Below are 55,211 nucleotides of genomic sequence, written 5' to 3'. Positions count from 1 at the left end.
CGCACGGCCGTCGAGTCGAGCGCGAACGACGACGAGTTGATCTCGATCCGAGAACCCGACCACTGCGGGCCCCGGGCGGCGGGCAGGAACGGGCGCGGGTCGGCGCCGATCGCGTATTCGACATCGACGCCGGAGAGCGCCCGGCCGAGGCCCTCGAGCGGCGAGATCGTGTGGGGCGGCGAGACCTGGGCGCTGCCGCCGCCGAGCACCCGGGCGTCGAGAGCCAGGGCGCCGATCACCGCGACCTTGGTCAGCGCGGCCGGCTCCAGCGGAAGCGTGTAGCCCTCGTTGCGGACCAGCACGAACGAGCGGGTCGCGACCTCGTGGGCGACCGCGTCACCGTCGAGGCCGGCCGGCGGATTCACCGCCGGGCCGCCGTCAAGAGCGCCCACACGCTGGGCGAACAGCAGAACCCGCCGGACTTTCTCATCGATCGCCGATTCCGGCACGGTTCCTTCCCGTACGGCCTGGACCAGCGCCGGCCCCCACGGGTTCTCCAGCTTCGGCATCGCGATGTCGAGGCCGCCCAGTGCGGCGCCGACCGTCGAGCGGGCGGCCCGCCAGTCGGAGACCACCACCCCGTCGTAGCCCCACTCGTCCTTGAGGGTCTCCTGCTGGAACGTCCCGTTCGAGGCCATCGAGGTGCCGTTGACCGAGTTGTAGGCGCTCATCAGGCCCCAGCCGCCGGCCTCGACGACCCGCTCGAACGGGGCCAGGTAGAGCTCGCGCAGCGCCCGGTCGCCGATCCGGACGTCGACCTCCATGCGGTCGGTCTCGAAGTCGTTGCCGACCAGGTGCTTGACCGTCGTGCCGACGCCGTGGTCCTGCACGCCGCGGACGAAACCGACCGCGATCTCGCCGCTGAGCAGCGGATCCTCCGAGTAGCACTCGAAGTGGCGGCCGCCGAGCGGGGTGCGCTGCAGGTTGACCGTGGGGCCGAGCAGCACGTGCGCGCCCTTGCGCCGGGCCTCCTGGCCGAGCAGGCGGCCCGCGGTCTCGGCGAGCTCGCGGTCCCAGGCCGCGGCCAGGGCGGTCGGGCTGGGCAGGGCGATCGACGGGTCGTCGGGGGCCCAGCCGGTGCCGCGGACCCCGATCGGGCCGTCCGACATCACCAGCGAGCGCAGCCCGATCCGGTCGATCGCGGGCAGGGACCAGAAGTCCTGCCCGGTCAGCATCGAGACCTTCTCCTCGAGGGTCAGTTGCTTGAGCAGGTCGTCGACGTCAGCCGTCATTGTGGAAGCGCTCCCATGGTCAGTTACGGAGGTACGAGGCACCATTCAAGTCGACGATCGCGCCGCTGGCCCACTGGGCCTCGGGTGAGGCGAGCCAGTGCACCGCCGCGGCGATCTCGTCCGGTTGAGCGACCCGGTTGTACGGGCTCTGGGCGCGGATCGCGGCGCCGCGCTCCGACTTCAGGTGCTCGGTGGTCATGTCGGTTTCGATGTAGCCCGGGGCCACCGCGGCCACGGCTATGCCGTACGGCGCGAGCGCCACCGCCAGCGACTGGCTCATCGAGTTCATCCCGGCCTTGCTCGCGCCGTACGCCGGTTGCTCCGGTTCGCCCCGGAAAGCCCCCCGCGACGTCACGTTGACGATCCGGCCACCCCGCTCCCGCATGTGCTGAGCCGCCGCCCAGCACGCGTTGGCCGCGCCGAACAGGTTGATGTCGAGCGTCTGCCGCCACATCTGCTGCCACTGCTCGTAGTCGAGCCCGAACACCGGATGCGGCCGGTCCACCGGGCCGTAGATCCCGGCGTTGTTCACCAGAACGTCCAGGCCACCGAGCGCGGCCGCCGCCTCGTCGACCATGGCGCGTACGGCCGGCGCGTCGGCCATGTCGGCCCGGACCACCACGTGGCCCTCGCCGGGAAGCGAGGCCACGAGCGACTCGGCGTGTGACGCCGAGTCGCGATGGTGGACCGCGACCCGATCGCCGGACGCCGCGAAGCGCGTCGCGATCGCCCGCCCGAGCCCGCGCGACGAACCGGTCACCAGGATTGCTCGCGAAGTCATAGGGCCACCCTAAGATCCATCGGGTGGACCACGACTGCTTGTTCTGCCGCATCGTCGCCGGGGAGATCCCCGCGACGGTCGTGTACGAGACCCCGACCACCCTCGCCTTCCGCGACATCGACCCCAAGGCCGCGGTGCATGTGCTGGTCATCCCGAAGGAGCACTACGCCGATGTGGTGGCGCTCTCCGCCGACCCGGCGGCCAGCGCCGACCTGCTGGCCACGGCCTCCTCGGTCGCCGAGGGCGAGGGCCTGACCGGCGACGGCTTCCGCCTGATGTTCAACACCGGCCGCTTCGCCGGCCAGGAGGTCTTCCACGTGCACGCCCACGTGCTCGGCGGCGAGCCGCTCGGCCCGATGCTGGCCCTGCGATGAGCGCGGCTCTGGAGAGGGCCGCCCGGCGCGCCCAGGCCCGCGGCCGCATCCCGGCCCTGTCGGTCGCCCTGGTCCGAGCCGACCGCGAGCCGTGGATCTTCACCGTCGGCGACTCGGGCAATCCTCAGCACCCGCTGGGGCCGGACACCCGGTTCCGCATCGGCTCGGTCACCAAGACCTTCACCGCCGCGCTGGTCATGCAGGCCCGCGACGACGGGCTGCTCGACCTCGACCAGCCGATCGCGAAGTACCTCGACGTGCCGGCGCACGGCGACGCGACGATCCGGCGGATGCTGTCGCACACCGCTGGCTTCCAGCGCGAGCCGCACGGCGACGTCTGGGACACGCTGCTCACGCCCGACTCGGCCGGCCTGCTCGCCGAACTCGACCGGGCCGAGCGGGTGCTACCCAACGCGCGCCGCTTCCACTACTCCAACCTGGCGTTCGCCGTGCTCGGGCACCTGGCGGCCACGTTGCGCGGCACGACCTGGGAAGAGCTGGTCGTCGCGCGCGTCCTGGAGCCGCTCGGGCTTCACTCGACGACGGTCGACGCCCCCTCGTCCGCCGCCGTCGGCTACATGGTCGACGCGTACTCGGACGCGGCCCGGCCCGAGCCGCAGTTCCCGACCGGGGGCGTCGGCCCGGCCGCCCAGCTCTGGAGCACCGCGGGCGACATGGCCCGGTGGGCGTCGTTCCTGGTGTCCCCGGCCACCGTCGACCCGCGGGGCGAGGTGCTGGCCGCGGCCACCCTCGACGAGATGCGCTGGCCCCTGACCACCCAGGACGAGACGCTCTGGGCGGGCGGCTTCGGCCTCGGCCTGATGCTGTCGCCGCAGGGCGGGCGCGTGATGCACGTGGGACACAACGGCGCCATGCCCGGCTTCCTCGCCGGCGTCTACGGCCGCCGGGGCGGCGAGGACACCCCGGACGCGCTCGGCTGCGCGGTGCTCGGCTCGTCCGGTACGGCGTCCGAGACCAACGAGCTGGTCGGCGAACTGCTCCGGCTGGCCGTCGAGGGCGACCCGGCCGACATCCGGCCGTGGCGGGCCGGGCCGGCCGCGCCACCGGCGTACCGGTCGGTGCTGGGGCCGTGGTGGAGCGAGGGCACGCAGTTCCTGTTCTCATGGCACGACGGCGCGCTGCAGGCCCGTTTCGCCGACGCGCCGGCCGATACGCCACCGGCCGTGTTCCAGCCGCTACCCGACCGTCCGGACGTGCTGCGCACGGTCTCCGGGCGGGAGGCGGGCGAGCTGCTGCGGCTCACCCGTGACGCGAGCGGGACCGTGGCGCGGATGCACTGGGCGACCTACCGCTGCACCCGCGTGCAGGAGGCGTTCGACGGCGGGCCGGCCTCGGCGGGCCCCTCGGATTGACCTGGCGATAATGGCCTCGGCGGGGCGGCGGCCGAGCGGATAGGATGGCACGATCGCCGGCCCGCACGAGGATCGTCGAATCAGGATGAGATAGAGAGCAGGTGGCCAGGCCCACGGGGGCCGCCCTATGACCGGTACGCCGAACCCTTCCAGCGCGGAGCCCACCGGCCCGGCTCGGGTGCAGACCAAGATCTCGGTCTCCGACCCGAAGATCATGGTGAACCTGCTGGGCGCCAAGGACGAAATCCTGCGACTCATCGAGCGAACTCTCGCCAGCGACGTGCACGTTCGTGGCAACGAGATCACCATCACCGGCGACCCGGCGGAGAACGCGACCGCCGAACGCCTCTTCTCGGAGCTCATCGAGCTGATCGAGAAGGGGGAGACACTCAACGTCGACTCCGTGCGGCGTACGGCCCGGATGCTCGAGGAAAACACCTCGGAGCGGCCGGCCGAGGTGCTCACCCTCAACATCCTGTCCCGCCGCGGGCGCACCATCCGCCCCAAGACGCTGGGCCAGAAGCACTACGTCGACGCCATCGATCAAAACACGATCGTCTTCGGCATCGGCCCCGCCGGCACCGGCAAGACCTATCTCGCGATGGCCAAGGCCGTGCAGGCCCTGACCGCCAAGCAGGTCAGCCGCATCATCCTGACCCGGCCGGCGGTCGAGGCGGGTGAGCGGCTGGGCTTCCTGCCCGGCACGCTCAACGAGAAGATCGACCCCTATCTGCGGCCGCTCTACGACGCCCTCCACGACATGCTCGACCCGGAGTCGATCCCCCGGCTGATGGCGGCCGGCACGATCGAGGTCGCCCCCCTCGCCTACATGCGTGGCCGCGCTCAGCCGCTCACGGCGAAGGTTCTCACCCCGGACGGCTGGCGGCTGATCGGTGACCTCCGGGTCGGCGACCTCGTCGTCGGTTCGGACGGCCTGCCGACACCGGTGCTCGGGGTCTATCCGCAAGGCCGAAAGCCGGTCTACCAGGTGACGACGCAGGACGGCGCTTCGACGCTCGCCTGCGGCGAGCACCTGTGGACGGTGCGCACGGTGGATGACCGCAGTCACGGCCGTCCGTGGCGGGTCCTGCAGACCCAGGACATGATCGGCAAGCTGCGGAGGGGCAACGTCCACCGGTACGAGTTGCCGCTGGTCGACGCGGTCGAGTTCGTCCCGCGGGAGGTGCGGCTCGACCCGTACGCGTTGGGCCTGCTGTTGGGCGACGGTTGCCTGACCACGGCGACCACCCCGGCGTTCGCTACCGCCGACCGGGAACTTGCCGAGATGCTGGACGCGGCGCTGCCCGACGTCGAGGTCTTCCACAAGAGCGGGTACGACTACGTCCTGCGACGCCCCGGTGGCGGCGGCCGCGGCGGCGTGATCACCGCCAACCCGTTGACCGCGGCGCTCCGTGAGCTCGGCTTGGCCGGCACCCGCTCGCACACGAAGTTCGTTCCGGAGACCTACCTGCGCAACAGCGCTTCGGTACGCCTCGGCGTACTGCAGGGCCTCCTGGACTCCGACGGCGGCCCGGTCACCCAGCGCGGCCGGACCTGTCGCGTTCAGTACACAACGTGCTCGGCGCGGCTCCGCGATGACGTCCTGTTCCTCGTCCGTTCGCTGGGTGGGGTGGCGTACTGGCGCCGGCGCCCGGTGGAGGGCCGGGTTCCCGGGCGCGCCGGCGGACGCCCGGTCGAATACCGGAACGACGCCTACGTGCTCGAAATCAGGCTGCCCGAGGGCGTGAACCCGTTCCGTCTCGAGCGCAAGCGCGCCCTCTACGACTCCAGCGGCGGGGGCCGCCCGATGCGGTTCATCGAGTCGATCGAGCCGGCGGGTGAGACCGAGACGGTCTGCATCCAGGTCGCCGCGGAAGACTCGCTCTACGTCACCGACGATCTGATCGTCACGCACAACACGCTCAACGACGCGTTCATCATTTTGGACGAGGCGCAGAACACGACGCCCGAACAGATGAAGATGTTCCTGACCCGGCTCGGGTTCGGGGCCAAGATCGTGGTCACCGGCGACGTCACCCAGGTCGACCTGCCGGGCGGCACGACCAGCGGTCTCAAGATCGTGCGCCAGATCCTGCAGAATGTCGAGGATGTGCACTTCGCCGAGCTGTCGAGTGCCGACGTCGTCCGGCACCGGCTGGTCGCGGAGATCGTCGACGCGTACGCGCGCTACGACGTCGAGCAGGAGCAGCTAGCCACCCAGTCCGTACACGCCGTGCCGGGACGCGCCGCCAGCGGCGGCCGCGCCGGGCGCCGGCGCTGAAGCCAAGGGGTAACCGCAGCACTATGTCCATCGAGATCGCCAACGAGTCGGGAGTCGAGGTCGACACCGACGCGATCCTCGCGGTGGCCCGGCACGCCCTCGACGAGATGGGGGTCAACCCGCTCGCCGAACTGTCCGTCCTCCTCGTCGACATCGACTACATGGCCGAGCTCAACCATCGCTGGATGGACGGCGACGGCCCGACCGACGTCCTCGCCTTCCCGATGGACGAGGGCAGCGTCGACCACGGTCCCGGCGAGGCCGGCACCGGCGAACCGGCCCTGCTCGGCGACATCGTGCTCGCCCCCGAGGTGGCGTCCAAACAGGCCGCCGCGGCCGGCCATTCGGCCGCCGACGAACTGCACCTGCTGACCGTGCACGGGGCGCTGCACCTGCTCGGCTACGACCACGCCGAGCCGGAGGAGGAGCGCGAGATGTTCGCGCTGCAAAACCGCCTGCTCCAGAGCTGGCGGGCTACGCGGCAGGCCGGCTGATCCCGGTGGACCCCGCACCTCTACTCGCGTCGGGCCCGGCCACTTCGGCCGGCCTGCCCGACGCTCAACTGATCATCCTGGCGCTCGTGCTGGTGTTCCTGGCCGGCCTCGCCTCGATGACCGACGCGGCGCTCGGTGCCGTGTCGCCGGCGCGCGCGGCCGAGATGGTCCGCGAGGGCAAACGTGGGGCGTCGGCGCTCGAAGCCGTCGCCTCCGATGTGGTCCGTCACCTCAACCTGCTGCTCCTGCTGCGCCTGATCTGCGAGCTGACCGCGACCACGCTGGTCGCGCTGGTCGCGGTCGACAACTGGGGCGTCGGATGGCGAGCCGCGCTGGTCACCGCCGGCGCGATGACGCTCGTCAGCTTCGTGGTGGTCGGGGTGGCGCCGCGCACGGTCGGGCGCCAGCACGCGTACGCCGTGGGCCGCGCGGCGGCCCCGCTGATCCGCTGGCTGGGCAAGGTCCTCAACCCGCTCGCCTCGCTGCTGATCCTGATCGGCAACGCGGTCACCCCGGGCAGAGGCTTCCCCGAAGGACCGTTCGGCAGCCAGGTCGAGCTGCGCGAACTCGTCGACCTGGCCGAGCAGCGCGGCGTGGTCGAACACGGCGAACGCGAAATGATCCACTCGGTGTTCGCGCTCGGCGACACGATCGCCCGCGAGGTGATGGTGCCCCGCACCGAGATGGTGTGGATAGAGGCACCGAAGACCCTCCAGCAGGCTCTCTACCTGTTCCTGCGCTCGGGGTTCTCGCGCATCCCGGTGATCGGCGAAAGTGTCGACGACGTGCTCGGCGTGCTCTACCTCAAAGACGTCATCCGCCGCACCCAGTCCGGCGACCCGGGCGCGACCGCCGGTGCGGTGGCCGAGCTCATGCGCCCGGCGACCTTCGTCCCCGAGTCCAAACCGGTCGACGACCTGCTCTCCGAGATGCAGGCCGCCCGCACCCACCTGGTGATCGTCGTCGACGAGTACGGTGGCACGGCCGGCCTGGTCACCATCGAGGACATCCTCGAGGAGATCGTCGGCGAGATCACCGACGAGTACGACGTGGAACGCCCGCCCGTCGAGCAGCTCGGCGACGGCGCGGTCCGCGTCACCGCCCGCCTGCCGATCGAGGACCTGGGCGAGCTCTACGGCGTCGAACTGCCGGCCGACGAGGTCGAGACGGTCGGCGGCCTGCTCGCCCAGACCCTGGGCCGGGTGCCCATCCCGGGCGCGACCGTCGACGTCGGCGGCCTGCACCTGATCGCCGAGGGCACCACCGGCCGGCGCAACCGGATCGACTCGGTCCTGGTGCGCCGCACCGAGCCGGACGAGCAACCCGAAGCGCCATCCGACGAATCCGACACCGAGGAAAGACAAACCGCAGATGCCTGACCAGACTTTCGCCGGCACTGCCGTGCCGGCGGCGCTGAGCGCCGAGGACACCAAGCTGGTCACCCTGGCCCGAAGCTCACGCGCCCGGGTGGGCGCGCTCGAAGGAGCAGCCGTACGCGACCAGGACGGCCGAACCTACGCGGCGGCGACCGTCACGCTGCCCCACCTCGCGCTGACCGCCCTGCAACTGGCGGTCGCGTCGGCCGCGGCCGCGGGAGCCACCAAGCTGGAAGCCGCCGCGGTCGTCACCGAGGCCGAACAGCTCGACGGCGCCGGCCACGCCGCGGTCCGCGACCTTGCCCCCGACGCACCGATCCACGTGGCCGGACCCGACGGCGCCCTGCGCGGCACGGTCATCGCATGACAAGCCTGATGGGTGGACGACAGTGACCGGCCCGGAAAACTCGGACGAACGCCGCCTGACCGCGGGCGAACGCAACGAACTACGCCGCCAGGAGCGCCGCGCCGCCCGCCGAAGCGAAGCCGCCGGCGCCCCGTCGGCGAAAACCGGCAAGCCTCGCGGAGCGGGCGCGTCTGGCGGGTCTCGTGGAGCTGGCGGGTCTAGTGGTTCCCGCGGGGCCGGCGGGTCTCCCGGAACCGGCGGGTCTAGTGGCCTGCGGGGAGCGGGCGCGTCGGGCGGGTTTGGTGGTTCGCGCGGAGCGGGCTCGTCGGGCGGGTTTGGTGGTTCGCGCGGAGCGGGCTCGTCGGGCGGGTTTGGTGGTTCGCGCGGAGCGGGCTCGTCCGGTGGATATGGCGGATCGCGCGGAGCTGGATCTGGCGGAGCGGGCGCGTCCCGTGGAGTTGGTGGGTCTCGCGCGGGCGGAGCCGATGGAGCTCGCGGCCGTAGTGGATCTCGTGGCGCCGGCCCCTCCCGGACCGCCCCCACCCCGGAACTGGGTGGGGCCAGTGAAGCAGCTGGGTACGACAAGTTTTCGGACTCGTCCACAGGCGGGATCGATTGGTGGCCCAAGGGCAGTGCCCGTGGTGCCAGCGGGCGTAGCGGGGGCGACGGGTCTCGTGGCGCGGGTGGCTCGCGTGGTGCGAGCGGAGTCGGCGGCTCCCGCGGCGGGAGCGGATCGCGCGCTGCGAGCGCTGGCGACGGGTCTCGTGGCGCAGGTGGATCGCGTGGTACGAGCGCGGGCGACGGGTCTCGTGGCGCGGGTGGATCGCGTGGTGCGGGCGGAGTCGGCGGCTCCCGTGGCGGTAGCAGATCGCGCGGTGCGAGCGAAGCCGGCGTAAATGGATCGCGCGCTGCGAGCGCGGGCGACGGGTCTCGTGGCGCGGGTGGTTCGCGTGGTGCCAGCGGAGTCGGCGGAACTGGATCGCGTGGTGCGAGCGGAGTCGGCGGAAGTGGATCTCGCGGTGCGAGCGGAGTCGGCGGAAGTGGATCTCGCGGTGCCGGCCCCTCCCGGACCGCCCCCACCCCGGAACTGGGTGGGGCCAGTGAAGCAGCCGGGTACGACAGTTTTTCGGAGTCGTCCACAGGCGGAGCGCGCGAGCCGGGCGGCGCTGACGGCCGTGACCGGGACTCGGGGGCGGCCCAGGCGCGGCCCGAGTCGGTGGAGAGCCAGGAGCGGGCCGGGTCGGGCGGGACGGCGGACACGCGTACCGGAAGAGAGCGGAAGGTTCACCGGCACAAGGAAGCGTCGGTGGCGGCGACCGACGATGGGGTTTATCGTGCCGGGTTCGCGTGCTTTGTCGGGCGGCCCAACGCCGGCAAGTCGACGCTGACCAATGCGATCGTCGGGCAGAAGATCGCGATCACGTCGAGTAAGCCGCAGACGACGCGGCATGTGATCCGGGGGGTTCTGCACCGGGAGAACGCTCAGCTTGTGCTCGTCGATACGCCAGGTCTGCACCGGCCCCGGACGCTGCTCGGGGAGCGGCTCAACGATCTCGTGCGGGAGGCGTGGAGCGAGGTCGACGTGATCGGGGTGTGTTTTCCGGCCGACGAGCCGGTGGGGCGGGGGGACCGGTTCATCTCGTCCGAGTTGGCCGAGCTCAAGGCGACGATCGTCGCGGTTGTCACCAAGGTCGACCTGGTCGGGCCGGAGGCTCTGGCCAAGCATCTGCTGGCGGTCAGCGAGCTCTACGATTTCGCCGAGATCGTGCCGGTCAGCGCGGTTTCCGGGCATCAGGTGAACAACCTGGTCGACGTGATCATCAAGCATCTGCCGGAGTCGCCGCAGCTGTATCCGGATGATGTGCTGACCGATGAGCCGGAGCAGGTGCTGATCGCCGAGTTGATCCGGGAGGCGGCGCTCGAGGGTGTGCGCGACGAGCTGCCCCACTCGATCGCCGTGCTGGTCGAGGAGATGCAGGTCGAGGGCAACCTGACCAAGATTTACGCCGATGTCTACGTCGAGCGGGACAGCCAGAAGTCGATTGTGATCGGCTCGCGGGGGGTGCGGCTCAAGGAGGTCGGGTCGCGGGCCCGGGCCGAGATCGAGCAGCTCATCGGCACCCGGGTCTATCTCGATCTGCACGTGCGGGTCGCCAAGGAGTGGCAGCGCGACCCGCGGCAGCTCCGCAAGCTGGGCTTTTAGCGGGCGCGGACGACCAGCGGCTGGGCGACCTCGCCGATTTTGCCGGTCTGGTCGTAGAGGGTGCCGCTGGACAGCCCCAGGCCGTCGTCGGTGAGTTGGGTGACGGCGGCCAGGTGCACCCACTCGCCGTCGGCCGGGCGCATCAGCGTGGTCGTCATCGTCGGCGGGATGGACAGCCACTTGTCCATCGGGAGCACCGCGGAGAGGCCGTTCGCCGAGTCGGCCACGATCAGCGCGCGGTCCTGGCCGTTGATCTCGACGCCGTCGATCAGGGGCATCCGCACCCGGGACCAGACGTGCGCCTCGCCGGGCTCGTTGAGGTCGCCCCGGCTGGAACGCCACTCGATGGCGTGGCCGTAACCCCAGTCGCCGAACTCGGGGGCGAACTCCTGCGCCTCGCCGGGCAGCGGGTCGGCCGTGGTGCCCGGGGTCTCGGCGGGCGGGCGCGGGCCGGGCGCGATGTGCCAGGCCCGGGCGACCACGGCGACCCGGCCGTCGATGACCATGCGGGCCTCGTTGAGGTAGGTCAGCCGGCCCGGCTTGATCGTGGAGACCTCGACCCGCAGCTCGCGGCGGGGGATCGGGCCGAGGAAGTCGACCGAGATCCGGGCCAGCCGCAGGCCGTCGACGTGCAGTTGGTGGCCGAGCAGGGCGGCCGGCGGGCCGCCGTGCTGCATCGCGCTGTCCCACGGGCTCTCGGTCGCCTTGGTCGGCTCGAACCGGTCGGCGCCGTTGTCGTCCTGGCCGAGGGGCAGGTAGAAGCTCATGCCCCGATCATGCCGTGGTGTCGATGTTGATGTCTCCGCTGCTGGCCTTGACATCGAGCACATTCTTCGACGACGGGTCACTGATCAGCCCGCCGAGCGAGGTGTCGCCGGAGCGGGCCCGGTCGATGATGTCGTAGCTGCCCTCGGGCACCGAGATGTCGACGTCGCCGCTGGTCACGTCGGCGGTGATCGAGTTGGGGGTGGCCAGGCGCACCTGCACGTCGCCCGAGGTGGCCCGGATGGTGACCGCGCCGGCCGGGTCGATCGCCCGGATGTCGCCCGACGTGGCGACCGCGCTGACCGTGCCGTGGGCCCGCAGCACCTGGATGTCGCCCGAGGTCGCCCGCACCTTGACCGGACCGGTCGCGTCGGTGATCAGCATGTCGCCGGAGCTGACCTGGACGTCGGTGTCGGCCATCCCGGCGAGCTGGATGTCGCCCGAATCGAGGACGCCGCGCACCTTGACCCCGGGCGGGGTCTGGATCTCGTATGACACCGAGCAGTTGAGCCCGCACGACATGTCGAGGCTGAGGACCGACCCGGAGACGTGGTAGGACTCGCCCGGGTTGGTGGTGCGCCGGATGATCCGCTGGATCGTGGTCTCGTCGACCGCGGCCGTGGTGATTTTCACATCGCCGCCGCCGCCCGAGAGGACGATGTCGGTGATCTTCGCCTTCTCGGTGTCGTTGTAGGTCATCTTCGCCCCGAGCACCCCCGCGCACCCGGACAGGGTCGTCGCCGTGGCGGCGATCAGGGCGAGGACTCCGGCGCGCCGGACGAGTGTCGTGGTCATGGTGTCGACGCTATTGGCCGGGGGTGGGGAAGCACTATCGGAGCGACCCCGGAGATGACCCTGAGATCCGGGTCAGGGTCTGTCGTACGCGGCAGGCAGAATGGTCGGGTGCCGACCGGAAGCGGATACCGCCGCCAGCTCTACCGTGATGACGCGGTCGTGCTGCGCGTGCAGAAGCTCGGCGAGAGTGACCGCATCATCACGCTGCTGACCCGGCGGCACGGCCGGTTGCGCGCGGTCGCCCGGGGCGTGCGGCGCACGAATTCCCGGTTCGGTGCCCGGCTGGAGCCGTTCGGCCACATCGACCTGCAGCTGGCCGGCTCGCCCGAGGGGGTGGGCAGCGCGCTGCACTCGGTGAGCCAGGTCGAGGCGGTCATGCTCTACGGCGGGAAGTTCCTCGACGACTACCCGCGTTACACGGCGGCCAGCGCGATCGCCGAGACCGCCGAGCGGCTCACCCCGATCGAGCGCGAGCCCTCGCTGCGGCTGTTCCAGCTCACTCTGGGGGCGCTCAAGGCACTCGCCGCCCGGGAGCACGCGGGCAGCCTGGTGCTCGACGCCTATCTGTTGCGCGGCATGGCGGTGGCGGGCTGGGCGCCCGCGCTCACCGAGTGCGCGGTCTGCGGCACCCGGGGGCAGCACGCCGCGTTCTCGGTGCCGGCCGGCGGCGCGGTCTGTCCCGACTGCCGCCCGCCCGGGGCCGCCCACCCCAGAGCGGCCACGCTGGGTCTGATGACCGCCCTGACCGTCGGCGACTGGACAGTCGCCGACTCGGCCGACCCGCCGGTGCGCCGCGAGTGCAGCGGCCTGGTCGCCGCCCACCTGCAATGGCACATGGAGCGCGCGTTGCGCTCGCTGCCGCTTGTTGATCGACGGGAGTCCCCTTGACCAGGCCACCTACCCCGCACATCTCCGGCGCCACGCCGCCCGAGCTGCCCAAGGACGTGTTGCCCAAGCACATCGCGCTCGTGATGGACGGCAACGGGCGCTGGGCCAAGGAGCGCGGGCTCTCCCGCACCAAGGGGCATGAGCAGGGGGAATACTCGCTGTTCGACACCATCGAGGGTGCGATCGAGCTCGGCATCCCCTATCTGTCGGCGTACGCGTTCTCGACCGAGAACTGGCGGCGCTCGCCCGAGGAGGTGCGCTTCCTCATGGGCTTCAACCGCGATGTCATCCGGCGGCGCCGCGACCAGCTGGTCGACCTGGGCGTACGCGTCGTGTGGTCGGGTCGCGCGGGCCGGCTGTGGAAGAGCGTGATCTCCGAGCTGCAGACGGCCGAGGAGATGTCGAAGAAAAACTCCAAGCTGACCCTGCAGTTCTGCGTCAACTACGGCGGCCAGGCCGAGATCGCCGACGCGGCGGCCCGCATCGCGCAGGACGTGGCGGCCGGCAAGCTCAAGGCCGACAAGGTCAACGAGAAGACGATCCAGCGTTACCTCTACCACCCCGAGGTGCCCGACGTGGATCTCTTCCTGCGGCCCTCGGGGGAGCAGCGCACGTCCAACTTCATGCTCTGGCAGTCGGCCTACGCCGAGCTGATCTTCCTTGACACGCTCTGGCCCGACTTCGACCGCCGCCACTTGTGGTATGCGTGCGAGCTCTATGCCAGCCGCGACCGGCGCTTCGGCGGGGCGATCCCTAATCCGGTGCCGGTCAGCTCGTAAGGATGTCCACGGCCGCGTCCACGTCGGACAGGTCGGGCAGGACCGCGTGGGCCCCGGCCAGCACGAGCTGCGCCATGCTCGTGGTGCCGGTGGCCACGCCGACCGCGAAAGCGCCGTTGGCCAGGGCGGCGGTGATGTCGTGCACGGTGTCGCCGATGACGACCGGGCGGAACGTCTCGCCGTATTTGGCCTCGGCCCGCTCGAGGCTGCGGCGGACCAGGATGGCGCGCACGCTGTCGTCGGTGCCGTAGCCGCCGACTTCGGTGTCGAACGCGGCGGCCAGGTCGAAGGCGGCCACCTTGGCCTCGGCGACCTCGGGCACGTTGCCGGTGACCAGGGTCTGGACGACGTCGGGGTCGGCGCGCAGGCGCGCCAGCACATCGCGTACGCCCGGCAGCAGCGAGCCCTGCTCGCCGAATTCGTGGCGGCAGGCCTGGATCTTCTCGACGTAGCGGACGAAGAACCTCTCCGGCGTGCAGTCGGTGACCCCGTGGGTGGCGAAGACCTCGATGCAGATGTCCATGTCGGTGCGGCCGCCGAAGATCGGGTTTCCTCGCCACGCGACGCCGGTGAGTTCGGTGAACGCCGCCTGCCAGGCTCGCGCGGCGACCCCGCCGCCGCGCAGCAGCGTGTAGTCGATGTCCCACATGACGAGGCGTCTCACTCGGTCAGCGCCCGTTCTATGTGCTCCACCTTGGAGGTCAGCGCGTCGGTGACGCCCGGGCGGATGTCGGCCTTGAGGCTGACGCTGACCCGGGGCGCGTGCGCGGCGACCGCGTCGACCGCCTGTTTGACGACGGCCATCACCTCGTCCCACTCGCCCTCGATCGTGGTGAACATCGCGTCGGTGCGGTTGGGCAGGCCGGACGCCCGCACCACCCGGACCGCCTCGGCCACCAGGTCGCCCACCGAGTCACCGGCGCCGAGCGGCGTTACTGAGAATGCAACCAGCATCGATCCATCGTCCCAGCACGTGGCCGCGCGCCTCCTGAGAGCGCTCTCACGGCATCATGCCAGGATTTGACGGTTCTGAGGCTTGGGAAAAGGGGGAATCTGGGGAATCGTCGAATCAGGGCACAGCGCAGATCTAAGCCACAAGGGTGCCCATGCGCGTTATTCCGCCGACAATAAACAACTTAACAGCGATCCGGCCAAATCGGAATCGGGCGGCCGGGGGAGTGCGCGGGATGCGCGGCGCTACTAGCTTGGCGCGGGTGATTAACGAGGGGATCACTGCCGCAGCCGCCGGGACCTGGAAGCTCGGCGGCCAGACCATCCATCGCATGGGCTTCGGCTCGATGCGGCTCACCGTCAACCCCGACCCGGCCGTCGCCGTCCGGGTCCTGCGGCGGGCCGTCGAGCTCGGAGTCGATCACATCGACACCGCCGCCTTCTACCGGTCGCCGGGCGGCATCCTCGCTGGTCAGGCCGGCGAGCAGGCACGCTACGCGACCGAGCTCATCCGGGAGGCGCTCTGGCCGTATCCGAAAGAGTTGCTGATCGCCACCAAGGTCGGGCCGGGCGTGAGTCCGACCGGCGAATGGGAGGCGGCGGTGACGCCGGCCCAGCTGCGCCGGCAGGTCGAGGAGAATCTGCGCCGGCTCAGGGTCGACCGGCTCGACGTGGTCAACTTGCGCATCGTGAAAAGGCCGGGGCACGACTCGGTCGCCGAGCGGTTCGCCGCGCTCGCCGCCATGCGCGACGAGGGGCTGATCCGGCATCTCGGACTCTCCAACGTGCGTCTCGACCACGTGCTGGAGGCGACCGCGATCGCGCCGGTCGTCTGCGTGCAGAACAGCTATGCGATCGACATCCGGCGCGACGACGACCTGGTGCAGGCGTGCGCCGACCGCGGCATCGCGTTCGTGCCGTTCTTCGCGATCGCCGGCCCGGGCCGGGAGGACGGGGCCGGCGAAAACCACGACGAGGCGGTGCGGAAGGTGGCGGCTGACCATGGGGTCACCCCCCATCAGGTACGCCTGGCGTGGACGCTCCACCAGGGACGCAACGTTCTCGCGATCCCGGGCACGGGCAGCGTCGAGCATCTGGAGGAGAACGTCGCGGCCGGTGCGCTCCGGCTCGGGCGGGACGATCTGGCCCGTCTGTCCCCGCGGGGCTTCCGCTAGGCCCGCAGGATTGACGCCAGATCACCGGCCAGCCGGGTCGCCGCCTCGATCTCGGCCTTGCGGATCGACACGCTCTCCACGTGGAAGCCGTGCGGCAGGCCCAGACTCTCGCAGAACGCCTGCAGGTCGCGGGCCATCGCCAGGCACTCACGATAGGAGTCGGCGAGCGGGTCGGCCGAGTGGCGCAACTCGTTCTCCAGCCAGCCCGGCACGTCGACGCCGAGCCACTGGAGGAACTCGAGCGTCTTGGCCGACCCGCACAACGACAGCGTAAAGATGATCGGACGGGGTGCGACGCCGCGCTCCTGGCAGGCGTAGAAGTAGTCGGAGACCAGGTTCTTCGTCTCGTTGAGGTCGTAGATGACCTGCGAGATGAAGAACGTGCAGCCACGCTCCTGTTTGGTCAGCATGCGCAGGTGCTCGTCGCCGCTGCGGGCGTGCCGCTCGCCGATCACGACGGCGCCGAGCGGCAGGTCGGGCCGCACCTCGTCGCGCAGGGCCTGGGCCCGGCGCAGATCGGTGCGGACCGGCTTGCCGCCCGAGGAGGCGCCGACGAAGACGCCGAGCACGCGGTCGGTGTCGGCGTCGTCGAGCCAGGCCCGCAGCTCCTCCTCGGCGTATTTGCCGACGCAGCGGTAGACCACCACCGCGCGGTCCCACTCGCCGAGGTAGTCGGTGTGGAATGCGGCCGGGTCCATCGTCGGCAGGTAGGGGAACGGGCGCTCCTGCGGGTTGCGGTCGGACTCGTCGTCGATGTCATAGAGGATCAGGCCGTCGAGGTCGAGCTGGGACAACCGGCCGAGAGTCACCTCGGCGATCTCCCTGATCCGCTCGGGCGTCGCGCTGCGTCGAGGGGGCGTGATGCCGAAAAGCAGCATCCCGCCCTGGGCATCGGCGAGCATCTTTTGCAGAGGGGGGCGTTCCACGGGGCACACCCTACGATGAGACGGCCGACTTCTCAGTCCAAGTTTCTCCGCGGTCAAAGTAAAAGGTCTGACCGGCCGAGAGCAAAAGCCGACGTCAGGGCCGGAAAGACGGCAGGAAGGGCTAGATCGACATCTGCCTGGCCGTTTCTTGTCATACCCGGACGGTTGAACCCGCTCAGCCGATGACGGGGTGGAAGAAGCCGAGGGCGATCGCGGTCGTGAGGGCGGCCGCGGCCAGGGCGACGGCGCCGATCAGCAGGGCGGTGTCGCCGGCCGTGAAGTGCTGGCGGCGGGCGAAGGTGCGCGGGGTGCCCGAGTCGAAGCCGCGGGCGTCCATCGCCACGGCCAGGCGGGTGCCGCGGCGCAGGGCGCCGACCAGCAGGGCGAACGCGGTCGAGACGAAGAGCCTCAGGCGGGCGAGCGGGTTGCGGCCGGCGTCGACGCCGCGGGCCCGGCGGGCCAGGGTGAGCATCTGCCACTCCTCGCCGAGCAGGGGGAGCAGGCGGAAGGCGGCCAGCGCGCCGATCGCGAAGCGGGCCGGGGCCCGGGCGTTCTGCACCAGGGCGTCGGCCAGGTCGGTCGGGTCGGTGGTGGCGAAGACGATCACGCCGGGCAGGGCGACCGCGAAGATCCGCAGAATCAGGCCGAGGGTGACGACCAGCACGCCGGTGGTGACGTCGAACGGGCCCAGCTCGACCAGGAGCCGGCCCGAGCGGTCGGCCGAGAACAGCACCATCGTGACCAGGATCCCGGCCGCGGCCAGGGTCAGGGGCCAGGCGCGGCGCAGCAGGGCGCCGTAGCGGAGCCCGAAGAACGGCAGCAGCGCCAGCTCGACCAGCAGGCCGAGCGCGGGCGTCAGCGGGTCGAGCGTGGCGATCAGCGGCAGCGAGAAGAGCAGCGCGGCGCCCAGCTTGGCGACCGGGTTGCGGCGGGCCAAGGGCGCCGCCGGGTCGGCGATCTGCTGCACGGCGAAACTCACGGCCGCGCCTTTCGCGCGGCCGCGGCGGTACGCGCCACCGCGCGCCACCCGCACGCGCGGCGCCCGGCGTGCGCGACTCGCACGCCACAGTGGCGTCCCGGCGTGGGTTCGGCGCCTCGGCCGGACACCCACCCGGCGGTGCGGCCCTCGGTAGCGGAGGTCGGCCGGATCATGGGCGTCGCCGGTGGGGGAGTGGCGCGTGGTCGGGCAGGCGCGGGACGCCCAGGGCGAGGGTGCGGTCGGCGAGGGTCTGGACGAAGGCGTCGTCGTGGGTGACGGCGATCACGGCGTGGCCCTCGTCGCGGAGGGCGGCCAGGAGAGTGACCAGTTCGATCCAGGTGCGGCGGTCCTGGCCGAAGGTCGGCTCGTCGAGGATCAGCAGGCGCGGGGCGGTGGCCAGCGCGGTCGCCACGCTCAGCCGGCGGGCCTCGCCGCCCGACAACGTGTACGGGTTGGCGGCCGCCAGCCGGGTCAAATGCAGGCGGGACAGCAGGGTGTCCACCGTGGCCGCCACCGCCGCCGCCGAGTGGCCCAGGCGGCGGGGGCCCAGCGCCAGCTCGTCGGCGACGCGGGTGGTGACGAACTGGTGCTCGGGGTTCTGGAAGACCGAACCGATGCGGCCGGTCAGCGTGGTCGCCCGCCACTTGTGGGGCGGCCGCGGGTCGCCGAAAGCGGAAACGGCCCCGCCGGAAGGGGCCAGCAGGCCGCCCAGCGCCAGGGCCAGAGTCGACTTGCCGGCGCCGTTCGGGCCGGTCACCGCCAGGACCTCCCCGGACGAGGTCGAGAGCGACACCGCGGACAGCCGCTGGGCGACTGTCAACTCGTCCGCGCGTACCAGAGGAGCGCCCGCCGCCGCGGCGGCCTTGACCGGCGGGAACGTGAATCCCGGCACCCAGACGCCCGCCTCGGCCAACTGGTCGCCGTAGGCGGCGAAGACCACCTCGGGCGCGCCGTCGGCGCGGATCCCGCCTCCGGGCGACAGCACCACCACCCGGTCGACCAGCGGCAACGCCTCGGCGACCCGGTGCTCGACGATGATCGACGTGGAGCCGGAGCCGACCGCGCGGCCGATCGCCTCCCGCACCAGCGAGGCGCCCGCCGGGTCGAGGTTGGCCGTCGGCTCGTCGAGCAGCAGCAGGCCGGGGCGCATCGCCAGCACCCCGGCCAGCGCCAGGCGCTGCGCCTCGCCGCCGGAGAGGGCGGCGGTCGGCCGGTTGATCGGGTACGGGAAGCCGACGCGGTCGAGGGCGTCGCTGACCCGGGGCCAGATGTCGGCCTCGCGGACTCCCCGGTTCTCCAGGCCGAACGCGACGTCGTCGCCGCTGCGGGCCATCACCAGCTGGGTCTGCGGGTCCTGGAAGAGGATGCCGACGCGTTCGCGGGCCTTGCGCGGGTCGAGGCCGTCGACCTCGACCGTTCCTTCCGATTCGCCGGAGTCGTCGGGCAGCAGGCCGGCCAGCGCGGCGAGCAGGGTGCTCTTGCCGGCCCCGGAGGGCCCGAGCAGCAGCACCCGCTCGCCGTGCGCGATTTCCAGGTCGACGTCGCGGATCGCCCAGGCCCGGCGGCCGGCGTGCCGCCACCCGAACCCGCGAAGTACGACCTCGCTCATCTCAGACCAGCGCCCGCTCCCGGCCCGCCGCGAAGCGGTCCAGGACGCCGGTCTGCGCGAGTGCCTTGACCAGGGCGACGCTGCCCAGGCCGGCGACCACCAGCGACGACGCCGCGGTGATCAGGATGTACGGGATCCGCATGTTCGCCCACGACGTGTCCGGGTACCAGACGAACGCGTCGTAGATCGAGGCGACCAGCCCGGCCAGCACGCCCGCGAGCAGCGCGACCGGGAGCCGCCACGCCTTGTAGAGGAACAGCGCGAACGCCAGCTCACCGCCCAGGGACTCGAGCGGGCCCTGCACGGCGATGGTCCAGCCCCAGCTCGTGCCGATCGCGACCGAGACCAGCGAGGCCAGGGTGAGGGTGTAGAACGCGGCGCCCGGCTTGCGGACGATCAGCGCGCCGAGGACGGCCGGCACGAGCCACATCCCGTAGATGGCGGCCCGTCCGGGTAGGGGGATGGCGTCGGCCGGGCCGTTCCACAGCAGGTTCCAGGCCCAGAAGATGACGCCGAACGCGACCGCGATGATCGACGCGATCACGATGTCGATGGTTCGCCAACGGTTGTTCATAGTTCGCCTCCCAGCGGGTACCGGGAGGAGACGCACGCTTCTTGAGAAACGGAGAATGACCGAACTTCCTGCGCTGGCATTACCCAGATCAGGTTCGAGGGTCTGCGGGCCTTGTCGGCTCGCACTCTCAGCGCTGTGCGCTCCCCTGTCGGATTGCAATTGCATTAGTTTCGATGACGCTAACACCGTCTGACGTGTTGGGACAGCGAGGGAGTGATCACATGCGGGTGGCGACGACGCGCCGGGAGATCAAGGCGCGCGGGCTGACCTTCGACGTCTTCGAGGGCGGCCCGGCCGACGGGCAGCCGGTCCTGCTGCTGCACGGCTTCCCGCAGGACCACCGCGAGTTCGACCCGGTCCTGCCCCGGCTGCACGCGGCCGGTCTCCGCACGTACGCCCTCGATCAGCGCGGGTATTCGCCCGGCGCGCGCCCGGCGGCGGTGGGTGACTACCGCCTGGCCGAGCCGACCGCCGACGCGGTCGCCGTGATCGAGGCGCTCGGCCTCGAATCGGCCCACCTGGCCGGGCACGACTGGGGTGCGCAGGTGGCGTGGCTGGTGGCCGGGCAGCACCCGGAGCGCGTGCGCTCGCTGACCGCGATCTCGGTGCCCCACCCTCGCGCGCTCGGTCTCGCTCTTCGCGTACGCCCGACCCAGCGCGCCCGCTTCGTCTACCAGGCCTTCTTCCGGTCGCCGGGGGCCGAACGGCTGCTGCTGGCGGGCGGTGGCGCCCTGCTCAAGGTCATGATGAGCGCGATCGGGGAGCGGGCGGCGCTCTACGCCGACGCGATGCGCGAGCCGGGCCGGCTGACCGGCGGGCTGAACTGGTATCGGGCGCTCAGCCCCAAGGCCCTGAAGGGCATGGGCGTGATCACGGTGCCGACGACCTACGTCTGGAGCGACCACGACCCGGTCTTCCGGATCACCGCCGCTCTCCGGACCGCCGACTGGGTGCAGGCCGACTATCAGTTGGTCGCGATGCGCGACATCGGACACTGGGTGCCCGAGCAGGCCCCGAAGGCGACCGCCGACGCGATCATCCGGCGAGTGACCGGGCGGGCTTGAGACCGAGGCGCCGCAGCTCGAGAGCGGCCAGCGCGTCGACCGCCTCCGGGTCGCCGTTGCGCCAGCTCTGCGCGATGTCGGGGCCGAGCCGGGCCAGCTGGTCGAGCGGCTGGCCGGCCAGCGCGCGCAGGGCGAGCAGGTCGCGGCCGGCCGGGGCATCCCGCACGCTCGTCGCCACCCCGGCCCGGCGGATCCAGCGCAGGCGCAGCGGCAGCCAGAGGAACAGCACCAGCGCCAGCGGCACGGCGACCGCGGCCAGCGCCACGATCACCGACATCCGGCCGACGATCTGCTGTTGCTGCTGCCCGGCGTCGGCCAGCGAACGGGCCGCGTCGGCCGCGCCTTTGAACGGCTTGACCAGCTGATCGCCGACCAGCGGCACCCGGCCGACCTTGCCGCCGGCGTCGTTGAGGTTGTCGGCCAGGCCGGTGCCGGCGCTCTGCAGCTTTTCGCCGGGCACGCCGAGTTTCTGGACCATGTCGTGAACCCAGAGGCCGGCGCGAATCCAGAGATAGACCCAGACGACGACCACGAGATCGGTGATCAGCTGGCGGAGGGCGGTGGGGACGCGGTCGGCATAGAGCTTCACCGAGTCAGCGTCCCATGGGGAGCGAACTAGCGCTTGCCCGCGCAGTCCGGGCAGGTTCCGAAGATCTCCATGGTGTGGGAGACGTCGACGAAGCCGTGCTGGGCGGCGACCCGGTCGGCCCACGACTCGACCGCCGGCCCCTCCACCTCGACCGCGTTGCCGCAGGCCCGGCAGACCAGGTGGTGATGGTGGCTCTGGCTGCAACGGCGGTAGAGGTGCTCGCCGCCGGGCGGGCGCATCACGTCGATCTCGCCCGCCTCGGCCAGGCCCTGCAGGGTGCGATAGACCGTGGTCAGGCCGACCCGTTCGCCCCGCTCACGGAGCTTGGCGTGCAGCTCCTGGGCACTGTTGAACCCCTCGGTGTCGGCCAGGGCGGCGCTCACGGCGCTGCGCTGTTTGGTGTTGCGTTCCCCGCTCATTGGCGTACTACCTCCCTCGCGTGGCTGACCGCGTCGGCGACGATGTGGGCGACGTGGTCGTCCACCAGCGAGTATGCGATCTCCCGGCCCCGGCGCGCACCTCGCACCACCCCGGCGCCGCGCAGCACCCGAAGGTGTTGCGACACCAGGGGCTGCGGGGCGCCCAGCTTCTCGACCAGTTCGTGCACACAGCGTTCGCCGAGACCCAGCTCGGCGACGATGGCGACCCGGATCGGTGCCGACAGGGCGCGCAACAGCTCGCCGGCCGACTCGTACGCCTCGTAACCCGTTGTCGTCGTCATCGCTCAGACCTTCTGCAGGACCACATCGGGCGGTTCCACCTCATGGTGCGGGTTGCCGCGCCGCCGCAGCATCCGCCAGGTCACCGAGCCGACCGAGATCGCCACGAAGACGGCCAGGGCCAGGATCACCGTGGTGGCGCCGGGCGCGGTGTCGATCTCGGCCGACACCACCACGCCGGAGCCGGCCGCTCCGAAGCCGATCACCATGGCCGCCGTCATGGTGCTGAGGAAACCGCGGGTGACCTGCTGCGCGGCGGCCACCGGCACCACCATCAGGGCGGAGACCAGGAGCAGACCTACGGTCCGCATCGCGATGGTCACGGTCACCGCGGCGGTCACGGCCATCAGCAGATTGAGCGTACGCACGGGGAGGCCGCTCACCCGCGCGTATTCCTCGTCGTTGCAGACCGCGAACAGGGCCGGCCGGAACACCGTCATCGCGGCCAGCACGAGCACCCCGAGGACGCCGATGACCACGATGTCCTGCGGCGACGTCGTGACCAGCGAACCGAACAGGTACTGCATGAGGTTGGCGTTGCTGGAGTCGTTGGACAACCCGACCAGCACCACGCCGCCCGCGATGCCGCCGTAGAAGAGCAGCGCCAGCGCCAGGTCGCCCGAGGTGCGGCCGCGCTGCCGGATCAGCTCGACGCCGACCGCCCCGATCACCGAGACGATCACCGCCGCGATCACCGGCGAGCGGTGCAGCAGCAGGCCGATGCCGACGCCGGTCAGCGCCACGTGGCCGATGCCGTCGCCGATCAGAGAGAGCCGGCGCTGCACCAGGTAGACCCCGAGCGAGGGCGCGGCCAGGCCGATGATCAGCGCGCCGGCCAGGGCGCGGAGCATGAAGTCGTACTCGAAGAGGTCCATTCAGCCGGCCGCCATCCGGTCGGTCGGTGCCCACTCGCAGATGCCGGCCTTGACGTTGTCGGCGTGCGGATGAACGTGGTCGTGGCCGGGCATGGCGTGGTGGCCGGCCGGTTCGGGCGCGGGCCCCTCGTAGGCGATGCGGCCGTCGTGCACCACGACGGCCCGGTCGATCAGCGGCTGGAGCGGGCCCAGTTCGTGCGCGACCAGCAGGATCGTGCCGCCGCCGGCCTGGAACCGGCCCAGCGCGGCGGCGAACGCCTCCTGGCTGGCCGCGTCGACCCCGGCGGTCGGCTCGTCGAGCACGAGCAGGTCGGGCCGGCCGGCCAGGGCCCGGGCGATCAGCGTGCGCTGCTGCTGCCCGCCGGACAGCGTCGAGACGGGATCGTTGATGCGGTCGAGCAGGCCGACGTCGGTCAGCGCCTCGCGTACGGCGGTCTTGTCGGCCGCTCCCGGCGGCCGGAAGATTCCCCTGCGGGCCAGCCGGCCCGAGGCCACCACCTCGCCGACCGTGGCCGGTACGCCGCCGCCGGCCCCCAGGCGCTGCGGCACGTAACCGACCCGGGCCCACTGCTTGAACCGGCGCAGGCCGGTGCCGAACAGTTCGATGTCGCCGCGGCCGATCGGCACCAGGCCGAGCACCGTGCGGATCAGGGTCGACTTGCCGGAGCCGTTGGCCCCGAGGATCGCGACCACCTCGCCGGGGTGCACGCGCAGGGTGATGTCGTGCAGCACCTCCCGGCCCTCGTAGCCGGCGGCGAGATGGCTGACGTTGACGACGCTCATGAGCACCCCAGGGCGGTACGCAGTGTGGCCAGGTTGTCGCGCATGACGGAGAAGTAGTCGGCGCCGCGCTCGGTCAGTCCCTCGAGCGGGTCGAGCACGGCGGTGCGGGCGCCCACCTCGCGGGCGACGGTTTCGGCGACCTTGGGGCTGACCAGGGTCTCGAAGAAGATCGTGGTGGTGCCGGTGGCCCTGGCCTGGGCGGCGATGCGGCCCATCCGGCGCGGGGACGGCTCGGCCTCGGGCGAGATGCCGGTGATGCCGATCTGGGTGAGACCGTAGCGGGTGGCCAGGTAGTTGAAGGCGCTGTGGCTGGTGACGATCTCGTGCCGGGTGCACTGGCGCAGGCCGGCGGCCATTTCGGTGTTGAGCGCGTCGAGTTCGCCGTGCACCTGGGCGGCCCGGGCGGTGTAGCCGGCGGCGTGGGCCGGGTCGGCCTGGGCGAAGCGGGCGCCGAGCCGGTCGGCGATGGTCGCGAAGCGGACCGGGTCGAGCCAGACGTGCGGGTCCATGCCGCCGCCGGCGGTCTCGGGGTGGTCGGCGCCCGGCTCGGGCTTGCCGTCGGTGCCGTCGGCCAGCGGGAGCAGCGGCACCACCTGGGAGGCGTCGAACGCGCGGCCCTTCGCCTCCTGGGCCACCGCGTCGTCGACCGCGGGCTGGAAACCTCGCAGGTAGGCCACGACGCCGGCGTCGGCGATGGTGCCGACCTGGCGCGGGTTGAGCTCGACGTCGTGCGGCTCGGCGCCCGGCTTGGTGAGGTCGGTGACGTGCACGCCGGGGCCGCCGATGCGCTCGCTGAGGAACTCGAGCGGGTAGAAGGCGGTGACGACATTCAGGACGCCGGCCGCCGACGCTCGCGCGGTGCAGCCGGCCAGGGCCAGGACGGCCAGGGCGGCGGCGAGCACTCGGATCGGCATATCACTACTCTTGCCGATAATGACAATGATTGTCAAAATCGCATGAGTCACAGCACCTTGCTGATGAGGAGCAGGACCAGCACGCCGAGCAGGATCATCCGCACCGCCCGGATCCGCGCCGGCTGAACCGGCCACGTGGCCACGGTCAGCGCGATCAACGCCGCGGCGAGCACGCCGAGCACGGCCGCGCCGACGATGCCGGGCAGAAACAGGCCCAGCAGCATGAGCGCGAGCGCGCCCAGGAACGCGCGGGCCGGAGGGACCCGGGAAAGCCGGTGCAAGAGGTCGTCGCTGGGGGCCACGCGGCACTCCTTAAGCTCATCAGCATGCTCGTGCTCAACCGCTTCGTCGTCACACCGGAAACGCAGGACGGCTTCGTCACGCGGGCCCATGCCGCGCTTGCCGCCCTGGCCGAACGCCCCGGTTATCTCTCCGGCCGGCTCACCCGCGCGCTCGACGACCCCACCTACTGGACGCTGGTCACCGAGTGGGAGTCGGTCGGAGCCTACCGGCGCGCCCTGGGCGGATTCGACGTCAAGGTGCAGGCCACTCCACTGCTCTCGGAATCGATCGACGAGCCCTCGGCGTACGAGACGCTCGCCGCCGCCGAACCCGGCGGCGAGGTCGTCGTGACGGCCAGCGACCGGGCCGCCGAACCGTGGCGCTGACAACTAGGCTGTGCGCATGACCTCGGCGCCACCCACATACCAGGGCTACCAGCCGCACCCGGGCTACCAGCCCTACCCGAGCGCCACGCCGGCCGTGCCGCCGCCCCCGCCGGGCCCCGGCGTGCAGCCGCCCTTCCCGGCCCCGCCGGTCGAGGGCAAGGGCAAGCGCATCGGGTGGACTCTGGGCATCGGGGCCGCCGTGCTGCTGCTGATCTGCGGCGGCGGCGCGGCCGCGGTCTTCGGCCTGGCCACCTCGGCCCAGAGCGCGCTGCAGGAGCAGACCCACAAGGTCGTCTCGGCCTACCTGGACGCCCTGGTCGCCCAGCGCTATGACAAGGCATATGAGCAGTTGTGCGCCGAGGCCAAGCAGCAGGAGTCCCCGGCCGAATACCGGGTGCGGGTGTCCGGCATGGAGCCGATCGTCGGCTACCGCCTGGAAAAACTCGACCTGATCAATTTCGCGGTGCCGGTCGACGCGACCTACGACACCGGCGACACCGGTCAGCTGCTGGCGTACCTGGGGCAAAACCAGAGCACGGGCGCTTTCGAGGTGTGCGACCTCGGGGAGTAATCTCGCTGTTTGTCCTGATCACGCTTTTCCTATGTCCCCGCCGGCATCCAGCCGGCGTAGGAGGAACATGCCCGCCGACCGTATCGATTCGGTTGTCAGCCTGGCCAAGCGCCGTGGCTTCGTCTTCCCCTCCAGCGAGATCTACGGAGGCACCCGCTCGGCCTGGGACTACGGTCCGCTGGGCGTGGAGCTGAAGGAGAACGTCCGCCGGCAGTGGTGGCGCACGATGGTGCAGCAGCGAGACGACATCGTCGGCCTCGACTCCGCCGTCATCCTGGCCCGTGACGTGTGGGTCGCCTCCGGCCACGTCGACGCGTTCACCGACCCGCTGACCGAGTGCCAGTCCTGCCACAAGCGCTTCCGGGCCGACCACCTCGAAGAGGCTTACGAGGCGAAGCACGGCTCGCCGCCGTCCTCGCTGCAGGAGCTCAACTGCCCCAACTGCGGCAACAAGGGCACGTTCACCGAGCCGAAGAACTTCAACGGGCTGATGAAGACCTACCTGGGCCCGACCGACAGCGCCGAAGGCCTGCATTACCTGCGGCCCGAGACCGCCCAGGGCATCTTCATCAACTACAACAACGTCGCGACCGCGGCCCGCAAGAAGCCGCCGTTCGGCATCGCCCAGGTCGGCAAGAGCTTCCGCAACGAGATCACGCCGGGCAACTTCATCTTCCGCACGCGCGAGTTCGAGCAGATGGAGATGGAGTTCTTCGTCGAGCCGGGCACCGACGAGAAGTGGCACGAGTACTGGCTGCAGGAGCGCTGGAACTGGTACCGCGACCTCGGCCTCTCGGAGTCCAACCTGCGGTTCTTCGAGCACCCGGCGGAGAAGCGGTCGTTCTACTCCTCGCGCACGGTCGACATCGAATACCGCTTCATGTTCGGCGGCACCGAGTTCGCCGAGCTGGAGGGCATCGCCAACCGCACCAACTACGACCTGAGCACCCACTCCAAGCAGTCCGGCGTCGACCTGTCGTACTTCGACCAGGAAAAGCAGGAACGCTGGGTGCCGTACGTGATCGAGCCCGCGGCCGGCCTCACCCGGGCCGTGCTGGCGTTCCTCCTCGAGGCCTACGACGAGGACGAGGCCCCCAACACCAAGGGCGGCGTCGACAAGCGCACGGTCATGCGGTTCGACCCGCGGCTGGCCCCGGTCAAGGTCGCGGTGCTGCCGCTCTCACGCAACCCGGAGCTGTCGCCGAAGGCCCGCGAGCTGGCGGCCAACCTCCGCAAGCGCTGGATCGTCGAGTTCGACGACTCGCAGGCGATCGGCCGGCGCTACCGCCGGCAGGACGAGATCGGCACGCCGTTCTGCGTCACCGTCGACTTCGACACGCTGACCGACAACGCGGTCACCGTGCGCGACCGCGACACGATGAAGCAGGAGCGGGTGTCGCTCGACCAGATCGAGTCGTACCTGCTTTCCCGCTTGCCTGGCTGCTGACGGTTGAGGCGGGTTCACGCATTGATGAGCCCGCCTTCTCTTTGACGCAACGTGGCTGGACGAGCGTCGGCGCCATGCCTGAACTGTCCCGCAGAAAGTTCCTCGGCACCGCCGCGGCGGTGACCGGCGCGGCCGCGGTCGGTCTGCCCTCCGCGGCCGACGCCGCTCCGTCGAAGAAGCCGCACGGCGACATCCGCGACATCAAGCACGTCGTCGTGATCATGCAGGAGAACCGCAGCTTCGACCACTACTTCGGCTCGCTCCGCGGCGTGCGCGGCTTCGGCGACCGCTCCACCATCCAGCTGCCCGGTGGCAGGGACGTGTGGGAGCAGCCGGCCGGTTCCAAGACCCAGTTCCCGTGGCGCCTCAGCGGCGCCAGGACGTGGAACGGTGCGACCCCGCCCTCGCCGGAAGCGGGCGCGGCCAACTACGGCGGCACCTCGCACGGCTGGGAGGACCAGCACGCGGCCTGGTACGGCGGCCTGATGAACGGCTGGTACGCGGCCAAGGGCGGCCCGACCACGCTCGGCTTCCTCGACCGGCGCGACCTGCAGTTCCACTACGCGCTGGCCGAGGCGTACACGATCGGCGACGCGTACCACTGCTCGGTGATCAGCGCGACCGGGCCGAACCGCACCTACCTGTGGAGCGGCACGATCAACGCCGACCAGCGTCACGGCGACTACGTCGCCTACTCGGGCGGCGACGAACTGGGCCGGTTCCTGCCCTGGAAGTCGTACGCCGAGACGCTGCAGGAGTCGGGCGTCAGCTGGCGGGTCTACCAGTGCGCCGACGACTACGGCGACAACGGCGTCGAATACTTCGACACGTTCGCCAAGCTCGACCCGGCCCAGGGCGGGACGGCCGCGCCCGGCAACCCCTTCTACGACAACGGCGTGGCCAACGTGCCCGAGCCGGTCACCGGGCTGTCCGGCAACGCCGACAACCTGGCGGCGGCGATCAAGAAGGACGTGCTCGGCGGCACGCTGCCCAAGGTCAGCTGGGTCGTCAACAACCAGTTCTTCTCCGAGCACCCGGTCACCGCGCCGAGCAACGGGGCGTACTTCCTGCGCGGCGTCCTCGACGCGCTCGCCGCCGACCCGGACGTCTTCAACTCGACGCTCGTCATCATCAACTACGACGAGAACGACGGCCAGTTCGACCACGTCCCGCCGCCGGTGCCCGCGCCGGGCGAGGCGGACGAGTTCGTGGCGGGCCTGCCGGTCGGCCTCGGCTTCCGGGTCCCGCTCATCCTGATCTCCCCGTGGACCCGCGGCGGCTGGGTGACCTCGGAGGTCGCCGACCACACCTCGGTGATCCAGTTCCTGGAGAAGTGGACGAGCGCGATCGGCACCCCGGCCGTCTCGCCCAACATCAGCGCCTGGCGGCGCAAGGTCTGCGGCGACCTCACGGCCGCGTTCGATTTCGCTTCCCCGGTGTACGGCCTGCCCAAGCTGCCGTCGACCGGCCCCCTGATTCCCGAGATGCAGTACAACCCGCAGCCGGCCGACTCGAAGATGCCGGCCCAGGAACCGGGCACGCGGAAGGCGCGGCCGCTGCCGTTCCAGCCCAACGCGTACCTGACCGGCTTCGCCGGCGGCGCCGCCCAGCTGGCACTCAGCAACGTCGCGCCGTTCGTCGCCCGGGCCAGCCACTTCGCGGTCTACGACAACCTGGCCGCGGCGCCGGCGCTGTCGCAGTATCCGGCCGCGTTCCCGGGCCAGTACACCGTGGCGGCCGGCCAGGCGGCGACCGCGACCGGCCCGGTCCAGGGCACCCGCTACGACCTGACCGTGGTCGGGCCGAACCGCTTCCTGCGCCGCTTCCTCGGCGACACCGTTTCGGCCGGCCGGCTGCTGCGCGTCGAATCGTCTTACCACGACGGCAAGCTCCTACTGACCCTGCACAACGACGGCCACACCGCGGTGACGTTCACGGTCGCCCACAACCAGTACATCCACACCCGCCCGCAGAGCTTCAAGGTCGCCGGGCGGGGCAGCCGGACGGCGACGGTCGACGTGCTCGACCTGAGCCACGGCTGGTACGACCTGACCGTCAGCGCCGGCTCGGATCACGGGTGGGCGCAGCGTTTCGCCGGCCACGTCGAGACCGGCCGGGCCAGCATCTCCGGCTGATCCGCGGTCTCAGAACGAGAAACCGCCCGGCCGGCCGTTCCGGTCCGCGATCAACCCGGCCAGGGTCGCCACGGCGATCTCGGCCGGGGTGCGGCTGCCGATGTTCAGGCCGACCGGGCGGTGCACCCGCGCGATCACGTCGTCGCCCACCCCGAGCTCCCGCAGGGCCGCGACGTGCGGCGGATCCACCTTCGGATTGCCCATGATCCCGATCCACCGGGCGGGCGAGGCAAGCGCCTCCTTCAGCACGTCCCCGATCTCCGGCCGGTGATGATCGGTCAGCACGACGTCGGTGCTGTCGTCCAGCTCGGCCGCCGCCAGGTCGTGGACGAACAGGTCACCGTGCGGCCGCGGCGCACCCATCAGCTTCGTCGGGTCGGGCTCGACCAGCACCGACTGAAACCCCAGCTCGATCCCGAACCGCAACAGCATCTCGGCCACCGGCGACGCGAACACCGCCACCAGCCGCCGCGGCCGCCCGTCGTCACTCATGCCGCCGACTCTGCCACAGCGCCGCGCTAGGGGACCGTCGCGCGGCGCGAGGTTTTCGCCCGGCCGCGGCCCGCGGACGGCGGGTGTCGCGCGATGAGGGAGGATTCTCGGCATGGTGAGCCCGGCCGAGACGATTCGCGGGGTGCGGGCCGGGGCGATCGCCTTCGAGGACGGGGTGGTCGCGCTCAGCGTCGCGCCGGCCGGTGACGTGGACGCGGCACTCGCGGCGGCGCTGGGCGAAGCCTTCGAGCGGCTCTTCCGGGGCGGCTGGCAGCCGGCCGAGCTGCATCGTGTCGTGGCCCGGCGGGGCAATCCGCTTCAGGCCGACATCGTCGCGGACGCCGCGACAAACGCTGCCGAGGCGGCCGGGCTGATCGATCCCCGGTGGCTCGCGCAGGCGGAAGAGTTGCCCAGAGCGGTCCGGAGCTCGGACCGGTTCAACCTGCTCGACGCTCAGCTCGACCTCCTGCTCGAGCTGGGCAGGCTGCCGCCGATCGAGGTGTTGATCCCGCCGCCGGGGACGGCCGCGTCGGCGCGGGCGGCGAACACCGGCGACGACCGCGTACTGGATCGGGTGCGGGCCTTGCTCGCCAAGGCCGAGTCGACCGATTTTCCGGCCGAGGCCGAGGCCTACTCGGCCAAGGCGCAGGAGCTGATCGCACGGCACAGCATCGAGGAGGCGCTCACCGCGCGTGACCGGGTCGAGGTGGTGCCCTACGCAAAGCGCATCGGCGTCGATCACCCCTACGAGGGTGAGAAGGCCGGCCTGCTCGACGCGGTGGCGCGGGCCAATCACTGCCGCACCGTGTGGTCGCCCGAGTTCGGGTTCTCGACCGTCTTCGGGTTCGACGCCGACATCGACGCGGTCGAGTTGCTCTACACGTCGCTGCTGGTGCAGGCCAACCGGGCGATGGTGCGCGACGAGCCGGCCAAGGGGAAGGCGCGGATCAAGGCGTTCCGGCGAAGCTTCCTGGTCGCCTACTCGGTGCGGATCGGCGAGCGCCTGTCCGAGGCGACCCGCCACGAGATCGAGCAGCACACCGACCTGCTGCCCGTGCTGCGCGGCCGTGACCTTCAGGTTCGTGAGGTCATGGACCGGGCGTTCCCGAACACCGTCCGGGCCCGCGGGCGCCGTGTCGACAGCCTCGAGGGGTGGGAGTCGGGGCGGGCCGCCGCCGACGAGGCCGAACTGCGTTGACCGAACTGCGTTGACCGAACTGCGTTGACCGAACTGCGTTGACCGAACCGCGTTGACCGAACCGCGTTGACCGAACCGCGTTGACAGGTGCGGCAGGATTGGGGCATGCATCCGGTTTGACGCTGAACCCGCCTTCTCTACGCCGTCCGGGCCTGCCAGGAGGGCGTGCTTCTCTACCCGGTCTACGCTCTGCTCTTCGCCGACGCCGGGCTCTCCACCGGCGCGATCTCGTCGCTGTTCGCGATCTGGTCGATCGTGTCGTTCCTCGCCGAGGTGCCCTCGGGCGCTCTCGCCGACCGATGGTCGCAGCGTGGCCTTTTCGCGGTCGGTTCGGCGGTAACCGCGTCCGGCTACGCACTGTGGATCATCTGGCCGGCCTATCCGGGCTTCGCGCTGGGCTTCGTCCTCTGGGGCGTCGGCGGCGCGTGCGCCTCGGGCACCCTCGAGGCGCTGGTCTACGACCATCTCGGCTCGCCCGACTATGCCCGGGTGATGGGCCGCGCCGGCACCGCCGGGATCCTCGCCATGCTCGCCGCGACACTGCTGGCCGCGCCGGTCTATGCCGTCGGCGGCTACCGCCTGGTGGGCATCGCCAGCGTCGCGACGGTCACCCTGAGTGGGCTGCTCGCGCTTCGCCTGCCTTCCGCCCCTTTTCGTACGCCCGAAGAAGTCACCGAAAGCAGCGAAGACAGTTACGCCGCCACTCTGCGCGACGGCCTGCGCGCTTCGGTGCGTAATGCGCGCACGATCTGGGCGGTGCTCATCGCGGCCCTGGTTCCGGGGTTCACCGCGCTCGACGAATACCTGCCGCTGCTGTCGCGCGAGAAGGGGGCCGCGACCACGGTCGTACCCCTGCTTTTTGCCCTGACCGCCCTCGCGATGGCCGGCGGAAGCGCCCTCGCCGGCCGTTTCCCCACCCTGGCCCGGCGCCGCCTCGCGGCGCTTCTCGCCCTCGCCGCCGCGCTGGTCGCGGCCGGTGCCCTGACCCGCTCGCTACCCGGCATGGTCGCGGTCTCGGCCGCCTTCGGCCTGCTCCAGTTCGCCATGGTCCTCACCGAGACCCGGCTGCAGGAGGCGATCACCGGCCGGGCCCGCACCACCGTCCTGTCGATCAGCGGCTTCCTGAGCGAGGTCTTCGCGGTCGCCCTCTACGGCCTGTTCGCCCTGGACGCCCCGCTTCCGGCCCTGTTCGCCCTCTGCGGCCTGCCGCTGGCCGCGACCGCCTTCGCCACCGCCCGCTACATCTGATCTTTCCGACCTGGGCTTCCCGGTGGGGCGGTGCGTGCGATCGTGACCTAATGATCAGGAATCTGCGGGTTGGTGCCCGGCTGGCCGCCGCGTTCGGGTTGGTCGGCGCCCTGCTGGTCGTCACCGTCGGGATCGGGTTGTGGGGTCAGGCGCGGATGGACGCCGCCGACGCCCGGGTCGGCCAGGCGGCGCAGATCCGCTCGCACGCCCAGACCGCGAAGTTCCGGACCGCCGACTTCGCCGGCTGGCAGACCGGGTACGCGTTCGACTTCCTCCGCGGCGTGGCCGGCGCGGCCGACGACACCGTGGGGCAGCGCAAGGAATTCCTGGCCTCGACCACGGCGTTCGGAGGCGACCTGGCCGCCCTGCTGGCCGACCCGATCACCGGCCAGGAACGCACCACGATCACCGCCCTGCAGAGTTCCTTCGCCTCGTTCATGCAGGTCGACCAGCGGATCGTGGCCGGCTACCGGGCCGGCACGAAAGCCTCGATCGCCGGCTCCAACGGCCTCGCCTCGGGCGAGTCCCTCGACTGGATGGGCAAGATCGTGACCGGGGCCGACGCCCTGGTCGACCAGGCGACCGCGCAGGCCGCCGCGGCCACGGCCGACTTCAAGCGCGTCAGCCGGAGCACCCGCATCCTGATGATCGGGATCGGCGTGGTCTGCCTACTGCTGGCGGCCGCCCTGGCGTTGCTCGCCACCCGCACGATCACCGGACCGCTGGCCCAGGTCGTCGCCACGATGCGCCGGGTCGCCGAGAAGGACCTCACCACCCGGGTCGGCCTCCGCGGCCGCGACGAACTGGCCGAGCTGGGCCGGGCCGTCGACACCACCCTGGAGAGCCTGAGCACCTCGTTCAGCTCGATCATGGCCGACACCGATACCGTCGCCGAGGCCGGCGAGCAGCTGTCGCAGGTGTCGGCGCAGCTCGGCCAGGCCGCCACCGAGACCTCGACCCAGTCCGACTACGTCGCCTCGGCCTCCGAAGAGGTCTCCGGCAGCGTCCAGGCGGTAGCCGCGGGCACCGAGGAGATGACCACCGCGATCAACGAGATCGCCAGCACCGCGGCCGAGGCCGCCCGCGTCTCCACCGAGGGCGTGAGCGGCGCCCGGGTCGCGTCGCAGACCATCTCCCAGCTGGGAACCAGCAGCGTCGAGATCGGCAACGTGGTCAACCTGATCACCTCGATCGCCGAGCAGACCAACCTGCTCGCCCTCAACGCGACCATCGAGGCGGCCCGGGCCGGGGAGACCGGCAAAGGCTTCGCGGTGGTCGCCGGCGAGGTCAAGGACCTGGCCCAGGAGACCGCCAAGGCGACCGAGGAGATCGCCCGCCTGGTGCAGACCATCCAGCAGGACACCACGGCGGCGGTCACCGCGATCACCGGCGTCGACGCCACCATCAACAAGATCAGCGAATACTCGGTGACCATCGCCGCGGCGGTCGAGGAGCAGACGGCGACCGCGGCCGAGATGAGCCGCGGGATCAGCGAAGCCGCGACAGGATCGGCGCAGATCGCGGAAAACATCACCGGGGTGGCGAGCGCCGCCCAGCAGACATCGGCCGGCTCGGAGGAGGCACACCGCACCGCCGAGGAGCTCACCCAGGTGGCGACGCGACTGCGGGGCGAGGTCGCACGGTTCCGCACCTGACCCTCACCGAAACTCGCCGAAAATCCGATGTGCGTCGATGTCGTCGCCCGCTAGCTTCACGCGGTCAGATTTTCGGATACGGGGAGTCACAGTGCAGGAAAAGCTTCAGACCCGTGCGTTCGAGCAGGTCGCGGGCATGCTCCACCCCGGCGAGCAGCCGCTCGCGGCGGCACGGGCGATGGTCGGCAAGTACAACTCGAGCCGCTTCGGCGCGGTCGTCAAGCAGGCCGTTCTGGTCGAGGCCGGTGGGGCGCTGGGCGCGGCGATCGCGTCGGGCAGCGGCAAGCAGTTCTTCGTCCTCACCACCCACCGCATGATCTTCCTGTCCCAGACCTTCATGGGCGGCCCCGGCAAGCGGGTGATCGGTGAGGTGCCCCGCACGGCGATCGCGCTGGCCGAGGTCAAAATGGGCGCGGTCAGCCTGGTACGCCTCGCCTTCGGCCCGAACGGCGACGGCGTCGCCCTCACCTTCCCCCGCGTCGACAAGAAAAACGCCCAGCAGCTGGCCGACGCGCTCCAGCAGCAGTCGCCAGTCGGCTGATCAGCGACGGCTGTCCGGCGGCCGGCTGGCGGGCTTGGGCCGTGGTCGGCTGATCCGGGGGGTGTCCGGCGGCCGGCTGGCGGGCTTGGGCCGTGGTCGGCTGATCCGGGGGGTGTCCGGCGGCCGGCTGGCGCGCTTGGGCCGCGGTCGCCTGATCAGGGGAGTTGCTCGAGGACGGCGACCGCGGTCCGCACGCCGTCCTCGGTGAACAGGTCGGAACCGAGCCGCCTTGCCGCGCTCTGCCGACGGCCGGCCTCGCCGAGCGCCTTCGCCAGGGCCCGGGCGGTGAATTTCTCGCGGGGATCGACGCTGGGCCGGCGCCCTCGATGAAGTCGATGAGCCGCTGACTGCCCCCGGCCCGCGACTCCCGCGTCCAGTAGCCGGTGACGTGCACATCCGGCGGCCAGTCGCAAGGAGTCGGGACGACGTGGGGGCTGTACACGTACGGAATGGGCGCCGGCCGCCCCTCGCCGAGGGATGTCAATCCCAGCTCTCTCGCCTCCGTTCGGCGAGGATTGGCCTGCCCGCCAGAACAGCCGTTGCGACATCGCCCAGGTGAGCCGGTTGAGCGGGCCCAGCAGATCGCGGGACAGGGGAGCGGCGGCGGCCGCGAACTCGCGGGTCGGCGTGGCCGGCTGCAGATGGGCCCCGACCAGCTTGGCCCCGGCCCGGTCGGCGGCGGTCGGCCCGACCATGGCCAGCCCCGGCCCGATCACCAGCGTCTCGAACTCGCCGTGCGCCGCGAACCGCACCGCGTGCCCGGCCTGCCGCAGCCCGAGCCCCGGCAACGGCTGCAAGTCGCCTGGCGACCCCATCACGCCCATCGGGCCAGCCTATCGACCGGCCGCCGACTCTCCACTTATCGAGTCGCCGGACACGAAATCGGTCCGCTGATCGGCTTGTCGAATTGAATGGTCTTTTCGGGAGCCCGAATTATTTTCAGGTAGCCGATCGATATACCCGGGTTGGCTCCGGCCATGCCCCTGAGCTGCTTGTTTTCGGCGCAAATGCAGCCCCGGGGTCGTGCATTTACCTCAGCGGTCACAGCCGTATATCGAGGTCCGGGAATTAGTGTCGAATTCTGGAGAATGCCGGAAATCGTGGTCGGGTGGTGCTGAGCTTTGCGGGTCGAAGACCTCTCGAAAGGATTGTGATGAAAAGCGGAATCAGGAGTCTGGGCCGTGCCGGAATCGGGCTGGCGGCCGGGGCGGCGATGGTCGTCGGGCCGGGAACGGCGGCGTTCGCGGACGACGGAGTGGGGATGAGCCCGAGCGTGATCTGCGACTCGATGAAGGAGTCGCTCGCGCCCGGCGGCTGTGGCGGTCCGCAGGTGTCGGGCGGACTCTCCGGCATCTTGATCGTGCTGTTCCACGGCAACCTGAGCTGGCCCCTGATGGGCGGCGCCATGGGCGGCCTCGGCGGCGCCCAGGCGGGCGGCGTGGCCTGGCCCGGCGGCCCGATGGGCATCCCGGGCTACCCAGGCGGCCCGATGGGCAACCCCGGCGGCCCGATGGGCAACCCGGGCGGATCGATGGGCAACCCGGCCGGGCCGACCGGAAACCCGGCCGCGCCGACCGGCGACCAGGGCGGCCCGGCGGGTAACCCGAGTGGTCCGATGACCGGCGAACTGCCGCCTGCCACCACGACCCCGACACCCGAACCCACAACGACCGCCGGCGGCGCTCCGGCGGGGGCCGAGCCGACCACCGCGCCGACCGCTGAGCCCACTGGGACGGCGCCGGCGGAGCCCACCACCACGACCGGCGGCGCGCCGGCAGCGGCCGAGCCGACCACCGCGCCGACCGCCGAGCCCACTGGGACGGCGCCGGCGGAGCCCACCACCACGGCCGGTGGGGCGCCCGCGGCGGCGGAGCCGACCGCTGCGCCGACTGCCGAGCCCACTGCGGCGGCGCCGGCGGAGCCCACCACCACGGCCGGCGGCGCGCCCGCGGGGGCCGAGCCGACGACCGCGCCGACCACCGAGCCGACCGCCGCGCCGACCACCGAGCCGACCGCCGCGCCGGCGACCGAGCCCGTCGCGACGGTGACGCCGGAGCCCACCACCACGACGGCCGGCGGCGCGACTACGACAGAAGGGCCGGCGGCGGCTGAGCCGACCGCGACGGAAGCGCCCGCGACCGAGGAGCCTTCGACCGCGCCGGCCGAGCCCACGATCTCCGGTCTGGCCGGCAGCGGCGAGCAGGTGCCGCCCGGCATGTGAGCCGCCGGCAAACAGCTGGCCGGTGAACCGATGCCGCTGAAGAGCCGCCCACGGACGGGCGGCTCGGCGGCGTTTCAGCCGCCGGAGTTTTCCATCTCGGCGCCGTGGGGGACCGACTCGTCGTCGCGGCTGTCGAGCCAGCCGTGGGGCAGCGAGACCTTGCCCGGCGCGTTGATGCGGCCGCGGGGCTGGCCCAGCGATTCGGCCGGGAACGGCTCGTCGGCGTCGAGTTTGCCGAGCAGGTCGTCGAGTTCGGCCAGGGACGCGATCATCGCCAGGGCGCGTCGCAGTTCGCCGCCGACCGGGAAGCCCTTCAGGTACCACGCTACGTGCTTGCGGAAGTCGGCGCAGCCGTGGCGTTCGTCTTCGAGGGCGTCGACCAGCAGGGCGGCGTGCCGGGACATGATGGCGGCGACCTCGCCCAGCTTGGGCAGCACCGGCTGGTAGGAGGCGCCCTGGGTGAACGCGGCCTGAAGGTCGGCGAACAGCCAGGGCCGGCCCAGGCAGCCGCGGCCGACCACCACGCCGTCGACGCCGGTGTGCGCGACCATGCGCAGCGCGTCGGAGCCTTCCCAGATGTCGCCGTTGCCGAGGACCGGCACGTCGAGGGCCTGTTTCAGGGTGGCGATGGCGTCCCAGTCGGCGTTGCCCGAGTAGCGCTGCTCGGCGGTGCGGGCGTGCAGGGCGACCGCCGCCACCCCGGCGTCCTGGGCGGTCAGGCCGGCCTCGACGTACGTCAGGTGGTCGTCGTCGATGCCCTTGCGCATTTTGATCGTCAGCGGGATGCCGAACTCGGCCGCCGCCGAGGCGGCCTGCGACACGATGCGGCCGAAGAGGCGGCGGCGCCAGGGCAGGGCCGAGCCGCCGCCGCGGCGGGTCACTTTCGGTACGGGGCAGCCGAAGTTGAGGTCGATGTGGTCGGCCAGTCCCTCCGAGCCGATCATGCGGACGGCGGCCGCGGTCACGTCGGGGTCGACGCCGTACAGCTGGAGGCTGCGGAAGGTCTCGTCGTCGGCGAACGCGATCATCTTGAGGGTCTTGGGGATGCGTTCGACCAGGGCCCGGGTTGTGATCATCTCGCAGACGTAGACGCCGCCGCCCTGCTCCCGGCACAGCCGGCGGAACGCCACGTTGGTGATGCCGGCCATCGGGGCCAGGATCACGGGCGGGTTCACGGCGTGATTTCCGAGAGTCAGGGAAGCAGTCACGTATCCGAGGATGCCATGGGCCGGGCCGGCCCGGAAAAGGCCGGCCCGGAATCAGACATCCATGTCGTTTTCGACCCGGCGGAGGCTGTGGCGGGCCATGGCCAGGTTGGCGCGGTCGCGCCGCAGCGCGAGATAGAGGAACAGCCCCTTGCCGGCGCGGCTGGTCAGCGGCCGGATCAGGTGGTACTGGGTGTCCAGCGTGATGAGGATGTCCTCGATCTTCTCGGAGATGTTGAGCATCTCCATCGCGCGCAGCTTGGCCCGCACGACGTCGGTGTTGCCGGCGGCCGCGACCGTCAGGTCGAGTTCCTTGCCGCCTCCGATCGTGCCCAGCGCCATGCCACTGGTGTGGTCGACGAGGGCGACACCGATCGCGCCGTCGATCTCCATGATTTCCTTGAGCGCGGTGTCCATGTCAGCCATGGATGAGTCCTCCGTAAATGCGGTGGGATGGCGGTCCGCCGGTCAGCGGCGGTACCGGTGGGACCTCAACCCGCCGCCTGATGGCGGCGGACGTTGTTGGACAGCGTTGCCATCGGGGTGCGCCGGGCCAGCGGCGTCGGCGGACCCGACTGCGTCGGGATCTCGGGGCGGAGATGCGGTTGCGCTTCCAGCGCCAGGATCTTCACAAGACGGCGTACGCAGCGGCGCGCCTCCAGATGCACCAGGGCCAGGTTGGCGTCGCCCGAGGTGACGAGGGTGAGCAGGGCGTTCGGGCCCGCGGCGTACGTGGTGATGTAGCCCCGGTCGCACTCGACCACCGCTTCGCGCAGATCCCCGTGGTTCACCGCGTGTGCGAAGCGGCGGGCCAGCGCGAAGTGTGCGGCGGCGAGGGCGGCCAGGCTGTCCGGCTCGATGTCGTGGGCGTCGTGCGCGACCACCAGTCCGTCCGTGGTGGCGAGCACGCTGCCGGACAGCTCCGGCATCCGCCCGCGGAGGCGGTCGAGCTCCTCGAGCACCGCCGGATCCACCGTCATCCTCGGTCACTCCTTAGCAGGCTGGTCTGGATGGGGGTGCGCGCGTCACCGCAGGGCCCGTAATGCGGTGCGGATGCGTTTCAGCAGGACTTCGTCGGTTCCGGTGTGGACCGGCGGGGGTTCGGCCGCCAGGTCCTTCGGTAACTTGGCGCCCGGTTTCCGGCGGGCCAGCCGGGGCGGACGGAAGGCGCCCTCGTTGACGCCGGGTTCGCCGGGTGGCGGCGTCACCGGTACCGTCGCGCTCACCACCGGTACGGGCGGGTCGTCCATCCGCACCGCCGGCCGCTTGACGTCGACCGCCGTGCCCCCCGCCCGGGGCAGCCGGACGAACTCCGGCGCTTCCGCGCGTACCTCCGGAAGCTCGAGTAGCCCGTGAGCCGCCAGGCGGCGCAGCTCCTGGATCGTCGCGAAGCCGGCCCGTCCGAGAAGTTGGGCCAGGTCGGCCGGGGTTCGCTGACCGTCGGCGGCGACCAGCAGCTCCCATTGCCCAGCCGTCAGCCAGATCCGTTCCCGGGGCGGCCGGGAAACCGGGCTGACCGCTGCCGTGTCCACCCGCCGGTCCGGGAAGATCTCGTCGAGCAGCCGCACCCGGCGCCGGGTCTCCCGGGTCACCGCGGCCGGGTCGATGTGGACGATCGGCCCGAGCCAGTGTGCCGCTCCCTCGAGGAACTCCACCGGAGCCTCGTCCGGTGCCAGCACGAAGTACGCGGCGTCGTAGATCGCCCCGAGCACGCACAGCTCCAGCTCCCCCTGAGTGAGATGACCTTGTTCGATGAGCAGCCGGCCGACCCGGGCGGTCGAGGTGCCCAGGTCGAGCGCGTTCTGCCAGGTGCGGGCGGCCAGCCGGCCGGACGACGTGAGCAGCTCTCCGACGCCCGGCGCGGCCGGCGATTCGGCGTGCACGACCCGGCCCTCGACCAGGTAGACCGTGCCGCCCGGCTGACCGCCGACCACCAGTGCGCCCGTCCACCGCTCGCCGGCGGCCCGGGTGAGCAGGTCGGCGGGCGCCTTCGAGGACGACACGGTTCCTCCGTCCGGGTGGGTCATCGGGCGACCAGCTCGGCGGCGAGTGTCTGCATCCGGCGCCGGGCCAACGCGAGGTTGCCCAGTTGCCGGTCCAGCCAGAGGTAGAGCACCAGCCGGCTGTCGAAGTCGGTTTGGACGATCCGCAGGAGGTGGTAGCCCCCGGCGGTCGTGATGATCAGGTCTTCCAGCAGGTCGTGCGGCATGGCCGAGACGTACAGCGATCGGCTGGTCGCGGCCTGGACCACGTCCGCCGTGCCCGCTGCGGCGGCCTCGTGATCGGAATTCGGTGCGGCTCCCGTCGTGGCGACCGGGAAGCCGGTGGTGTAGTCGACGATGCTGGCGCCGACCGCGCCAGGTATCGCCATGGCCTCCTGTAGGCAGTGATCGACGCCGGGCACGTTTCTCCCTCAGCGCTGTTGTCCCGTGGTGGCGGTGCTGCCGCGCCGTCACCGCAGGCCATCCTGGGCCGAGGTGTCGTCGTCCGGTCGCACCCGGTGTGCGTCATGGTCGACGGTTCTCACCGGAGGGCCGCTTCCGCTTTCCCGGTGCGCCCCGGGGCCGCCGGGTCGTCATGTCGCCGAGCCAGTGCCGCTCGCGCCGGTGCGGGGGTCACCCGGCGGGACGGCGGAATCGTCGGCGGCGCGTAACATGATCGCCACTTTTCGATGACTTTGCGGTGACGCGCAGGAGGCCCGATGCCGAGCAGCTGGGAGCAGATCGTGGTGGACGCCGAGGATCCGGCCCGGCTCGCCCGCTGGTGGGCCGAGGCGCTGGGCTATGTCATCGTGCACGAGGCGCCCGACGAGGTGGAGATCCGCCGCGACCGCGACCGCACTCCCGCCCTGCTGTTCACTCCCGTGCCGAGCGCCAAGACCGGGAAGAACCGGCTCCACCTCGACCTGCGCCCGGACGATCAGGAGGCCGAGGTCGAGCGCCTGGTCGACATGGGCGCCCGCCCGGTCGACATCGGACAGGGCGACGTCACCTGGGTGGTGCTCGCCGACCCCGAGGGCAACGAGTTCTGCGTCCTCGCCTCGAAAACGGGCTGAGAAAAGCGGTTAGTAGCGGAATTCGCCGATCAGGGACCGGATCTCGCCGGCCGCGCTGCTGACCAGCTCGGCCGACTGCCGGGTCGTGTTCGCGCCCTCGGCGGTCTCCTCGGTCGAGGCGGTGATGTGCGAGAGCGTTCCGCTGATCTCGCCGGCCGCCGACGACACCTCGGCGACGTTGCGCGACATCACGTCGGTCGTCGCGGACTGCTCCTCGACCGCGGCCGCGATCGTCCGCTGCCCGTCGTCGATCGCCGTGATGATCTCGGTGATCCGGGCGATCGCGTCCGCGGTGCCCTCGGTCATCTCCTGGATCGCCGAGATCTTCGCCGTGATGTCGCTGGTCGCCTGCGCGGTCTCCTGGGCCAGGTCCTTCACCTCGGTCGCGACGACCGCGAAGCCCTTGCCCATCTCACCGGCCCGGGCCGCCTCGATCGTCGCGTTGAGGGCGAGCAGGTTGGTCTGCTCGGCGATGTTGGTGATCAGCCGGACGATGTCGCCGACCTCCCGGCTCGCGTCGCTCAGCCGGCCCACCGCGCCGGCGGTCTCGGTGGCGCTCTGGTTGGCCGCGTTGGTCGTGGTCGCGGCCGACGAGGTCTGCCGGGCGATCTCCCGGATCGACTCGGCCAGCTGCCCGGTCGCGGTGGACATGTCGTGCACGGTCACCGACACGTTGCGGGCCGAGGCGTCGGCCGTGCGGGCCTGCGACGACGTCTGCTCGGCCGAGTTGTCGAGCCGGCCCGCGAGCGTACGCAGGTCGCCGCTCGCCTCGATGAGCGTGCCCACCCGGTCGGCCGTGGCCGCCACCGTGGTCCGGATCGAACCGAGCGCGTCGTTGAGGGCGTGGGCCATCGCGCCCAGCTCGTCGCCCCGCACGACCGGCACCTCGACGGTCAGGTCGCGGCCGGCGGCGGCCCGCAGACCGGCCAGCATCTGCCGCAGCGGACCGCGGATCGCCTGCAGTGTGCGCAATCCGACCAGGATCGTGATCAGCGCACCTAGCACACCGGCCAGCAGAATGATCCAATCACTGGTGTGCGAGGTCCGGGTGCCGCGGGCGCTCGCCGCGTCCACCGCGGCCATCATCGCGTCGTCCAACTGGGACAGGTCGGCTTCCAGCTGGTGATAGAGGCTCAGGTAAGCCGACAGCCCGGCCGGGTCGGGCGACGCCGCCAGGCCGGTCGCCGACTGGGTGTACTGCACCAGCGGCGGGCGGATCCGGGTGTAGTCGTCGCGCAGGTCGGCCGGGGCCTCGGCGGCCGCCGCGTCGTAGTTGTCGAGCAGGTCCGAGGCGTGGCCGGTGATCTCGTCCACGGCGTAGGCCTGCCGGTCGGCGGCGTTCTTGGCATAGAGCGCCGACATGACGTCGGCGCGCAGGGCGTCGTGCATCATGTCGGCGTTCCACTGATGCGACATGCCGTCGCTGATCCGGGCGATCTCGCGGGTCGAGGCCGCCTGGCGCGACGAGCTGTAGACCGCGAAGGCGACCACCAGACCGACCGAGATCAGGCCGGCCACGACCATGGCAACGAGGCGGCCGACAATCGTCAGACCGCGCTTTACCGACAAATCGGACTCCACGGCTTCCTCATCGGCATCTCGGACGCCACGCTTAGGGTGAAACCATGACGGTGTCCGACGCCCAGCGCTGGGTCACCGAACCGGCCAAGGACAGCGGCTACGGGCGCACCCCCTACCAGCGCGACCGGGCCCGCGTGCTGCACTCGGCCGGCTTCCGCCGGCTGGCATCCAAGACCCAGGTGCACACGGCCGGCTCCGACGACTTTCTGCGTACGCGGCTGACCCACTCCCTCGAGGTCGCCCAGATCTCCCGCGAGATGGGCGCCCGCCTCGGCTGCGACCCCGACGTCGTCGACGTGGCCGGCCTCGCCCACGACCTCGGCCACCCGCCGTTCGGCCACAACGGCGAGGCGGCCCTGCACGTGGTCGCCGAGTCGTGCGGCGGCTTCGAGGGCAACGCCCAGACCCTGCGGGTGCTCATCCGGCTCGAGGCCAAGGTGCCCGGCGCCGGCCTCAACCTCACCCGGGCCTCCCTGGACGCGACGTGCAAATATCCCTGGCGACGGCAGTCCGGACGCCGCAAGTTCGGGGTCTACGAGGACGACCTCGAGATCTTCGAGTGGATCCACCCCGGCGACCTCGGCGAACGCCGCTGCCTCGAGGCCCAGGTGATGGACTGGGCCGACGACGTGGCGTACTCGGTGCATGACGTCGAGGACGGCGTACACGGTGGCTACCTGTCGCTGCGCCCGTTGCTCGACGACCCCGCCGAGCGGGCCGCGCTCTGCGCCGACGCGGCCGCGTCCTACTCCGAGCAGCCGGCGGCCGCTCTGCTGCCGGCCCTGGAATCACTGCTCGCCGATCCGGTAGTGACGGCAGTCGCGGATTACGACGGCACATTCGACGCCCAGGTCGCCCTCAAACGGATGACCAGCGTGCTGACCGGCCGTTTCGTCGCCTCGGCGGTCGGTGCCACCCAGAGCCACTACGGCACCGAGTCGGTGCGGCGCTACCAGGCCGACCTCATCGTTCCGCGTACTGTCCGTGATCAGTGCGCGCTCCTCAAGGCCATGGCGTTGCGGTACGTGATGCGGTCCCGGGCCGCCGAGGGATGGTACGAGGATCAGCGGACGATCCTGGTTGAGCTGGTCGACGTCTTACGGCGTACACCGGAAGCGTTTGACCCGGTCTTCAGGCCGTTGTTCGAATCCGCCGAGAGTGACGCCGCGGCACTACGCGTGGTGATCGACCAGGTCGCGTCGCTCACCGATCACGCCGCCGTGGCCTGGCACCGGACCCTGGTGGCGGCGGCGGACTGACGCGAGGCAAGATGTCTGCCGTGGCAAGGGTCAAGGACGAGGACATCGCGCTGGTCCGGGACCGGACCACCATCGCCGACATCATCGGCGAAACCGTCACCCTGCGCCCCGCCGGCGGTGGCAACCTGAAGGGCCTCTGCCCGTTTCACGACGAGAAGACCCCGTCCTTCAACGTTTCCCCAGCTCGCGGTGTGTATTACTGCCTGGCCGGGGAAACCCGGGTGATCACGGACCAGGGCATCCGGGAGATCCGGGATCTGGTCGGCGGCCGCCATCGGGTGATCACCACGGGTGGTGGGTTCGTCGAGGCGCCGTTCTTCTCCTTCGGTGAGCAGCCTTTGCTTCACGTGCGGTTGAGCCGCAACGGGATCAAGAAGACGATCCGGGCGACTCCCGAGCACCGGTGGTTCGTGCGGCCGCAGGGCGGCCGGCGCGTTGCCAAGCGCTTCGAGCGGACGACTTCCCAGCTCAAGATCGGCGACCGCCTGGCGCACGCGTTCCCGCATGCCCTCAAGACCCGCGATGGCGGGCACTCCCTGCCGCTGTCGCCGTTCGGCATCGCCCGGGGGATCGTCTTCGGCGACGGCACGCTGCTCAACAAGGGCAGCATCGCTGTGCTCTACGGCGACAAAGACCGTGACCTGCTGAAGTGGTTTCCGCTCAGCGACACCTACGCGTCGCCGGGCAAGATCGTCATCACCGACCTGCCGGCCTATTTCAAGACCGACCTGCCGCCGCTCACCGAATCGCTCTCGTACCTGTTCGGTTGGCTGGCCGGCTATTTCGCGGCCGACGGCGACGTTGCGGCCGACAGCTGCATCTCGCTGAACTCGGCTCACCGCGAGCACCTGGAATACGTTCGCGACCTCTGCACCCGGATCGGCGTGGGCACGTACGGCATCCGGGAATATGTTCGAACCGGGTTCGCCGATCAGGAGCGGCCTAACGGTGAATTCGGCTATACCGGGCCGATGTATCGCCTCACGCTCATGGGTGAGGACCTCCCTGCGGACTTCTTCCTCAACGCGGCCCACCGCGAGCGTTTCGTCGCGGTCCGCAAGAAGTACGAGCGTCGCGGCTGGGTCGTCGAGGCGATCGAGGACCACGGCGAGGTCGAAGAGGTTTTCTGCCCAGTGGTCGAGCGTACCCACGCCTTTGCCCTCGAGGACAACATCCTCACCGGCAACTGCCACGGCTGCGGCCAGGGCGGCGACGCGATCAAGTACCTGATGGACGCCGAGCATCTGTCGTTCGCCGAGTCGCTGGAGCGGCTGGCGTCGCGGGCCGGCATTCAGCTGCGCTACGAAACCGACAACTCGGCGCCGTCCGGCCCGCGGCCGCCGAGCGGGCAGCGGCAGCGGCTGCTCGCGGCACACGTGGCGGCGGCCGACTTCTACCGCGACCAGCTGGGCACGCCGGGCGCGCGCAAGGCCCGCGAGTTCCTCGCCCAGCGCGGCTTCGGCCGCGACGCCGCCGAGCGGTACGGGTGTGGCTTCGCCCCCGACTCGTGGGACGCGCTCGCCAAGCACCTGCGGCAGAAGGGCTTCACGGCCGAGGAACTCAACTCGGCCGGGCTCACCAAGCCGGCGCGCTCGGGGTCGCTGATCGACCGGTTCCGGCGGCGGCTGCTCTGGCCGATCCGCGACCTGGGCGGCGAGGTGATCGGGTTCGGGGCGCGGAAGCTGTTCGACGATGACGACGGCCCGAAATACCTGAACACGCCGGAGTCGCCGCTCTACAAGAAGTCGCACGTGCTCTACGGCATCGACCACGCCAAGCGCGAGATCGCCAAGCGCGGCCGGGCGGTGATCGTCGAGGGCTACACCGACGTGATGGCCTGCCACGAGGCGGGCGAGCCGACCGCGGTCGCGACCTGCGGCACCGCGTTCGGGATCGACCACATCGGCGTGCTGCGGCGCCTGCTGATGGATTCGGACAGCTTCACCGGCGAGATCATCTACACGTTCGACGGGGACGCGGCCGGGCAGAAGGCGGCGCTGCGGGCGTTCGAGGAGGACCAACGGTTCGTCGGGCGGACGTTCATCGCGGTCAGTCCGGACAACATGGACCCGTGCGAGTTGCGCCTGGCGCGGGGAGATCTGGCCGTACGCGACATGATCGCCGCCCGGGAGCCGCTGGTCGACTTCGCGCTCCGGCACACGATCGCCCGCTTCGACCTCGACACCGTGGAGGGCCGGGTCGACGCGATGCGCCGGGCCGCCCCGCTGGTGGCGAAGATCAAGGACCGGGAGAAGCGCCCGGAGTACGCGCGGAAGCTCGCCGCCGACCTGGGCATGGAGCTCGAGCCCGTACAGCGGGCGGTGAATGCCGCGGTGCGCGGCGCCGAGGCGTCGCCCGCCACGTCGGCGAAGGCGGCCGCCGAATCGCCGCAGCGTCTGGTCGAGCGGGAGTCGGTCAAGCTCGCCCTGCAGGAGCCGGTGCTGGCCGGCCCGATGTACGACACGGTCGGCCCCGACAACTACGCCGACCCGGTCTACCAGGCGATCCGGGTGGCGATCGAGGCGGCCGGGGGAGCGCAGTCGGCGTCGACCGGTGGCGTGGTCTGGATCGAGAAGGTCCGCGACCTCTGCGACGACCTGAGCGGCAAGGCGATGATCTCGGAGCTGGCGATCGAGCCGCTGCGCACCGACGGGGTGGTCGACCCGCGCTATGTGCAGGTCACGCTCGCCCGGCTCCAGGTCGGCTCGGTCACCACCCGCATCCGTGATCTCAAGTCGAAGATCCAGCGGATCAACCCGGTGGCCCACAAGGATGAATACTTCGCGCTCGCCGGCGATCTGGTGTCGCTGGAACAGCAGGCGCGGGCCCTCCGCGATCAGGCAGTAGGTGGACTGTGAGCCTCTTTCGACGTCGTCCCAAGCTTCCGGCCGACCGCCGGCCACCGCTGGAGCCCGATGAGCGGATCCTGAGCTGGGCCGCGGTGGGCGACGACGGCAAGGTGCTGGTGGCGACCACCCGCGGGCTGTGGCTGCCGGACGGCAAACGACTCGGCTGGCACGAGATCCACAAGGCGGCCTGGTCGGGCCGCGAGTTGCGGGTCACTCCGGCCGAGGTCGCGCAGAGCCGGTCCGGTTACGCGGTGCTGGTCGACGGGCCGGTCGTGTCGTTCCTGCTGCTCGAGCCCGGTGACCTGCCGGACCAGGTGCGCAGCCGGGTGACCCGCTCGGTGGCCTACACGATCCACCATCCGATGCCGACCGGTGGCGTGCGCGTGGTCGGCCGCCGGGTGAGTGGGCAGAACGGTCTGAGCTGGGCCGTCCGCTACGACGCGGGCACCCCGGTCGACCTGCCCGCCGTGACCGAGCTGACCGACGAACTGGTGTCCTCGGCCCAGAGCACGATGACCCCACTCGACTGAGCCGTGCTCGCGCCGGCTCGGTGATTGTCGGGCGGCGGCCGGGAGGCGGTAGCCGTGCCGTCGCGCGGCGGAGCCGGAAAATCTGTCGTACCCGGCCTCTAGGGTTCTGGGCGTGGATTCCCTCATTCGTGCGCGTGGGCTGATCAAGCGGTTCGGCGACTTCACCGCGGTCGCCGGCATCGACGTCGACGTCCGGCGGGGTGAGGCGTTCGGCTTCCTGGGGCCCAACGGCGCCGGCAAGAGCTCGACCATGCGCATGATCGGCTGTGTCTCGCCGCCGACCGAGGGCGTCCTGGAGATCCTCGGGCTCGACCCGCGCCGCGACGGGCCGCGCATCCGGGCCAAGCTCGGCGTGTGCCCCCAGCTCGACAACCTCGACATCGAGCTGAGCGTGCGGGAAAACCTGACCACCTATGCCCGGTTCTTCGGCATCCCGCGCAAGGTGGCCCGCCGCCGGGCCGACGAGCTGCTCGACTTCGTGCAGCTCAGCGAGCGGGCCGACAGCAAGGTTGAGCCGCTGTCGGGCGGCATGAAGCGCCGGCTGACGATCGCCCGGGCGCTGGTCAACGAGCCCGAGATCGTGCTGCTCGACGAGCCGACCACCGGCCTCGACCCGCAGGCCCGGCACCTGGTCTGGGAGCGGCTGTTCCGGCTCAAGCAGCAGGGCGTCACGCTGGTCCTGACCACGCACTACATGGACGAGGCCGAGCAGCTGTGCGACCGGCTGGTGGTGATGGACGCCGGGCGCATCGTCGCCGAGGGGTCGCCCCGCGAGCTGATCGAGCGCTATTCGACCCGGGAGGTGGTCGAGCTCCGGTTCGCCGGTGACGGCCAGGAGGCGTACGCGGAGAAGCTCCAGTCGCTGGCTGAGCGACTCGAGGTCCTTCCCGACCGCATCCTGCTCTATGTGCCCGACGGTGACGCCGCGGTGGCCGAGGTGCAGCGGGGCTCGCTCAGCCCGGCCAGCGTGCTCGTGCGCCGCAGCAGCCTGGAGGACGTCTTCCTCCACCTGACCGGCCGCACCCTGGTGGACTGAGATGACGCCCGGCGCTTACGTACTCGAATATCACCTGGTCAACTACCGGCGCACGTGGCGGGGCAGCGCCCTGTCCTCGCTGGTCGTCCCGCTGCTCACGATGATCGGCTTCGGCCTCGGCGTGGGTTCCTATGTCAATCAGGGCATCGACGGCGCGCCCTATCTCGACTGGATCGTGCCCGGCCTGATCGCCTCGACCGCGGTGCAGAGCGCGATCGGCGAGGCGACCTGGCCGGTGCTGGGCAACTTCGAGTGGCTGAAGGTCTACTTCGCCCAGGCGGCCGCCCCGCTGCGGGTCGCCGACATCCTCGGCGGCCACCTCGCGTTCATCGTCTTCCGGGTGCTGACCAGTGCCGGCGTCTTCCTGGTGATCGCCGGCCTCTTCGGCTCGCTGCACTCGTGGTGGGCGCCGCTGACCCTGGTCGCCTCGGTGCTCGCCGCGTTCGCGGTGGCGGCGCCGACGGCCGCCTACAGCGCCACCGTCACCAGCGACAGTTATCTCGCCATTCTGCTGCGCTTCGCCGTGCTGCCGATGTCGCTGTTCTCCGGGGTGTTCTTCCCGGTCGGGTCGCTGCCGGTGCCGCTGCAGTGGATCGCCTGGGTGCTGCCGCTGTCGCACGGCGTCGAGTTGAGCCGCGACGCCACGCTCGGCCGCGCGCCCGGCTGGGCCGGCCTGTGGCACGTCGCCTATCTGCTCGCCTGGTGTGCCGCCGGCTGGTGGATCGCCCATCGCCGGTTCCGTCGCCGGCTCGTCGTCTGAGTGCGTTTCTGGGGAGGGGCTCGACCGTGGTGACACTTGTTCTGCCGCGCCTGGTGTCCTTCGAGGGCACCGGGCGGCGCTCGGCCCGGGTCGCCGAGCGCAACGTAGCCGCGCTCCGCTCGGCCTACTGGATCGTGATGATCTCCGGCTTCGTCGAGCCGGTGCTCTACCTGTTCTCGATCGGGGTCGGGGTGGGCGCGCTGATCGGCGACCTGACGCTGCCCGGCGGGCGGGTGGTCAGCTACGCCGAGTTCGTGGCGCCGGCGATGCTGGCGTCCTCGGCCATGACCGGCGCGCTGTCCGAGACGACCTTCAACTTCTTCGGGAAGATGAAGTTCATGCGGCTGTACGAGGGCATCCTCGCCACACCCGTACGCCCCATCGAGATCGCCCTCGGCGAGCTGGGGTGGGCGATGGTCCGCGGCACCCTCTACTCCGGCGCCTTCCTGGTCATCATGGTGTTGATGGACCTGACCACGGCCCCGCACGCCCTGGCCATGTTCCCGGCGACGATCCTGGTCGGCTTCTCCTTCGGCGCGCTCGGCATGACCGTGTCCACGCTGATCCGCAGCTGGCAGGAGTTCGACCTGATCGCCTCGGCCCAGTTCGCCCTGTTCCTCTTCTCGGGCACCTTCGTCCCGCCGACCGCCTACCCGGTCGCGCTCCGCTGGCTGGTCGAGTTCTCGCCGCTCTATCGCGCCGTCGACCTGATCCGGGGCCTGAGCACCGGCACGTTCGGCCACCCCCAGCTGATCGACGTCGCCTATCTGGTGGCCCTCCTGGCGGCCGGGCTGGCCGTCGCCGGCCGCCGCATGAACACCCTGCTCTGCAAGTAACGGACATCCGGGTCGTCGGAGGCATGAATCGCGCACGGTGCGTCACCGGGTTTGGTTAGGGGGTCGGCGGAGCGGGCATGACCTGGTCAGGCCGGTGTCGCACGGGGGCGGGGAGTGGGCCCGCCCGGGCGGCGGCCGTGCGAACAGCCGACTGTCGTGCCGGAGGGGCCCGCGATGAAACTTCTTGGTCACCGGAATCACGATGAGCGTCACGCCGACGAGCGTCACGCCGATGGGGACGCCAACCTGGCCGACGACGCCCGCGAGCGCGGGAAGCGGGACTTCGACCTGGAGGCGGCCGCCACCACCGAGACCCCCGGCCGGGACCCCGGCACCTCCAACGCGCTGCCGCCCGACGCCGGCCCGGACAAGCCGTCCGAGCTGCGCGGCAAGGGGCTGATGGCCGCGGTCAAGCGCACCTTCAAGCAATACTCGATCGACAATCTGGGCGACTGGGCCGCCGCCCTCACCTACTACGGCGTGCTGTCGATCTTCCCCGGGGCGCTGGTGCTGGTGTCGATCGTGGGCTTCCTCGGCCCGAACGGGAAGGGCACGGTCCAGGACACGGTCAACCAGATCGCCGGCAACAAGCAGATCGAGGATCTGGTCAACACCGTCATCGGCCAGGTCAACGACAGCGGCACGGCCAGCCTGGCCGCGATCATCGGTATCGTTCTGGCGTTCTGGTCGGCCTCCGGCTATGTCGCGGCGTTCATGCGGGCGTCCAACGCGGTCTACGACGTACCGGAAGGCCGGCCGATCTGGAAGACCCTGCCGATCCGGGTCGGCGTGACCGCGGTGATCGGCGTGATGCTCATCGTCTCCGCGTTCATCGTGGTGTTCACCGGCTCGCTGGCCGAGGTCGTCGGCAAGAAGCTCGGCCTCGGGGGCGTCGCCGTGACCGCGTGGGACATCGCCAAGTGGCCGGTCCTGATCGTCCTGGTCAGTCTGATGTTCGCGATCCTCTACTGGGCCTCCCCGAACGCCAAGACCGGCGGGTTCCGCTGGGTCAGCCCAGGCGGCATCTTCGCGGTCGTGCTGTGGCTGGCCGCGTCCGGCGCGTTCGCGATCTACCTGGCCAACTTCGCCAACTACAGCAAGACGTACGGCACGCTCGGCGGGGTCATCGCGTTCCTGGTCTGGCTCTGGATCTCGAACATCGCGATCCTGCTCGGCGCGGAGCTCGACGCCGAGTTGGAGCGGGGCCGGGCGATCGCGGCCGGCCACGACCCGGACGACGAGCCGTTCCTCGAGCTGCGCGACGACCGCAAGCTCAAGAAGGGCAGCGAGCACGGCCTGAGCGCGGGCTGACCGCGTACGGCCACGGGCCGCGCCCCGGCCGGGCCGGCCCGCCCTGATCAGAAGGATTGGCGGCGCGGTGCTGACTGGCCCGAGGGCGGGCCAGTTGGTGCGGGCCGGCGCCCGATGACCCGAAATCGGCCCGCCAGGTGCACCCGCACGAGTGATCGTCGCGTGCGTGTCCGAGTATGCAATTGGCGCACATCCATACTCAGTCACTGAGGCGTGGCGCCTTGCCAAGAAACACTCTTACCGGCTGGTCACCGACGCCTCAGTCATCCATGGATGCCGATTTCGCAGGCCCTCCTGGATCATGTTCGGGCCGGTCACCGCGTCGCACGGACCGTACGCCGCTGATCCCGGTGGCGCATGACGCTCGTATCCGTGGGCAAGTGACCCACGGATGGAGGGCGTCATGGCAACCCGTCGGTCCACGGCGCGCGAATCGAGCATCGGGGCCCACATGGTCCATACTGGATCAGCTAGCACGCGCGGATGCACGTGCAGATGCACCGGCGCCCTGGTTCGAGGAGGACTCTGATGCGGCTGCGACACCCGACCGGCCGCATCGTGCACCTCGGCTACGAGATCACCCCCCGGCCCGCCCGCCGGGTCGCCCAGGTGATCGGGCAACTCGACACCTATGCCGCGGTTCGCACCATGATCGGTGCCGACTCCCTCGGCGTGAGCCTCTGGCTTCCGCCCGCGCTCGCCGCCGCCCTCGCCACCGGAGCACGGATCCGCACCCGGCTGCGTGCCGAACTCGACGCCCGACGGCTCGAGGTCGTCACGCTGAGCGGACTGTCCTTCGACGAGGAGAACGGCTCACCCTTCATCGAGGGCGGCGGCGAGCGGTCCGAACCCGACGACGGCGAGAACGACCCTCAGCCCGGCTGGAACCAGCCGGCCCGCCGCGAATACACCCTCGACCTCGCCCGCGTCCTCGTCGACCTGCTGCCCGACGACGCCGTCCGAGGCGCCGTCAGCACTATCGGGCTCGCACCGAAGGCCGACTGGGACGAAGAGACCGCCAAGACCGGCGCCGGCATCCTCCGCCGCCTCTCCGGCGGCCTCGCCGACATCGCCTGGCAGACCGGACGCGCGGTCCGGGTCGGATTCCACACCGCTTCCGGGTACGCGGTCGACAGTCCCGAGGAAACCGTGGCCGCGCTCGCCCGCATCGACAAGGACCGCCTCGGCGTGCGCCTGGACCTCGACCACGTCACCCGCACCTGGGACGACCCGGTCGCCGGCCTGGAAATGCTCACCGACTCCGGGCTCTCGATCATCGAGGTGCGCCTCACCGCCGCCCCGGGCCCCCGGCTCGACGCGTGGCGCGCCGCCCTCGCCACGCTGCTCGGCCCCGACGGCCCCCAGACCGAATACCTGACGCTGGCCCCGCACGTCGACGACCCCTCGGCCGAACAGATCGCGTCGGACCTGGCGTACCTCCGGGCGGAGCTCGCCGCCCTCGGCCTCGCGCCGGAAAACGAGCCCTGCCCCGCGCGATAGCGTCGGTCTTCAAACGAACGCTGCCTCGCGCGACAGCTCGAAATTCCTCTCCCCGGCATGCCGAAGGCCGCCCCCGGGGGCTGGGGAGCGGCCTTCGACGAATCCGGCAGATCAGACAGTGCTGCCGGACGCCGTGCTGTTCGACGAGCTCAGCGGGTGAGAGTTGGACGACGACGACGACGTCGTGGTCGCCGACTGCAGCTTCTCGCCCAGCTTCGACGACTGCAGCTTGTCCTTGCTCTCGCTGTAGAGCTTGGTGGCCTGCGCCTGAGCAACCCCCGCAGCCTCCTGCACCGTCGGGTTCTCCCAGACCTTCTTCGCGTTCGCCCGGATCTCCTCGTACTTCTCCCGGCCGGCACGGCTGCCCAGGACGAAGCCCGCCGCGAGACCGGTGATGAACATCAGCTTTCCGCGCATGATGGCGGCTCCTTCCGTTCGGTGACGCGCCTGCGTCACTCCGGGTATACCCATCCTCCTGGTCGGATACTCCTGCGCACCGAGTTTCCACCGGGAGCGGCGCGCCGGGGGAACCCCTTGGCCCGGACGCCCGGGGGTCATGTACTCTGTTCCCCGGCACCAGGAAGGGCGGGTGCCAAGCGCAATCCCGCATAGCTCAATTGGCAGAGCAGCCGGCTGTTAACCGGCAGGTTATAGGTTCGAGTCCTATTGCGGGAGCCATGACCAGGGGTTTCGTCCCCGGCCGCGGTGATGATCACCGATCGGCAACCGAAATGATCTTCAGCCCAGGCGGACATCTCGCCGTACCGGTTGCCGAACTCCCGGTGCCGGATGATCGCCGCTCGGATGTGGACCAGCGCCTCGCGGTGGTCGCCGGCCGGCGGGCGCGTCGCGTAGCCGCGGGCTTCGTCGATCCGGCCCTGCTGCTCGCTGACCAACCCGTGCTTCATCAGCGTGTTGGCCTGCCCGGCCGGATCGCCGCCGAGTAGGTCGTCCGGCCCTGGCGGGACCCGTTCGGCCGGCACGCCGAGAGCGCCCGGGGATCCGCAGCGGCCCCCAGGGCGTCGACGCGCGGGAGGCCGTGCCCAGATCGTCGCGGTCGTCGCCGGCGAGCTTCAGCGCCTCGGCCAGCGTTCCATCGACTCCGGCCGGAACCGGGCCATCGTGCTCGATGTCGCGCTGCGCCCAGCGGAGAGCGGATCGCCGGTCCGGGCAAGTGACGGTGCGCACAGATATTTAAAATTTGAAAGAAACTGGCGGGAGGCGCGGTTGTGCGGGGCAGTGGTCCACAGCGGATCACGGGAGCTGAGGAGTGATGGCAGTGGCAGCCAAGACGATCGCGGTGGTGGGTGCGACCGGTGCTCAGGGTAGCGGGGTCGTGCGCGCCATTCTGGCCGATGGCGGGGACGAGTTCTCGGTGCGGGCGCTGACCCGGGACGTGACCTCGGCGAAGGCGCGGGAGCTGGCGGAGCTCGGCGCGCAGGTGGTGACGGCGGACTACTCCGACCCGCGGGGCCTGGCCGAGGCGTTCGAGGGTGCCGACGGCGCGTTCCTGGTCACCGACTTCTGGACGCACATGGACCCCGAGCGGGAGCAGCAGTACGTGCACAACCTGATCGACGCCGTCCGCAAGGCCGGGGTCAAGCACGTGGTCTGGTCGACCCTGGAGGACACCCGCGAGCTGATCCCGGTCGACGACCCGCGGATGCCGACGCTGCTCGGCAAGTACAAGGTGCCGCACTTCGACGCCAAGGCCGAGGCGGACGCGTTCTTCCGGGAGGCCGGGGTGCCGACCACGTTCCTGCGCACCACGTTCTACTACGAAAACCTGGCCGACGCCCTGGCGCCCACCCGCGGGAGCGACGGACGGCTCCTGCTGACGATCCCCATGGGCGACGCCCCGATCGCCGGCATCGCCTCGGCCGACATCGGCCGGGTCGCGCTGTCGATCTTCCGGCGCGGCGAGGAGTTCATCGGCCGTACGGTCAGCGTGGCCGGCGACATCGTCACCGGAAAGCAGATCGCCGACGCGCTGGGCGAGGCGCTCGGTGAGTCGGTCGAGTACCGGCCGGTCACCCACGACCAGTTCCGGGCGTTCGGATTCCCCGGCGCCGAGGAGTTCGGCAACATGCTGCAGTACTACACCGAGTTCGCCGACGAGTTCACCACCCCGCGGGACCCCGCCCGGGTGCGCGAGCTGACCCCCGAGGTCCGCTCGCTGCGTGAATGGCTGGCCGAGGGCTACCGCCTCCCGGCCGCCGCCTGACGATCACAGTTGGGAGAGGGGGTTCCGGGCCGAAGGCCCGGATC

At 71.0% G+C, this 55,211-nt stretch carries 55 protein-coding genes, 1 tRNA gene, 6 pseudogenes and 1 riboswitch (1 of these 63 running past the window's edge); of the genes and pseudogenes, 36 read left to right on the top strand and 26 right to left on the bottom strand.

Annotation, left to right across the window (positions count from 1 at the left end):
* Both AB0M88_RS10555 and AB0M88_RS10550 read right to left on the bottom strand, forming a co-directional pair.
* On the bottom strand, positions 1-1,232 hold the 5' portion of the coding sequence (locus AB0M88_RS10555; RefSeq protein ID WP_364098590.1) for a glycoside hydrolase family 3 C-terminal domain-containing protein. The gene continues 1,144 nt to the left of window position 1, outside the view; the window shows 1,232 of its 2,376 coding nt (coding positions 1-1,232); its start codon is at positions 1,230-1,232; the stop codon falls past the left edge of the window.
* 19 nt (positions 1,233-1,251) lie between these two features.
* Positions 1,252-2,013, bottom strand: coding sequence for an SDR family oxidoreductase (locus AB0M88_RS10550; protein ID WP_364098587.1), 762 nt, complete (start codon positions 2,011-2,013; stop codon positions 1,252-1,254).
* A gap of 23 nt (positions 2,014-2,036) precedes the next feature.
* On the opposite strand from AB0M88_RS10550, the gene AB0M88_RS10545 reads away from it, so the two are divergent.
* The 9 genes and pseudogenes from AB0M88_RS10545 to era all read left to right on the top strand — a co-directional run bounded on the left by AB0M88_RS10545 (position 2,037) and on the right by era (position 10,460).
* A complete protein-coding gene (locus tag AB0M88_RS10545; RefSeq protein ID WP_364098584.1) occupies positions 2,037-2,387 on the top strand; it encodes a histidine triad nucleotide-binding protein in 351 nt (116 codons plus the stop codon).
* Positions 2,384-3,760, top strand: a complete 1,377-nt coding sequence (locus tag AB0M88_RS10540) for a serine hydrolase domain-containing protein (protein ID WP_364098581.1) — start codon at positions 2,384-2,386, stop codon at positions 3,758-3,760. The genes AB0M88_RS10545 and AB0M88_RS10540 overlap by 4 nt, the downstream gene beginning before the upstream one ends.
* A 127-nt stretch (positions 3,761-3,887) precedes the next feature.
* Positions 3,888-4,601 (top strand): annotated as a pseudogene (locus AB0M88_RS10535) (PhoH family protein); the annotation flags it as partial.
* Positions 4,590-5,405: pseudogene (locus tag AB0M88_RS10530) on the top strand (LAGLIDADG family homing endonuclease); the annotation flags it as partial. The pseudogenes AB0M88_RS10535 and AB0M88_RS10530, both read left to right, overlap by 12 nt.
* A gap of 273 nt (positions 5,406-5,678) precedes the next feature.
* Positions 5,679-6,041, top strand: a pseudogene (locus tag AB0M88_RS10525) (PhoH family protein); the annotation flags it as partial.
* A gap of 23 nt (positions 6,042-6,064) precedes the next feature.
* Positions 6,065-6,535, top strand: a complete 471-nt coding sequence (gene ybeY, locus AB0M88_RS10520) for an rRNA maturation RNase YbeY (RefSeq protein ID WP_364098578.1) — start codon at positions 6,065-6,067, stop codon at positions 6,533-6,535.
* Positions 6,535-7,914, top strand: coding sequence for a hemolysin family protein (locus AB0M88_RS10515; RefSeq protein ID WP_364098729.1), 1,380 nt, complete (start codon positions 6,535-6,537; stop codon positions 7,912-7,914). The genes ybeY and AB0M88_RS10515 overlap by 1 nt, the downstream gene beginning before the upstream one ends.
* Positions 7,907-8,278, top strand: coding sequence for a cytidine deaminase (locus tag AB0M88_RS10510; protein ID WP_364098575.1), 372 nt, complete (start codon positions 7,907-7,909; stop codon positions 8,276-8,278). Before AB0M88_RS10515 ends, AB0M88_RS10510 begins: the two co-directional genes overlap by 8 nt.
* A gap of 1,285 nt (positions 8,279-9,563) precedes the next feature.
* On the top strand, positions 9,564-10,460 hold the full coding sequence (gene era, locus AB0M88_RS10505; protein WP_364098572.1) for a GTPase Era: 897 nt from the start codon (positions 9,564-9,566) through the stop codon (positions 10,458-10,460).
* On the opposite strand, the gene AB0M88_RS10500 is transcribed toward era, so the two are convergent.
* Both AB0M88_RS10500 and AB0M88_RS10495 read right to left on the bottom strand, forming a co-directional pair.
* Positions 10,457-11,227: a thioesterase family protein gene (locus AB0M88_RS10500; protein ID WP_364098570.1), complete on the bottom strand. Its 771-nt coding sequence runs from the start codon at positions 11,225-11,227 to the stop codon at positions 10,457-10,459. The two genes, era and AB0M88_RS10500, sit on opposite strands and share 4 nt — an antisense overlap.
* A gap of 7 nt (positions 11,228-11,234) precedes the next feature.
* On the bottom strand, positions 11,235-12,020 hold the full coding sequence (locus AB0M88_RS10495) for a DUF4097 family beta strand repeat-containing protein (RefSeq protein ID WP_364098567.1): 786 nt from the start codon (positions 12,018-12,020) through the stop codon (positions 11,235-11,237).
* Positions 12,021-12,128: 108 nt separating this feature from the next.
* On the opposite strand from AB0M88_RS10495, the gene recO reads away from it, so the two are divergent.
* Positions 12,129-12,908: a DNA repair protein RecO gene (gene recO, locus AB0M88_RS10490; RefSeq protein ID WP_364098564.1), complete on the top strand. Its 780-nt coding sequence runs from the start codon at positions 12,129-12,131 to the stop codon at positions 12,906-12,908.
* Complete coding sequence (locus AB0M88_RS10485) at positions 12,905-13,687, top strand: isoprenyl transferase (protein ID WP_364098561.1); 783 nt, start codon at positions 12,905-12,907, stop codon at positions 13,685-13,687. Before recO ends, AB0M88_RS10485 begins: the two co-directional genes overlap by 4 nt.
* On the opposite strand, the gene AB0M88_RS10480 is transcribed toward AB0M88_RS10485, so the two are convergent.
* Positions 13,677-14,351 carry an HAD family hydrolase gene (locus AB0M88_RS10480; protein WP_364098556.1) on the bottom strand — a complete coding sequence of 225 codons (675 nt, stop codon included), beginning with the start codon at positions 14,349-14,351 and terminating at the stop codon, positions 13,677-13,679. The genes AB0M88_RS10485 and AB0M88_RS10480 overlap by 11 nt on opposite strands.
* Positions 14,348-14,641, bottom strand: coding sequence for an MTH1187 family thiamine-binding protein (locus AB0M88_RS10475; RefSeq protein ID WP_364098550.1), 294 nt, complete (start codon positions 14,639-14,641; stop codon positions 14,348-14,350). The genes AB0M88_RS10480 and AB0M88_RS10475 overlap by 4 nt, the downstream gene beginning before the upstream one ends.
* A 260-nt stretch (positions 14,642-14,901) precedes the next feature.
* Between AB0M88_RS10475 and AB0M88_RS10470 the strand changes: the two genes are divergently transcribed.
* Entirely contained in the window at positions 14,902-15,813 is a 912-nt protein-coding gene (locus tag AB0M88_RS10470) for an aldo/keto reductase (RefSeq protein WP_364098548.1), read from the top strand.
* Here AB0M88_RS10470 and AB0M88_RS10465 read toward each other — a convergent pair.
* The 4 genes from AB0M88_RS10465 to AB0M88_RS10450 all read right to left on the bottom strand — a co-directional run bounded on the left by AB0M88_RS10465 (position 15,810) and on the right by AB0M88_RS10450 (position 19,901).
* A complete protein-coding gene (locus tag AB0M88_RS10465) occupies positions 15,810-16,739 on the bottom strand; it encodes a 5,10-methylenetetrahydrofolate reductase (protein WP_364098546.1) in 930 nt (309 codons plus the stop codon). The genes AB0M88_RS10470 and AB0M88_RS10465 overlap by 4 nt on opposite strands.
* Before the next feature lie 175 nt (positions 16,740-16,914).
* Positions 16,915-17,718: an energy-coupling factor transporter transmembrane component T gene (locus AB0M88_RS10460; RefSeq protein ID WP_364098543.1), complete on the bottom strand. Its 804-nt coding sequence runs from the start codon at positions 17,716-17,718 to the stop codon at positions 16,915-16,917.
* Between the two features lie 169 nt (positions 17,719-17,887).
* Positions 17,888-19,327 (bottom strand): ABC transporter ATP-binding protein, encoded by a 1,440-nt coding sequence (locus tag AB0M88_RS10455; RefSeq protein ID WP_364098540.1) that lies wholly within the window; start codon positions 19,325-19,327, stop codon positions 17,888-17,890.
* Position 19,328: 1 nt separating this feature from the next.
* Positions 19,329-19,901 carry an ECF transporter S component gene (locus AB0M88_RS10450; RefSeq protein WP_364098538.1) on the bottom strand — a complete coding sequence of 191 codons (573 nt, stop codon included), beginning with the start codon at positions 19,899-19,901 and terminating at the stop codon, positions 19,329-19,331.
* Positions 19,902-19,948: 47 nt separating this feature from the next.
* A riboswitch (TPP riboswitch) is annotated at positions 19,949-20,058 on the bottom strand.
* A 64-nt stretch (positions 20,059-20,122) separates the two neighbouring features.
* Between AB0M88_RS10450 and AB0M88_RS10445 the strand changes: the two genes are divergently transcribed.
* Entirely contained in the window at positions 20,123-20,965 is an 843-nt protein-coding gene (locus AB0M88_RS10445) for an alpha/beta hydrolase (RefSeq protein ID WP_364098535.1), read from the top strand.
* Here the strand turns inward: AB0M88_RS10445 and AB0M88_RS10440 are convergent.
* Genes AB0M88_RS10440 through AB0M88_RS10410 form a run of 7 tightly spaced genes read right to left on the bottom strand, consistent with a single transcriptional unit; the run spans position 20,937 to position 25,147 of the window.
* Entirely contained in the window at positions 20,937-21,554 is a 618-nt protein-coding gene (locus tag AB0M88_RS10440; protein ID WP_364098532.1) for a hypothetical protein, read from the bottom strand. The genes AB0M88_RS10445 and AB0M88_RS10440 overlap by 29 nt on opposite strands.
* 26 nt (positions 21,555-21,580) lie before the next feature.
* Positions 21,581-21,973 (bottom strand): Fur family transcriptional regulator, encoded by a 393-nt coding sequence (locus AB0M88_RS10435; RefSeq protein WP_364098529.1) that lies wholly within the window; start codon positions 21,971-21,973, stop codon positions 21,581-21,583.
* Positions 21,970-22,275 carry a metalloregulator ArsR/SmtB family transcription factor gene (locus AB0M88_RS10430; RefSeq protein ID WP_364098526.1) on the bottom strand — a complete coding sequence of 102 codons (306 nt, stop codon included), beginning with the start codon at positions 22,273-22,275 and terminating at the stop codon, positions 21,970-21,972. The genes AB0M88_RS10435 and AB0M88_RS10430 overlap by 4 nt, the downstream gene beginning before the upstream one ends.
* A 3-nt stretch (positions 22,276-22,278) precedes the next feature.
* A complete protein-coding gene (locus AB0M88_RS10425) occupies positions 22,279-23,148 on the bottom strand; it encodes a metal ABC transporter permease (RefSeq protein WP_364098523.1) in 870 nt (289 codons plus the stop codon).
* Entirely contained in the window at positions 23,149-23,937 is a 789-nt protein-coding gene (locus tag AB0M88_RS10420; RefSeq protein ID WP_364098520.1) for a metal ABC transporter ATP-binding protein, read from the bottom strand. It lies immediately after the preceding gene.
* Complete coding sequence (locus AB0M88_RS10415) at positions 23,928-24,845, bottom strand: metal ABC transporter substrate-binding protein (protein WP_364098517.1); 918 nt, start codon at positions 24,843-24,845, stop codon at positions 23,928-23,930. Before AB0M88_RS10415 ends, AB0M88_RS10420 begins: the two co-directional genes overlap by 10 nt.
* A gap of 47 nt (positions 24,846-24,892) precedes the next feature.
* Positions 24,893-25,147 (bottom strand): DUF6703 family protein, encoded by a 255-nt coding sequence (locus AB0M88_RS10410; protein ID WP_364098515.1) that lies wholly within the window; start codon positions 25,145-25,147, stop codon positions 24,893-24,895.
* 24 nt (positions 25,148-25,171) lie between these two features.
* On the opposite strand from AB0M88_RS10410, the gene AB0M88_RS10405 reads away from it, so the two are divergent.
* From AB0M88_RS10405 to AB0M88_RS10390, 4 genes are all read left to right on the top strand, one after another.
* The gene (locus AB0M88_RS10405; protein WP_364098512.1) at positions 25,172-25,513 is read left to right on the top strand and encodes an antibiotic biosynthesis monooxygenase family protein; all 342 of its coding nucleotides are present in this window, start codon (positions 25,172-25,174) and stop codon (positions 25,511-25,513) included.
* 16 nt (positions 25,514-25,529) lie between these two features.
* A complete protein-coding gene (locus tag AB0M88_RS10400; RefSeq protein ID WP_364098509.1) occupies positions 25,530-26,084 on the top strand; it encodes a hypothetical protein in 555 nt (184 codons plus the stop codon).
* 67 nt (positions 26,085-26,151) lie between these two features.
* The gene (locus tag AB0M88_RS10395) at positions 26,152-27,531 is read left to right on the top strand and encodes a glycine--tRNA ligase (RefSeq protein WP_364098506.1); all 1,380 of its coding nucleotides are present in this window, start codon (positions 26,152-26,154) and stop codon (positions 27,529-27,531) included.
* A 74-nt stretch (positions 27,532-27,605) separates the two neighbouring features.
* On the top strand, positions 27,606-29,666 hold the full coding sequence (locus AB0M88_RS10390; RefSeq protein WP_364098503.1) for a phosphocholine-specific phospholipase C: 2,061 nt from the start codon (positions 27,606-27,608) through the stop codon (positions 29,664-29,666).
* Between the two features lie 9 nt (positions 29,667-29,675).
* On the opposite strand, the gene AB0M88_RS10385 is transcribed toward AB0M88_RS10390, so the two are convergent.
* Entirely contained in the window at positions 29,676-30,158 is a 483-nt protein-coding gene (locus tag AB0M88_RS10385) for an XdhC family protein (protein WP_364098500.1), read from the bottom strand.
* A gap of 112 nt (positions 30,159-30,270) precedes the next feature.
* Between AB0M88_RS10385 and AB0M88_RS10380 the strand changes: the two genes are divergently transcribed.
* From AB0M88_RS10380 to AB0M88_RS10365, 4 genes are all read left to right on the top strand, one after another.
* Complete coding sequence (locus AB0M88_RS10380) at positions 30,271-31,356, top strand: DUF2786 domain-containing protein (RefSeq protein ID WP_364098497.1); 1,086 nt, start codon at positions 30,271-30,273, stop codon at positions 31,354-31,356.
* A 165-nt stretch (positions 31,357-31,521) separates the two neighbouring features.
* On the top strand, positions 31,522-32,604 hold the full coding sequence (locus AB0M88_RS10375; protein ID WP_364098494.1) for an MFS transporter: 1,083 nt from the start codon (positions 31,522-31,524) through the stop codon (positions 32,602-32,604).
* 50 nt (positions 32,605-32,654) lie between these two features.
* A complete protein-coding gene (locus tag AB0M88_RS10370; protein WP_364098491.1) occupies positions 32,655-34,259 on the top strand; it encodes a methyl-accepting chemotaxis protein in 1,605 nt (534 codons plus the stop codon).
* 91 nt (positions 34,260-34,350) lie between these two features.
* On the top strand, positions 34,351-34,800 hold the full coding sequence (locus AB0M88_RS10365) for a hypothetical protein (RefSeq protein WP_364098488.1): 450 nt from the start codon (positions 34,351-34,353) through the stop codon (positions 34,798-34,800).
* A 155-nt stretch (positions 34,801-34,955) separates the two neighbouring features.
* Here AB0M88_RS10365 and AB0M88_RS10360 read toward each other — a convergent pair whose 3' ends face one another.
* Positions 34,956-35,624 (bottom strand): hypothetical protein, encoded by a 669-nt coding sequence (locus AB0M88_RS10360; RefSeq protein WP_364098486.1) that lies wholly within the window; start codon positions 35,622-35,624, stop codon positions 34,956-34,958.
* Positions 35,625-35,953: 329 nt separating this feature from the next.
* Here AB0M88_RS10360 and AB0M88_RS10355 point away from each other — a divergent pair, with 329 nt between their 5' ends.
* On the top strand, positions 35,954-37,021 hold the full coding sequence (locus tag AB0M88_RS10355; protein ID WP_364098483.1) for a hypothetical protein: 1,068 nt from the start codon (positions 35,954-35,956) through the stop codon (positions 37,019-37,021).
* A 74-nt stretch (positions 37,022-37,095) separates the two neighbouring features.
* Here AB0M88_RS10355 and dusB read toward each other — a convergent pair whose 3' ends face one another.
* The 5 genes from dusB to AB0M88_RS10330 form a co-directional block, all read right to left on the bottom strand.
* Positions 37,096-38,229, bottom strand: a complete 1,134-nt coding sequence (dusB, locus tag AB0M88_RS10350; RefSeq protein WP_364098480.1) for a tRNA dihydrouridine synthase DusB — start codon at positions 38,227-38,229, stop codon at positions 37,096-37,098.
* A gap of 51 nt (positions 38,230-38,280) precedes the next feature.
* Positions 38,281-38,652 carry a hypothetical protein gene (locus AB0M88_RS10345; RefSeq protein ID WP_364098477.1) on the bottom strand — a complete coding sequence of 124 codons (372 nt, stop codon included), beginning with the start codon at positions 38,650-38,652 and terminating at the stop codon, positions 38,281-38,283.
* A gap of 65 nt (positions 38,653-38,717) precedes the next feature.
* Positions 38,718-39,206 (bottom strand): roadblock/LC7 domain-containing protein, encoded by a 489-nt coding sequence (locus tag AB0M88_RS10340; RefSeq protein WP_364098474.1) that lies wholly within the window; start codon positions 39,204-39,206, stop codon positions 38,718-38,720.
* A gap of 45 nt (positions 39,207-39,251) precedes the next feature.
* Entirely contained in the window at positions 39,252-40,229 is a 978-nt protein-coding gene (locus tag AB0M88_RS10335; protein ID WP_364098472.1) for a DUF4388 domain-containing protein, read from the bottom strand.
* A 20-nt stretch (positions 40,230-40,249) separates the two neighbouring features.
* Entirely contained in the window at positions 40,250-40,597 is a 348-nt protein-coding gene (locus AB0M88_RS10330) for a hypothetical protein (protein ID WP_364098469.1), read from the bottom strand.
* 330 nt (positions 40,598-40,927) lie between these two features.
* Here AB0M88_RS10330 and AB0M88_RS10325 point away from each other — a divergent pair, with 330 nt between their 5' ends.
* The gene (locus tag AB0M88_RS10325) at positions 40,928-41,281 is read left to right on the top strand and encodes a VOC family protein (protein WP_364098466.1); all 354 of its coding nucleotides are present in this window, start codon (positions 40,928-40,930) and stop codon (positions 41,279-41,281) included.
* A 9-nt stretch (positions 41,282-41,290) separates the two neighbouring features.
* Here the strand turns inward: AB0M88_RS10325 and AB0M88_RS10320 are convergent, their stop codons facing one another.
* A complete protein-coding gene (locus tag AB0M88_RS10320) occupies positions 41,291-42,862 on the bottom strand; it encodes a methyl-accepting chemotaxis protein (protein WP_364098463.1) in 1,572 nt (523 codons plus the stop codon).
* Between the two features lie 44 nt (positions 42,863-42,906).
* Here AB0M88_RS10320 and AB0M88_RS10315 point away from each other — a divergent pair, with 44 nt between their 5' ends.
* From AB0M88_RS10315 to AB0M88_RS10270, 10 genes and pseudogenes are all read left to right on the top strand, one after another.
* Complete coding sequence (locus AB0M88_RS10315) at positions 42,907-44,121, top strand: deoxyguanosinetriphosphate triphosphohydrolase (RefSeq protein ID WP_364098460.1); 1,215 nt, start codon at positions 42,907-42,909, stop codon at positions 44,119-44,121.
* Positions 44,122-44,132: 11 nt separating this feature from the next.
* Positions 44,133-44,324, top strand: a pseudogene (locus AB0M88_RS10310) (CHC2 zinc finger domain-containing protein); the annotation flags it as partial.
* A pseudogene (locus AB0M88_RS10305) lies at positions 44,313-45,005 on the top strand (LAGLIDADG family homing endonuclease); the annotation flags it as partial. The pseudogenes AB0M88_RS10310 and AB0M88_RS10305, both read left to right, overlap by 12 nt.
* Positions 45,006-45,092: 87 nt before the next feature.
* Positions 45,093-46,979 carry a DNA primase gene (dnaG, locus tag AB0M88_RS10300; protein WP_364098727.1) on the top strand — a complete coding sequence of 629 codons (1,887 nt, stop codon included), beginning with the start codon at positions 45,093-45,095 and terminating at the stop codon, positions 46,977-46,979.
* Complete coding sequence (locus AB0M88_RS10295) at positions 46,976-47,500, top strand: hypothetical protein (RefSeq protein WP_364098457.1); 525 nt, start codon at positions 46,976-46,978, stop codon at positions 47,498-47,500. Before dnaG ends, AB0M88_RS10295 begins: the two co-directional genes overlap by 4 nt.
* A gap of 112 nt (positions 47,501-47,612) precedes the next feature.
* The gene (locus AB0M88_RS10290) at positions 47,613-48,536 is read left to right on the top strand and encodes an ABC transporter ATP-binding protein (RefSeq protein ID WP_364098454.1); all 924 of its coding nucleotides are present in this window, start codon (positions 47,613-47,615) and stop codon (positions 48,534-48,536) included.
* A gap of 1 nt (position 48,537) precedes the next feature.
* Complete coding sequence (locus AB0M88_RS10285) at positions 48,538-49,296, top strand: ABC transporter permease (protein ID WP_364098451.1); 759 nt, start codon at positions 48,538-48,540, stop codon at positions 49,294-49,296.
* A gap of 26 nt (positions 49,297-49,322) precedes the next feature.
* Positions 49,323-50,132 (top strand): ABC transporter permease, encoded by an 810-nt coding sequence (locus AB0M88_RS10280; RefSeq protein ID WP_364098448.1) that lies wholly within the window; start codon positions 49,323-49,325, stop codon positions 50,130-50,132.
* 174 nt (positions 50,133-50,306) lie between these two features.
* The gene (locus AB0M88_RS10275; RefSeq protein ID WP_364098446.1) at positions 50,307-51,443 is read left to right on the top strand and encodes a YihY/virulence factor BrkB family protein; all 1,137 of its coding nucleotides are present in this window, start codon (positions 50,307-50,309) and stop codon (positions 51,441-51,443) included.
* 528 nt (positions 51,444-51,971) lie between these two features.
* Complete coding sequence (locus tag AB0M88_RS10270; protein ID WP_364098443.1) at positions 51,972-52,943, top strand: hypothetical protein; 972 nt, start codon at positions 51,972-51,974, stop codon at positions 52,941-52,943.
* A gap of 192 nt (positions 52,944-53,135) precedes the next feature.
* On the opposite strand, the pseudogene AB0M88_RS10265 reads toward AB0M88_RS10270, so the two are convergent.
* Positions 53,136-53,360: pseudogene (locus AB0M88_RS10265) on the bottom strand (hypothetical protein); the annotation flags it as partial.
* Between the two features lie 185 nt (positions 53,361-53,545).
* Between AB0M88_RS10265 and AB0M88_RS10260 the strand changes: the two are divergent.
* The 3 genes from AB0M88_RS10260 to AB0M88_RS10250 all read left to right on the top strand — a co-directional run bounded on the left by AB0M88_RS10260 (position 53,546) and on the right by AB0M88_RS10250 (position 55,167).
* Positions 53,546-53,621 (top strand) — tRNA-Asn (locus tag AB0M88_RS10260).
* Complete coding sequence (locus AB0M88_RS10255; RefSeq protein ID WP_364098440.1) at positions 53,621-53,890, top strand: hypothetical protein; 270 nt, start codon at positions 53,621-53,623, stop codon at positions 53,888-53,890. Before AB0M88_RS10260 ends, AB0M88_RS10255 begins: the two co-directional genes overlap by 1 nt.
* Positions 53,891-54,222: 332 nt before the next feature.
* Complete coding sequence (locus AB0M88_RS10250) at positions 54,223-55,167, top strand: NmrA/HSCARG family protein (protein ID WP_364098437.1); 945 nt, start codon at positions 54,223-54,225, stop codon at positions 55,165-55,167.
* Positions 55,168-55,211: the final 44 nt, after the last annotated feature.

The organism is Actinoplanes sp. NPDC051411 (assembly GCF_040682075.1).
In the GTDB taxonomy this organism is placed as follows: domain Bacteria; phylum Actinomycetota; class Actinomycetes; order Mycobacteriales; family Micromonosporaceae; genus Actinoplanes.
This window is presented reverse-complemented; position numbering and strand designations above follow the sequence as displayed.

What these genes read in the sequence shown, in the direction of transcription:
- AB0M88_RS10495 (WP_364098567.1), bottom strand. Translation starts at nt 12,020, where the DNA reads ATGACCACGACACTCGTCCGGCGCGCCGGAGTCCTCGCCCTGATCGCC.
- AB0M88_RS10455 (WP_364098540.1), bottom strand. Translation starts at nt 19,327, where the DNA reads ATGAGCGAGGTCGTACTTCGCGGGTTCGGGTGGCGGCACGCCGGCCGC.
- AB0M88_RS10450 (WP_364098538.1), bottom strand. Translation starts at nt 19,901, where the DNA reads ATGAACAACCGTTGGCGAACCATCGACATCGTGATCGCGTCGATCATC.
- AB0M88_RS10400 (WP_364098509.1), top strand. Translation starts at nt 25,530, where the DNA reads ATGACCTCGGCGCCACCCACATACCAGGGCTACCAGCCGCACCCGGGC.
- AB0M88_RS10255 (WP_364098440.1), top strand. Translation starts at nt 53,621, where the DNA reads ATGACCAGGGGTTTCGTCCCCGGCCGCGGTGATGATCACCGATCGGCA.
- AB0M88_RS10315 (WP_364098460.1), top strand. Translation starts at nt 42,907, where the DNA reads ATGACGGTGTCCGACGCCCAGCGCTGGGTCACCGAACCGGCCAAGGAC.
- AB0M88_RS10330 (WP_364098469.1), bottom strand. Translation starts at nt 40,597, where the DNA reads ATGGCGATACCTGGCGCGGTCGGCGCCAGCATCGTCGACTACACCACC.
- AB0M88_RS10540 (WP_364098581.1), top strand. Translation starts at nt 2,384, where the DNA reads ATGAGCGCGGCTCTGGAGAGGGCCGCCCGGCGCGCCCAGGCCCGCGGC.
- AB0M88_RS10500 (WP_364098570.1), bottom strand. Translation starts at nt 11,227, where the DNA reads ATGAGCTTCTACCTGCCCCTCGGCCAGGACGACAACGGCGCCGACCGG.
- AB0M88_RS10405 (WP_364098512.1), top strand. Translation starts at nt 25,172, where the DNA reads ATGCTCGTGCTCAACCGCTTCGTCGTCACACCGGAAACGCAGGACGGC.
- AB0M88_RS10270 (WP_364098443.1), top strand. Translation starts at nt 51,972, where the DNA reads ATGCGGCTGCGACACCCGACCGGCCGCATCGTGCACCTCGGCTACGAG.
- AB0M88_RS10385 (WP_364098500.1), bottom strand. Translation starts at nt 30,158, where the DNA reads ATGAGTGACGACGGGCGGCCGCGGCGGCTGGTGGCGGTGTTCGCGTCG.
- AB0M88_RS10285 (WP_364098451.1), top strand. Translation starts at nt 48,538, where the DNA reads ATGACGCCCGGCGCTTACGTACTCGAATATCACCTGGTCAACTACCGG.
- AB0M88_RS10395 (WP_364098506.1), top strand. Translation starts at nt 26,152, where the DNA reads ATGCCCGCCGACCGTATCGATTCGGTTGTCAGCCTGGCCAAGCGCCGT.
- AB0M88_RS10445 (WP_364098535.1), top strand. Translation starts at nt 20,123, where the DNA reads ATGCGGGTGGCGACGACGCGCCGGGAGATCAAGGCGCGCGGGCTGACC.
- AB0M88_RS10425 (WP_364098523.1), bottom strand. Translation starts at nt 23,148, where the DNA reads ATGGACCTCTTCGAGTACGACTTCATGCTCCGCGCCCTGGCCGGCGCG.
- AB0M88_RS10430 (WP_364098526.1), bottom strand. Translation starts at nt 22,275, where the DNA reads ATGACGACGACAACGGGTTACGAGGCGTACGAGTCGGCCGGCGAGCTG.
- AB0M88_RS10345 (WP_364098477.1), bottom strand. Translation starts at nt 38,652, where the DNA reads ATGGCTGACATGGACACCGCGCTCAAGGAAATCATGGAGATCGACGGC.
- AB0M88_RS10475 (WP_364098550.1), bottom strand. Translation starts at nt 14,641, where the DNA reads ATGCTGGTTGCATTCTCAGTAACGCCGCTCGGCGCCGGTGACTCGGTG.
- AB0M88_RS10355 (WP_364098483.1), top strand. Translation starts at nt 35,954, where the DNA reads ATGAAAAGCGGAATCAGGAGTCTGGGCCGTGCCGGAATCGGGCTGGCG.
- dnaG (WP_364098727.1), top strand. Translation starts at nt 45,093, where the DNA reads ATGTATCGCCTCACGCTCATGGGTGAGGACCTCCCTGCGGACTTCTTC.
- AB0M88_RS10340 (WP_364098474.1), bottom strand. Translation starts at nt 39,206, where the DNA reads ATGACGGTGGATCCGGCGGTGCTCGAGGAGCTCGACCGCCTCCGCGGG.
- AB0M88_RS10550 (WP_364098587.1), bottom strand. Translation starts at nt 2,013, where the DNA reads ATGACTTCGCGAGCAATCCTGGTGACCGGTTCGTCGCGCGGGCTCGGG.
- AB0M88_RS10370 (WP_364098491.1), top strand. Translation starts at nt 32,655, where the DNA reads ATGATCAGGAATCTGCGGGTTGGTGCCCGGCTGGCCGCCGCGTTCGGG.
- AB0M88_RS10510 (WP_364098575.1), top strand. Translation starts at nt 7,907, where the DNA reads ATGCCTGACCAGACTTTCGCCGGCACTGCCGTGCCGGCGGCGCTGAGC.
- AB0M88_RS10360 (WP_364098486.1), bottom strand. Translation starts at nt 35,624, where the DNA reads ATGGGCGTGATGGGGTCGCCAGGCGACTTGCAGCCGTTGCCGGGGCTC.
- AB0M88_RS10380 (WP_364098497.1), top strand. Translation starts at nt 30,271, where the DNA reads ATGGTGAGCCCGGCCGAGACGATTCGCGGGGTGCGGGCCGGGGCGATC.
- AB0M88_RS10435 (WP_364098529.1), bottom strand. Translation starts at nt 21,973, where the DNA reads ATGAGCGGGGAACGCAACACCAAACAGCGCAGCGCCGTGAGCGCCGCC.
- AB0M88_RS10415 (WP_364098517.1), bottom strand. Translation starts at nt 24,845, where the DNA reads ATGCCGATCCGAGTGCTCGCCGCCGCCCTGGCCGTCCTGGCCCTGGCC.
- ybeY (WP_364098578.1), top strand. Translation starts at nt 6,065, where the DNA reads ATGTCCATCGAGATCGCCAACGAGTCGGGAGTCGAGGTCGACACCGAC.
- AB0M88_RS10390 (WP_364098503.1), top strand. Translation starts at nt 27,606, where the DNA reads ATGCCTGAACTGTCCCGCAGAAAGTTCCTCGGCACCGCCGCGGCGGTG.
- AB0M88_RS10325 (WP_364098466.1), top strand. Translation starts at nt 40,928, where the DNA reads ATGCCGAGCAGCTGGGAGCAGATCGTGGTGGACGCCGAGGATCCGGCC.
- AB0M88_RS10275 (WP_364098446.1), top strand. Translation starts at nt 50,307, where the DNA reads ATGAAACTTCTTGGTCACCGGAATCACGATGAGCGTCACGCCGACGAG.